50 protein-coding genes and 1 tRNA gene (1 of these 51 running past the window's edge) are annotated in these 57,671 nt (G+C 41.6%); 42 read left to right on the forward strand and 9 right to left on the reverse strand.

Annotation, left to right across the window (positions count from 1 at the left end):
• The first annotated feature begins 160 nt into the window (after positions 1 to 160).
• From LI162_RS11520 to LI162_RS11530, 3 genes are all read left to right on the forward strand, one after another.
• Positions 161 to 877 carry a TrmB family transcriptional regulator gene (locus tag LI162_RS11520; protein WP_020436710.1) on the forward strand — a complete coding sequence of 239 codons (717 nt, stop codon included), beginning with the start codon at positions 161 to 163 and terminating at the stop codon, positions 875 to 877.
• Entirely contained in the window at positions 870 to 2,141 is a 1,272-nt protein-coding gene (locus LI162_RS11525) for a diaminopimelate decarboxylase (protein WP_015528911.1), read from the forward strand. Before LI162_RS11520 ends, LI162_RS11525 begins: the two co-directional genes overlap by 8 nt.
• A gap of 101 nt (positions 2,142 to 2,242) precedes the next feature.
• Positions 2,243 to 2,325 (forward strand) — tRNA-Leu (locus LI162_RS11530).
• A gap of 249 nt (positions 2,326 to 2,574) precedes the next feature.
• Here LI162_RS11530 and LI162_RS11535 read toward each other — a convergent pair.
• The gene (locus tag LI162_RS11535; RefSeq protein WP_020436712.1) at positions 2,575 to 2,775 is read right to left on the reverse strand and encodes a helix-turn-helix domain-containing protein; all 201 of its coding nucleotides are present in this window, start codon (positions 2,773 to 2,775) and stop codon (positions 2,575 to 2,577) included.
• A gap of 230 nt (positions 2,776 to 3,005) precedes the next feature.
• On the opposite strand from LI162_RS11535, the gene LI162_RS11540 reads away from it, so the two are divergent.
• Positions 3,006 to 3,215 carry a hypothetical protein gene (locus LI162_RS11540; RefSeq protein WP_055144506.1) on the forward strand — a complete coding sequence of 70 codons (210 nt, stop codon included), beginning with the start codon at positions 3,006 to 3,008 and terminating at the stop codon, positions 3,213 to 3,215.
• Between the two features lie 95 nt (positions 3,216 to 3,310).
• Here the strand turns inward: LI162_RS11540 and LI162_RS11545 are convergent, their stop codons facing one another.
• Entirely contained in the window at positions 3,311 to 3,940 is a 630-nt protein-coding gene (locus LI162_RS11545; protein WP_055144503.1) for an HAD family hydrolase, read from the reverse strand.
• 173 nt (positions 3,941 to 4,113) lie between these two features.
• On the opposite strand from LI162_RS11545, the gene polA reads away from it, so the two are divergent.
• The 17 genes from polA to ilvA all read left to right on the forward strand — a co-directional run bounded on the left by polA (position 4,114) and on the right by ilvA (position 23,526).
• Complete coding sequence (polA, locus tag LI162_RS11550; protein ID WP_196019763.1) at positions 4,114 to 6,729, forward strand: DNA polymerase I; 2,616 nt, start codon at positions 4,114 to 4,116, stop codon at positions 6,727 to 6,729.
• Position 6,730: 1 nt separating this feature from the next.
• Positions 6,731 to 7,315, forward strand: a complete 585-nt coding sequence (gene coaE, locus LI162_RS11555) for a dephospho-CoA kinase (RefSeq protein ID WP_015528916.1) — start codon at positions 6,731 to 6,733, stop codon at positions 7,313 to 7,315.
• Entirely contained in the window at positions 7,312 to 8,109 is a 798-nt protein-coding gene (locus LI162_RS11560) for an MBL fold metallo-hydrolase (protein WP_196019761.1), read from the forward strand. Before coaE ends, LI162_RS11560 begins: the two co-directional genes overlap by 4 nt.
• 33 nt (positions 8,110 to 8,142) lie before the next feature.
• Complete coding sequence (locus tag LI162_RS11565) at positions 8,143 to 8,415, forward strand: ACT domain-containing protein (RefSeq protein ID WP_015528918.1); 273 nt, start codon at positions 8,143 to 8,145, stop codon at positions 8,413 to 8,415.
• Between the two features lie 29 nt (positions 8,416 to 8,444).
• Positions 8,445 to 9,809 carry a PFL family protein gene (locus tag LI162_RS11570; protein ID WP_015528919.1) on the forward strand — a complete coding sequence of 455 codons (1,365 nt, stop codon included), beginning with the start codon at positions 8,445 to 8,447 and terminating at the stop codon, positions 9,807 to 9,809.
• A 15-nt stretch (positions 9,810 to 9,824) separates the two neighbouring features.
• On the forward strand, positions 9,825 to 10,682 hold the full coding sequence (locus tag LI162_RS11575) for a DegV family protein (RefSeq protein ID WP_196019759.1): 858 nt from the start codon (positions 9,825 to 9,827) through the stop codon (positions 10,680 to 10,682).
• Positions 10,683 to 10,811: 129 nt separating this feature from the next.
• A complete protein-coding gene (locus LI162_RS11580) occupies positions 10,812 to 12,098 on the forward strand; it encodes a nucleotidyltransferase (protein WP_055144484.1) in 1,287 nt (428 codons plus the stop codon).
• Positions 12,099 to 12,317: 219 nt separating this feature from the next.
• Complete coding sequence (gene pta / locus LI162_RS11585) at positions 12,318 to 13,313, forward strand: phosphate acetyltransferase (protein ID WP_015528922.1); 996 nt, start codon at positions 12,318 to 12,320, stop codon at positions 13,311 to 13,313.
• Between the two features lie 113 nt (positions 13,314 to 13,426).
• A complete protein-coding gene (locus tag LI162_RS11590; protein ID WP_055144478.1) occupies positions 13,427 to 14,623 on the forward strand; it encodes an acetate kinase in 1,197 nt (398 codons plus the stop codon).
• 241 nt (positions 14,624 to 14,864) lie between these two features.
• On the forward strand, positions 14,865 to 15,392 hold the full coding sequence (locus LI162_RS11595; protein ID WP_055144475.1) for a YceD family protein: 528 nt from the start codon (positions 14,865 to 14,867) through the stop codon (positions 15,390 to 15,392).
• 3 nt (positions 15,393 to 15,395) lie between these two features.
• On the forward strand, positions 15,396 to 15,575 hold the full coding sequence (rpmF, locus tag LI162_RS11600) for a 50S ribosomal protein L32 (RefSeq protein ID WP_015528925.1): 180 nt from the start codon (positions 15,396 to 15,398) through the stop codon (positions 15,573 to 15,575).
• A gap of 134 nt (positions 15,576 to 15,709) precedes the next feature.
• Entirely contained in the window at positions 15,710 to 16,744 is a 1,035-nt protein-coding gene (gene plsX / locus LI162_RS11605) for a phosphate acyltransferase PlsX (protein ID WP_055144472.1), read from the forward strand.
• Between the two features lie 18 nt (positions 16,745 to 16,762).
• A complete protein-coding gene (gene acpP, locus LI162_RS11610) occupies positions 16,763 to 17,002 on the forward strand; it encodes an acyl carrier protein (protein ID WP_015528927.1) in 240 nt (79 codons plus the stop codon).
• A gap of 66 nt (positions 17,003 to 17,068) precedes the next feature.
• A complete protein-coding gene (rnc, locus tag LI162_RS11615; RefSeq protein WP_020436721.1) occupies positions 17,069 to 17,755 on the forward strand; it encodes a ribonuclease III in 687 nt (228 codons plus the stop codon).
• A gap of 10 nt (positions 17,756 to 17,765) precedes the next feature.
• Entirely contained in the window at positions 17,766 to 21,326 is a 3,561-nt protein-coding gene (smc, locus tag LI162_RS11620; RefSeq protein WP_226901020.1) for a chromosome segregation protein SMC, read from the forward strand.
• 47 nt (positions 21,327 to 21,373) lie between these two features.
• Positions 21,374 to 22,315 carry a signal recognition particle-docking protein FtsY gene (gene ftsY, locus LI162_RS11625; protein WP_015528930.1) on the forward strand — a complete coding sequence of 314 codons (942 nt, stop codon included), beginning with the start codon at positions 21,374 to 21,376 and terminating at the stop codon, positions 22,313 to 22,315.
• Complete coding sequence (gene ilvA, locus LI162_RS11630) at positions 22,312 to 23,526, forward strand: threonine ammonia-lyase (RefSeq protein ID WP_117568127.1); 1,215 nt, start codon at positions 22,312 to 22,314, stop codon at positions 23,524 to 23,526. Before ftsY ends, ilvA begins: the two co-directional genes overlap by 4 nt.
• A 463-nt stretch (positions 23,527 to 23,989) precedes the next feature.
• On the opposite strand, the gene galT is transcribed toward ilvA, so the two are convergent.
• Positions 23,990 to 25,480: a UDP-glucose--hexose-1-phosphate uridylyltransferase gene (gene galT / locus LI162_RS11635; protein ID WP_227156669.1), complete on the reverse strand. Its 1,491-nt coding sequence runs from the start codon at positions 25,478 to 25,480 to the stop codon at positions 23,990 to 23,992.
• Between the two features lie 92 nt (positions 25,481 to 25,572).
• The gene (locus tag LI162_RS11640) at positions 25,573 to 26,742 is read right to left on the reverse strand and encodes a galactokinase (protein WP_020436725.1); all 1,170 of its coding nucleotides are present in this window, start codon (positions 26,740 to 26,742) and stop codon (positions 25,573 to 25,575) included.
• 262 nt (positions 26,743 to 27,004) lie between these two features.
• On the opposite strand from LI162_RS11640, the gene LI162_RS11645 reads away from it, so the two are divergent.
• The 3 genes from LI162_RS11645 (at position 27,005) to LI162_RS11655 (ending at position 29,971) form a co-directional block, all read left to right on the forward strand.
• Entirely contained in the window at positions 27,005 to 27,850 is an 846-nt protein-coding gene (locus LI162_RS11645; protein ID WP_117824962.1) for an AraC family transcriptional regulator, read from the forward strand.
• A 157-nt stretch (positions 27,851 to 28,007) separates the two neighbouring features.
• On the forward strand, positions 28,008 to 28,619 hold the full coding sequence (locus tag LI162_RS11650) for a polysaccharide deacetylase family protein (protein WP_226865754.1): 612 nt from the start codon (positions 28,008 to 28,010) through the stop codon (positions 28,617 to 28,619).
• A 35-nt stretch (positions 28,620 to 28,654) separates the two neighbouring features.
• The gene (locus LI162_RS11655) at positions 28,655 to 29,971 is read left to right on the forward strand and encodes a replication-associated recombination protein A (RefSeq protein WP_227156671.1); all 1,317 of its coding nucleotides are present in this window, start codon (positions 28,655 to 28,657) and stop codon (positions 29,969 to 29,971) included.
• On the opposite strand, the gene LI162_RS11660 is transcribed toward LI162_RS11655, so the two are convergent.
• The 3 genes from LI162_RS11660 to LI162_RS11670 are packed head-to-tail and all read right to left on the reverse strand — an operon-like array spanning position 29,948 to position 32,550.
• Positions 29,948 to 30,460: a DUF4364 family protein gene (locus LI162_RS11660; protein ID WP_015528937.1), complete on the reverse strand. Its 513-nt coding sequence runs from the start codon at positions 30,458 to 30,460 to the stop codon at positions 29,948 to 29,950. The two genes, LI162_RS11655 and LI162_RS11660, sit on opposite strands and share 24 nt — an antisense overlap.
• The gene (locus LI162_RS11665; protein ID WP_227156673.1) at positions 30,453 to 31,400 is read right to left on the reverse strand and encodes a TIGR01212 family radical SAM protein; all 948 of its coding nucleotides are present in this window, start codon (positions 31,398 to 31,400) and stop codon (positions 30,453 to 30,455) included. The genes LI162_RS11660 and LI162_RS11665 overlap by 8 nt, the downstream gene beginning before the upstream one ends.
• A gap of 1 nt (position 31,401) precedes the next feature.
• Positions 31,402 to 32,550 (reverse strand): NAD(P)-dependent malic enzyme, encoded by a 1,149-nt coding sequence (locus LI162_RS11670; protein ID WP_015528939.1) that lies wholly within the window; start codon positions 32,548 to 32,550, stop codon positions 31,402 to 31,404.
• Between the two features lie 264 nt (positions 32,551 to 32,814).
• Between LI162_RS11670 and rho the strand changes: the two genes are divergently transcribed.
• From rho to glyA, 13 genes are all read left to right on the forward strand, one after another.
• Positions 32,815 to 34,155 carry a transcription termination factor Rho gene (gene rho, locus LI162_RS11675; RefSeq protein ID WP_015528940.1) on the forward strand — a complete coding sequence of 447 codons (1,341 nt, stop codon included), beginning with the start codon at positions 32,815 to 32,817 and terminating at the stop codon, positions 34,153 to 34,155.
• A gap of 91 nt (positions 34,156 to 34,246) precedes the next feature.
• The gene (rpmE, locus tag LI162_RS11680; RefSeq protein ID WP_005609529.1) at positions 34,247 to 34,447 is read left to right on the forward strand and encodes a 50S ribosomal protein L31; all 201 of its coding nucleotides are present in this window, start codon (positions 34,247 to 34,249) and stop codon (positions 34,445 to 34,447) included.
• A 63-nt stretch (positions 34,448 to 34,510) separates the two neighbouring features.
• Entirely contained in the window at positions 34,511 to 35,431 is a 921-nt protein-coding gene (locus LI162_RS11685; protein WP_015528941.1) for a DUF1385 domain-containing protein, read from the forward strand.
• Complete coding sequence (gene prmC / locus LI162_RS11690) at positions 35,428 to 36,366, forward strand: peptide chain release factor N(5)-glutamine methyltransferase (protein ID WP_227156675.1); 939 nt, start codon at positions 35,428 to 35,430, stop codon at positions 36,364 to 36,366. Before LI162_RS11685 ends, prmC begins: the two co-directional genes overlap by 4 nt.
• A gap of 40 nt (positions 36,367 to 36,406) precedes the next feature.
• A complete protein-coding gene (gene prfA, locus LI162_RS11695) occupies positions 36,407 to 37,477 on the forward strand; it encodes a peptide chain release factor 1 (protein ID WP_020436731.1) in 1,071 nt (356 codons plus the stop codon).
• A gap of 7 nt (positions 37,478 to 37,484) precedes the next feature.
• Positions 37,485 to 38,390: a DUF2156 domain-containing protein gene (locus LI162_RS11700; RefSeq protein ID WP_055144442.1), complete on the forward strand. Its 906-nt coding sequence runs from the start codon at positions 37,485 to 37,487 to the stop codon at positions 38,388 to 38,390.
• Positions 38,387 to 39,574 carry a pyridoxal phosphate-dependent aminotransferase gene (locus tag LI162_RS11705; RefSeq protein WP_055144438.1) on the forward strand — a complete coding sequence of 396 codons (1,188 nt, stop codon included), beginning with the start codon at positions 38,387 to 38,389 and terminating at the stop codon, positions 39,572 to 39,574. The genes LI162_RS11700 and LI162_RS11705 overlap by 4 nt, the downstream gene beginning before the upstream one ends.
• 10 nt (positions 39,575 to 39,584) lie before the next feature.
• Positions 39,585 to 40,652: a histidinol-phosphate transaminase gene (gene hisC / locus LI162_RS11710; RefSeq protein ID WP_227156677.1), complete on the forward strand. Its 1,068-nt coding sequence runs from the start codon at positions 39,585 to 39,587 to the stop codon at positions 40,650 to 40,652.
• Between the two features lie 4 nt (positions 40,653 to 40,656).
• Positions 40,657 to 41,166: a COG2426 family protein gene (locus LI162_RS11715; RefSeq protein WP_015528947.1), complete on the forward strand. Its 510-nt coding sequence runs from the start codon at positions 40,657 to 40,659 to the stop codon at positions 41,164 to 41,166.
• Positions 41,167 to 41,193: 27 nt separating this feature from the next.
• On the forward strand, positions 41,194 to 41,649 hold the full coding sequence (locus LI162_RS11720; protein ID WP_020436734.1) for a hypothetical protein: 456 nt from the start codon (positions 41,194 to 41,196) through the stop codon (positions 41,647 to 41,649).
• A 69-nt stretch (positions 41,650 to 41,718) separates the two neighbouring features.
• Complete coding sequence (gene ispG / locus LI162_RS11725) at positions 41,719 to 42,774, forward strand: flavodoxin-dependent (E)-4-hydroxy-3-methylbut-2-enyl-diphosphate synthase (RefSeq protein ID WP_055145277.1); 1,056 nt, start codon at positions 41,719 to 41,721, stop codon at positions 42,772 to 42,774.
• A complete protein-coding gene (locus LI162_RS11730; protein WP_226875759.1) occupies positions 42,762 to 47,321 on the forward strand; it encodes a PolC-type DNA polymerase III in 4,560 nt (1,519 codons plus the stop codon). The genes ispG and LI162_RS11730 overlap by 13 nt, the downstream gene beginning before the upstream one ends.
• An 84-nt stretch (positions 47,322 to 47,405) precedes the next feature.
• Positions 47,406 to 48,641 carry a serine hydroxymethyltransferase gene (glyA, locus tag LI162_RS11735; RefSeq protein WP_015528949.1) on the forward strand — a complete coding sequence of 412 codons (1,236 nt, stop codon included), beginning with the start codon at positions 47,406 to 47,408 and terminating at the stop codon, positions 48,639 to 48,641.
• 174 nt (positions 48,642 to 48,815) lie between these two features.
• On the opposite strand, the gene LI162_RS11740 is transcribed toward glyA, so the two are convergent.
• Positions 48,816 to 49,013 carry a cold-shock protein gene (locus LI162_RS11740; protein ID WP_015528950.1) on the reverse strand — a complete coding sequence of 66 codons (198 nt, stop codon included), beginning with the start codon at positions 49,011 to 49,013 and terminating at the stop codon, positions 48,816 to 48,818.
• Positions 49,014 to 49,397: 384 nt separating this feature from the next.
• Between LI162_RS11740 and ptsP the strand changes: the two genes are divergently transcribed.
• The 4 genes from ptsP to LI162_RS11760 all read left to right on the forward strand — a co-directional run bounded on the left by ptsP (position 49,398) and on the right by LI162_RS11760 (position 55,247).
• Positions 49,398 to 51,020: a phosphoenolpyruvate--protein phosphotransferase gene (gene ptsP / locus LI162_RS11745; protein ID WP_015528951.1), complete on the forward strand. Its 1,623-nt coding sequence runs from the start codon at positions 49,398 to 49,400 to the stop codon at positions 51,018 to 51,020.
• A 377-nt stretch (positions 51,021 to 51,397) separates the two neighbouring features.
• Positions 51,398 to 51,847: an NfeD family protein gene (locus LI162_RS11750; RefSeq protein ID WP_117824954.1), complete on the forward strand. Its 450-nt coding sequence runs from the start codon at positions 51,398 to 51,400 to the stop codon at positions 51,845 to 51,847.
• Positions 51,844 to 52,803 carry an SPFH domain-containing protein gene (locus LI162_RS11755; protein WP_015528952.1) on the forward strand — a complete coding sequence of 320 codons (960 nt, stop codon included), beginning with the start codon at positions 51,844 to 51,846 and terminating at the stop codon, positions 52,801 to 52,803. Before LI162_RS11750 ends, LI162_RS11755 begins: the two co-directional genes overlap by 4 nt.
• Before the next feature lie 86 nt (positions 52,804 to 52,889).
• Positions 52,890 to 55,247: a helicase C-terminal domain-containing protein gene (locus LI162_RS11760; RefSeq protein ID WP_227156679.1), complete on the forward strand. Its 2,358-nt coding sequence runs from the start codon at positions 52,890 to 52,892 to the stop codon at positions 55,245 to 55,247.
• Between the two features lie 154 nt (positions 55,248 to 55,401).
• On the opposite strand, the gene LI162_RS11765 is transcribed toward LI162_RS11760, so the two are convergent.
• Positions 55,402 to 56,286, reverse strand: a complete 885-nt coding sequence (locus LI162_RS11765; protein ID WP_196019743.1) for a LysR family transcriptional regulator — start codon at positions 56,284 to 56,286, stop codon at positions 55,402 to 55,404.
• Between the two features lie 280 nt (positions 56,287 to 56,566).
• Between LI162_RS11765 and LI162_RS11770 the strand changes: the two genes are divergently transcribed.
• A protein-coding gene (locus tag LI162_RS11770) for a phosphoribosylformylglycinamidine synthase (RefSeq protein WP_227156681.1) crosses the window boundary here: on the forward strand, positions 56,567 to 57,671 show its beginning. 2,651 nt of this gene lie beyond the right edge of the window; 1,105 of the gene's 3,756 nt are visible here — the first part of the coding sequence; it begins with the start codon at positions 56,567 to 56,569; the stop codon falls past the right edge of the window.

Consider the following 57,671-nt stretch of genomic DNA (forward strand, 5'->3'; position numbering starts at 1 on the left):
ATACCCCCATATAGGACTTTTATATTTCATTGTCCTATATGAGGGTAGCATATCAAGGTGCCTGTTCTGGCTCTTATTAAATACAATCAATATATTGACATCCAACAATCAATGCTGTATAGTGTTCCTGTAAAGAACTACTAATCAGAGGGAGGGTGCTATGGACGAAAGTAAAGCAATTGAATATCTGATGCATTTTGGAATGTCCCGGCAGGAAGCAACTGTTTATCTTCGGCTGATCGAAGCAGGAAAGCAGACGGGGTATGAGATTGCGAGAGATACAGGAATCTCAAGGTCGAATGTGTATGCATCACTGGCAGCTCTGGTTGAGAAAGGGGCTGCATATCTGGTAGAAGAGGATGCCAAGCGATATATTCCGGTTCATGTTCAGGAGTTCTGTGGTAACAGAATCCGCAGAATGGAAGAAGAACAGAAATGGTTGGATATGAATCTTACGGGAGAACAGAAAGAAGAAGAAGGATATGTTACGATCGATGGTCAGGAACATATTTCAGATAAGATCCATAATCTTCTGGCTAATGTGGAAGAAAGAGTGTATTGTTCCTGTTCCGGTGTCTGTCTGGAACAGTTGAAAGGACAGTTAAAGGAACTGACAGAAAAAGGAAAAAAGGTAGTTCTTGTGACAGATCATCCATTTGAACTTTCAGGGGCGATCATTTATGTGACGAAAGAAAAAGGAAATCAGATTGGTCTGATCACAGATTCTAAATATGTACTTTCGGGTGAATATGGACAGGAGAGCAGAAACACTTGTGTTTATTCCGGACAGAGAAATTTCGTTACGCTGTTTAAAACAGCACTTGCGAATGAGATAGAATTAATCAAAATACGCGAAGGAGAAAATGAAAATGAGTAAGAAACCATTTGTGACAAAAGAACAGGTTGAAGAGATTGTAAAAACATATCCGACTCCGTTCCATCTTTATGATGAGAAAGGAATCCGCGAGAATGCAAAAGCATTAAAGGAAGCATTTGCATGGAATCCGGGATATAAAGAGTATTTTGCTGTAAAGGCAACTCCGAATCCGTTCCTTTTACAGATCTTGAAAGAGTATGGATGCGGTTGTGACTGCTCCTCTTATACAGAACTGCTTATGTCAGATGCAGTTGGAATTGATGGTCATGATATTATGTTTTCCTCTAATGATACACCAGAGGAAGATTTTAAACTTGCTGATAAACTTGGAGCAATCATCAATCTGGATGATATTACACATATTGACTTCCTTGAGAAGACAATCGGACATATTCCGGAGACAATCAGCTGCCGTTACAATCCGGGCGGAATATTCAAGATCAGTAATGATATTATGGATAATCCGGGAGATTCAAAGTATGGAATGACAACAGAGCAGATCACAGAAGCATTTAAGACACTGAAGGCAAAAGGTGCAAAAGAATTTGGTATTCATGCATTCCTTGCCAGCAATACAGTGACAAATGATTATTATCCAATGCTTGCAAAAGTTCTTTTTGAACAGGCAGTACGTCTTCAGAAAGAAACAGGAGTACATATTAAGTTTATTAATCTTTCTGGTGGTATTGGAATTCCTTACACACCTGATCAGGAGCCGAATGATATCCGTGTGATCGGAGAAGGTGTCCGCAAGGTTTATGAAGAAGTACTTGTTCCGGCAGGAATGGGAGATGTTGCAATCTACACAGAGCTTGGCCGCTTTATGATGGGACCTTATGGCTGCCTTGTGACAAAAGCAATCCATGAGAAGAATACTTATAAGAACTACATCGGAGTAGATGCGTGTGCTGTTAACCTGATGCGCCCGGCAATGTATGGAGCATATCATCATATTACTGTTCTTGGAAAAGAAGATGCACCGTGCGATCACAAATATGATGTAACAGGTTCTCTGTGTGAAAATAATGATAAGTTTGCAATTGACAGAATGCTTCCGGAAGTTGATATGGGAGATTACCTTGTAATCCATGATACGGGTGCACATGGTTTCTCTATGGGATATAACTATAATGGTAAATTAAAATCAGCAGAGCTGCTCCTGAAAGAAGATGGAAGTGTACAGATGATTCGCCGTGCAGAGACACCGAAAGACTATTTTGCAACATTTGATTGTTTTGAGGTTGGAAAGAAACTTTGCAAATAAAAAACAAATAAAATCATAAAAAATAGTTGAAAAATGTGACCGGATATGGTAACATAAAAAAGCTGATTCGGACAAGAAGGTTTTCTTGTCCGACAGAATAAGCCGCTGTGGCGGAATTGGCAGACGCACTTGACTCAAAATCAAGCGGTTAGTAGCCGTGCCGGTTCGAGTCCGGCCAGCGGCATCGAACTTAATCTCTGAATATCTTACAAATTCAATGTTTGCAAGATATCCAGAGATTTTTTATATATTAGGAAAGTGCTTTCCTAATATATAAAAAACGCTCCGCTAAGGATGCGCACTGCGGCGTACAATGTAGATGTCGCAAGCGGTCTACGTTTCCACTTCGGTCCTTGCTAAACAAGCGCCACTGGCGCTTAGCAACGCCGCAGGCGCAAGAATGTGCAATGCACATTCTTTGTTCTTTGTAATTTCACTTTTTTCCACGACCAACGAGATAATCAATTGAGACTGTATAATAATCAGCAAGTTTGATGAAGACATCAATAGGAACGTTGATTTTTCCAAGTTCATATTTAGAATATGTAGTCTGTTTGATGTTGAGGTATGCAGCAACTTCTTTCTGCGTTTTATCATTATCTTCTCGCAAATTTCGTATGTTTTCGAATTTCATAATCCCATCCTCGTACCTTAAAGCCGGTGTGCGAACTTAACCGGAAACAAGCTATTGTTCACAGTATCCAGTGAACAATAATCTGATATCTTTTGTATTTTTGGATTATTATATAAAAGTCCTGACACGACTATTGAATTATAGTCGTACTACGACTATAATTGATAAAAACATGAAGAAATGTGCGAGAAATGAGACAGCATAAGAACTAAGGGGAATGGGAGAAAGTGATGAATAAAGAAAAAATAGATGATATGGATTATTATGAAAAATATCTGTTGAATGCGACGAAAGAAGAAAGGGATTGCTATATAAAAGAACATCCCGATTTTATGAATGAATATCCAGTATCGTATGAACATCGGGAACTGCTTCAGGATAAGATTTATCGTGGATTGATGCGTAAGATCCGGGATTATGAAAAAAGTCGTGAGCAATAAAAAACTGACAGATCACAACAGAAACAGAATGAAATTCTTAATGGACAGAAAATGTTTCGTGTGGTTTGTCAGTTTGTTTTAAATAAACAGAGATGTTAATCAAGCTTTCTTAAAATGTTTTTTAATTCTGAAAACGAATGTATCGTCGGATAATCTTCCTTAACATCTCCAAGTCCATATTCAGCAAAGATAAAAGGAATACCGGCTTTTTTGCAGGAATCAGCATCGCCCTGGGTATCTCCGACATAGACAGGGGATGTCAGGTTATTTTTCTCCATTAATTTCAGAATCGTCTGGTCTTTGGAAGTCTGCGTCTGGCCAAAACAAAGGAAATCTTTGATATATGGTTCCATGCCTGCGCCTTTCATCATAACTTCAATATATCCGCACTGGCAATTGCTTACAATAAAAAGAGGATATTCCAGAGCCAGCTCCTTGAGTGTGTCCATAACGCCTTCGTAGTAAACACCGGGATGTGTTTCAAGATAGCGGTTTTCATAATCAAAACAGATATCCATCAGTTTTCTTCGAGAGTCCGGGTCGAGATCGGGAAAAACTCCGGCAGCAATTTCGTCCATTGTCTTTCCAAACAGTCCCTGAAGAATTTCACGGTTTAAGTTTGGCTCAAGATCAGAGTTCTCTTTTATTGCAAGATTCCAGGATTCGGCTACAACTTCAACAGAATCCCAAAGTGTTCCATCTACATCAAATATAATTCCATCCATAATAATTCTCCTGATAGTATTTTTGAAAATATTGTTTACAAGATATTGGAGTTAAAAACTCTAAATTATGATACCATAAAATGAACCTTTAAAAAAGAAGTTGATTAGTGTATACTTTAATAATGGTTAAAATTAAATGCAACAAAAAGCAAGAGATAATAGGAGAGAATCTGATGAGAGATAAAATTGTACTGATCGATGGACACAGTATATTGAACCGGGCGTTTTATGGAGTTCCGGATCTGACGAATTCGGAAGGACTGCATACGAACGCAGTTTATGGATTCCTGAATATTATGTTTAAGATATTAGATGAAGAGAAGCCGGAATATCTGACGGTTACATTTGATGTGCATGCGCCGACATTTCGCCATGAGATGTTTGCAGATTATAAGGGCACGAGAAAGCCGATGGCAGAGGAACTACGTCAGCAGGTGCCTGTGATCAAGGACGTTCTGCGTGCGATGCATATAGAAGTGATTGAAAAGGCCGGACTTGAGGCGGATGATCTTTTGGGAACCTTGTCTCATCGTTGTGAGGAGAAAGGAATGGATGTTTCCATCATTTCCGGAGACCGTGATACGCTTCAGCTTGCGACAGAGCATATTAAGATCCGCATTCCAAAGACGAAGCAGGGGAAGACGGAAGTAGAAGATTATTATGCGGCAGATGTGCAGGAACGCTATGGAGTAACACCGAAGGAATTTATTGATGTAAAGGCTTTGATGGGTGATACTGCTGATAATATTCCTGGTGTTCCGGGAGTTGGCGAAAAGACAGCGACAAAGATCATTCAGCAGTACCAGACGATTGAAAATGCATACGAGCATGTTGATGAGCTGAAACCGCCAAGAGCAAGCAAGAATCTGAAAGAATTCTGGGAGCAGGCACAGCTTAGTAAGACACTTGCGACGATTAAACTGGACGCAGATATTACCTTTGAACTTGAAAATGCCAGACATGAGAATCCTTATACAAAAGAAGCTCATGAATTATTCCAAAGACTGGAGTTTAAAAATCTGCTTGGAAGATTTGATGTAGAAGCGTCAGTGAATGATGTGGAAAAATATTTTCGTGAGGTAACAGGAAAAGAAGAAATAGAGAAAGTCTTTAAAGAGGCGGAGAAAGCAGAGACCGTTGGTGTGGCATTTTCCAAAGATGCTGGAAATGTTCTCCCATTGTTTGCACATGCTTCAGGATACGGAAGGGTTTCTCTTTGCTATGAAGCAGAAAAGATTGTTACGATTCCTTGTGATATGGATGCTGATTTTGAATATCTGACAGGAAAGTTGTCTCACCTTGCAAAAAGTGTGAAACGTTTTTCAATGTGTGGATTGAAAGAATATCTGGAATGGCTGCCGGAACTTACAAGTGAGAACGGGTTTGATGCAATCGTAGCAGCATATCTTCTGAATCCTCTGAAAAATGATTACAATGCAGAAGATGTGGCAAGAGAACATTTGAATCTTTTAATTGATGAAAAACTTGATGAGGGTACAAAATCATGCTATGAGGCATATACAGCTTATGCCTGTGTCCCGGTTCTTGAGAAGAAACTGGAAGAGAATGGAATGTTCCGTTTGTTTAATGAAATTGAAATGCCATTAGTATTTACATTGTATGATATGGAACAGGCCGGTGTTAAGGTTGAAGGTGAAGAGCTGAAGCGTTACGGAGAAGAGCTTGGAGCAAGAATCGTTGAGCTGGAAAAAGAGATTTATGAAATGGCAGGGGAAGAGTTTAATATCAATTCTCCAAAACAGCTTGGTGTGATTCTTTTTGAAAAACTGGAAATGCCTCATGCAAAGAAGACAAAGACCGGGTATTCTACAGCAGCGGATGTGTTAGATAAACTTGCACCGGAATATCCTATCGTAGCAAAGATTCTGGAGTATCGTCAGCTTGCAAAACTGAAGTCAACATATGCAGACGGACTTGCGAATTATATAGGAATGGATGGAAGAATCCACAGTAAATTCAATCAGACGATCACAGCAACCGGACGTATCAGCAGTACAGAACCGAATCTGCAGAATATACCGGTTCGTATGGAGCTTGGACGTCTGATCCGTAAAGTATTTGTACCAAAAGAAGGCTGTGTCTTTGTGGATGCGGATTATTCTCAGATCGAGCTTCGTATTCTAGCGCATTGTTCCGGTGATGAACAGCTGATCCAGGCATATCGTGAAGCGAGAGATATTCACCGAATGACAGCTTCCCAGGTATTCCATGTACCATTTGATGAAGTGACAGATCTGCAGAGAAGAAATGCAAAAGCAGTTAATTTCGGCATTGTGTATGGAATCAGTTCTTTTGGACTGAGCCAGGATCTGAGTATTTCGAGAAAAGAGGCGGCACAGTATATCGAGCATTATTTTGAATCCTACCCGGGAATTAAGACATTTCTTGATAAATGTGTGAGCGATGCGAAAGAAAAAGGATATGCAGAGACTTTATATGGAAGAAGAAGACCGATGCCGGAATTAAAATCCAGCAATTTTATGCAGAGAAGTTTTGGGGAGCGTGTGGCAATGAATGCACCGATCCAGGGAACTGCTGCAGATATTATTAAAATAGCAATGATTCATGTAAATGAAGAATTGAAGAAGAGAAATCTGAAATCACGGATGATCCTTCAGGTGCATGATGAACTTTTGATCGAAGCAGATGAAACAGAATTAGAAGAAGTACAGCAGATCCTTCAGGATAAGATGGAACACGCAGCAGAATTGTTAGTTCCGCTTAGTGCAGATATGCATACAGGGAAGAACTGGTATGAGGCAAAATAAGATGAAAGTAATTGGAATCACGGGTGGAGTTGGCTCCGGAAAAAGTGAAGTTTTAAAATTTCTTGAACAGGAATACGGTGCGGTAGTCTGCCAGATGGATGAAGTTGCAAAGCAGATCCAGAAGAAAGGGACACAGGCGTTTTCGAGAATTGTACAAGAATTTGGTGAACAGATTGTCGGAAACAATGGTGAACTGGATCGCATGAAACTTGGAAGCTGCGTATTTGCAGATGAGAAGAAATTACAAAGATTGAATGATATTGTACATCCGGAAGTGCTGGAATGGGTTCGGAAAGATATCTTGAAGAAAAAAGAAGAGTGTTGTTCTTATTATATTGTAGAAGCAGCACTTCTTCCGGAAGTAGGAAAGGAACTGTGTGATGAATTATGGTATATTTACACAGATGAAGCGGTTCGGAGAGAACGACTGAAAAGTTCCAGACATTATACGGATGAAAAGATCACCAGAATGATTGCTTCACAACCGGTAGAAGAAGTATTTCGAAAGGCATGCACAGTTGTAATTGATAATAGTGGAGACTTTGAAGCAACAAAGAGACAAATAGGAGATAGATTGAACAAATGAGAATGTGCAGTATTGCAAGCGGCAGCAGTGGAAACTGTATCTATGTAGGAAGTGATAATTCCCATCTTCTGATTGATACGGGGATTAGTAAGAAACGAATTGAAGAAGGTCTGAATAAGTTGGAGATTAAAGGGGACGAACTCGATGGAATTCTGATCACACATGAACATTCGGATCATATTAAGGGACTTGGTGTGTTCAGCAGAAAGTACGAGATACCAATTTATGCGACTCCGGGAACGATTGCAGGAATCAAAGAGTCTTCCACTCTTGGAAAGATGCCGGAAGGACTTTTACATCCGATTAAGACAGATCATCCATTTCGGCTTGGTGAACTGGACGTACACCCATTTGCTATTTCCCATGATGCAAATGAACCGTCCGGATATCGTATTGAACAAGGTGGAAAGTCCGTAGCAGTTGCAACAGATCTTGGAAAATATGATGATTATACAGTGAAGAATCTGAAAAATCTGGATGCGATCCTTCTGGAAGCAAACCATGATATCCATATGCTGGAAGTCGGAGGATATCCATATTATTTGAAGCAGAGAATTCTTGGCGATCGCGGTCATTTATCAAATGAATTGTCAGGACAGCTTCTTTGTGATATACTACATGATAATCTGAAACATATCATGCTTGGTCATCTGAGCAAGGAGAACAATTACGCAAGACTTGCTTATGAGACAGTGAAGTTGGAAGTTACGCTTGCAGATAATGAATATAAAGGGGAAGACCTGAATATGTTCGTTGCAAGCCGGGAATCGGTTTCGGATATTATTAATGTATAAGATTGAGTGAATCAAAGCGGAGGTACAGAAAGAATGAAGAAATGTATTGTCACAGTACTTGGAAAAGACACAGTAGGAATTATTGCAAAAGTATGTACATATCTTGCAGAAAATGAAATCAATATTCTTGATATTTCACAGACAATTGTTCAGGGATATTTCAACATGATGATGATCGTAGATGTTGCGAATCTGAAGAAAGATTTCAAAGAAGTTTGTGATGAGATGGATGTACTTGGCAAAGAGATCGGTGTAACAATTCATTGTCAGAGAGAAGAGATTTTTGAGAAAATGCACCGTCTGTAAGAAGTCGGAGATAAGGTGAGGATAAGACTATGATTAATATGTATGAAGTATCAGAAACCAATAAGATGATCGAAAGCGAGAACCTTGATGTCCGCACGATCACTCTTGGAATCAGTCTGTTGGACTGTGTGGATTCTGATCTGAATGAACTGAACCGTAAGATTTATGAGAAGATTACAACAGTTGCAAAAGATCTTGTATCTACAGGAAAAGACATTGAGAAAGAATTCGGAATTCCGATCGTAAATAAGAGAATTTCAATTACACCTGTATCGCTTGTTGGAGCAGCAGCGTGTAAGACTCCGGAAGATTATGTGACAATCGCACGTACACTTGACCGCGCAGCGGAAAAAGTAGGTGTAAACTTCATTGGCGGATACTCCGCGCTTGTGTCGAAAGGAATGACACCAAGTGAAGAAAACCTGATCCGTTCAATCCCGCAGGCACTGGCCGAGACAGAGAGAATCTGTAGTTCCGTCAATGTGGGATCAACAAAGACAGGTATCAATATGGATGCAGTCCGTCTGTGTGGACAGATTGTGAAAGAAGCGGCAGAGGCAACGAAAGACAGAGATTCTCTTGGTTGTGCAAAGCTTGTTATTCTTTGCAATGCACCGGATGATAACCCGTTTATGGCAGGTGCATTCCTCGGTGTGACTGAGGCAGATACGATTATTAATGTAGGTGTCAGCGGACCGGGAGTTGTAAAGAAAGCGATTGAAAAAGCACGTGGAAAAGGTTTTGAAGAACTCTGTGAAACAATTAAGAAAACAGCGTTTAAGATTACGCGAGTAGGACAGCTTGTTGCAGGAGAGGCTTCTGCACGTCTTGGAATTCCATTTGGAATCATTGATCTTTCTCTTGCTCCGACTCCGGCAGTTGGAGATAGTATTGCAGAGATCCTGGAGGAAATCGGACTGGAGCGCGTTGGTGCACCTGGAACAACAGCAGCACTTGCAATGCTCAATGACCAGGTGAAGAAGGGCGGCGTTATGGCATCTTCTTATGTAGGTGGACTCAGCGGTGCATTTATTCCGGTCAGTGAAGATCAGGGAATGATTGATGCAGTAAATGCAGGATCTCTTACACTTGAGAAGTTAGAGGCAATGACATGCGTATGCTCTGTAGGACTTGACATGATCGCAATCCCTGGAAAGACATCAGCAGCGACAATCTCTGGAATCATTGCAGATGAGATGGCAATTGGTATGGTCAACCAGAAGACGACAGCAGTGCGTCTGATTCCGGTCATCGGTAAAGACGTTGGAGACGTGGCAGAATTTGGTGGACTGTTAGGTTATGCACCGATTATGCCGGTGAATGAATTTGGATGTGATGCGTTTATCAACAGACAGGGACGTATTCCGGCTCCGATTCATAGTTTTAAGAATTGACGAGGGAGAAATTTGATGAGTAAAGTTGCAATTGTAACGGATAGTAATAGCGGTATAACACAGGAACAGGGAAAAGAACTTGGAATTTTTGTTCTTCCGATGCCATTCTTTATTGATGGAGAACTTTATCTGGAGGATATCACACTTTCCCAGAGTGAATTTTATGAAAAGCTCGGAGCAGATTCCGATATTTCAACATCACAGCCATCCCCGGGAGAGGTCATGGATCTCTGGGATAAAGTTCTGGAAGAATATGATGAGCTTGTATGTATTCCGATGTCCAGTGGCTTGAGCAGCACATGTGCAACAGCAATTACTCTTGCAGCTGAATATGACGGACGCGTTCAGGTGGTTGATAATCAGAGGATTTCAGTTACACAGGAGCAGTCTGTTCTGGATGCAATGAATCTGCGTGAAGAAGGAAAGAGTGCAGCAGAGATCAAAGAAATACTGGAGAAAGAAAAACTTCAGGCAAGCATTTATATTACGGTGGATACTTTAAAATACCTGAAAAAAGGTGGAAGAATCACACCGGCAGCAGCGGCAATCGGAACTGTACTTAACTTAAAACCTGTTCTTCAGATCCAGGGAGAAAAGCTGGATGCATTTTCGAAAGCAAGAGGCTGGAAAACGGCGAAGAAGACAATGCTCAATGCAATCGAGAAAGATCTGAATGGACGCTTTGCCGATGTTAAGGATCAGATGGCTCTTGGTATGGCTTACACATGCAGTAAAGAAGAAGCACAGGAGTGGAAAGCAGAGATCGAAGAAAGATTTCCGGGATATGAGATTATGGAAGGACCATTGTCATTGAGTGTGGCCTGCCATATTGGTCCGGGGGCACTGGCGATTACTTGCATGAAGAGATTGTAAACTGGTAACTGTGACGAAATGCGTAGCATTTTGGAAGTTGGTTCTGAACAGTTACATAATCTGTATTGGTGAGAGGTGGTACTGTTCACACGTGGTGTGAGCAGTACTCTGTTTTTTTAGGAGAATATTATGAAAATTGTTGGTCTTATTACAGAATATAATCCATTTCACAATGGACATCTTTATCATATTAAAGAATCTTTGCGTGTAACCGGTGCAGATGCAGCCGTTGTTGTTATGAGTGGTGACTATGTGCAGCGGGGAACACCTGCAATCATGCCTAAAAGGATACGTGCGGAGATGGCACTGATGTGTGGTGCTGGAGCTGTCTTTGAACTTCCGGTCTGTTATGCGACGGGATCTGCGGAGCTTTTTGCACTTGGATCCGTATCTCTTTTAGAGTCTCTTGGAATTGTTGATTCTATCTGTTTTGGCAGTGAATGTAATGATCTCCCAATCTTGGAACAGCTTGCAGAACTACTTCTTGAAGAACCTGAGGCCTACCAGATTCTGTTGAAAGATTATCTGAAACAAGGGATGTCTTTTCCACGCGCCAGACAGGAAGCAATTCTTTCTTATACAGAAGATCCTCGGTTTGCAGAGATTTTAAGAAATCCGAACAATATTTTGGGGATTGAATATTTGAAAGCAATCAAAAAACTTGGAAGCAGGATGGAACCTTATACGATTGCAAGGCGTGGTGCACAGTATCATGATGAAGAACTGGACAGTGATTACAGTTCCGCTACGGCAATTCGTTCACTGCTTGCTTATTCAAGTTCATCTTTCAATACAGAACCAGTAGAAGGAAATTACGATGAGCTTTCGTTTTCGGGAATACTGTCAGAGCTGGAAAACCAGGTTCCAAAATGTTGTCTGGAACTTTTGAAGGATTATCATAAAGTACAGTATCCGATTTCACAGAATGATTTTTCTCTGATTTTGAAATATAAACTGTTAAATAAACAGCCAGAAAGTCTGGTTCGATATGTGGATGTCTCTCCGGAGATCGCATCCAGAATTGCGAATCAGTTAAACAACTTTTTTAATTATAAACAGTTCTGTGATTTGTTAAAAACACGAGAACTTACGCAGACCCGAGTTAACCGGGCATTGCTTCATATTATGCTTGGAACGAAAAAGGCAAATGTGGAAGAATATATTGACAATGGCTATCATATGTATGCACGTCTGCTTGGTTTTCGAAAAGACAATGCAAAGCTTTTGACAGCTATGTCAAAGGAAAGCAGTCTTCCGGTTTTGACGAAAATGTCTGAAATTGACGATCTTCCGGAACTTGGTCAGAAAATGCTCAGACATGATATGCTTGCTTCAAATCTGTATACCTCAGTGGTGACGGATAAGTTTAAGACGGCGTTTCAGAATGAATATAAGCAAGGGGTTTTGAAGGTGTAAATTTTAATAAGAGCCAGAACAGTTGTCGTGAGAGGTGACTGTTCTGGCTTGTAATGTTCTTGGAAAAAAACAATGTTTGATAAAATTGTAACAATCTCACAAATATCCTATTACAAAGTTCGGATTGTATTTGAAAATGCACATAAAATGACTTGTATACAAAAAACGATTGAGTTATAATAGGACTAAGTGAGATAAAAAGAAAGGTGGCATTAAATCATGGGATTTATTGATGAAATCAAAGCAAGAGCGAAAGCTTGCAAAAAGACAATCGTTCTTCCGGAGACAGAGGACGAAAGAACTTACAAAGCAGCAGAGACAGTACTGAAAGAAGGACTCGCTGATCTGGTGCTTGTAGGAAGCAAAGAGGAGATTGAGAAGAACAAAGGTACATACGACATCTCCGGTGCAACAATCGTAGATCCTGCAACAGATGCAAGAACAGAAGGATATATTGCAAAACTTGTTGAGTTAAGACAGAAAAAGGGAATGACTCCTGAACAGGCAAAAGAACTGCTTCTTAGCAATTACTTATACTATGGTGTAATGATGGTTAAGATGGGGGATGCAGACGGAATGGTATCCGGAGCATGCCACTCTACAGCAGATACACTTCGTCCATGCCTTCAGATCCTGAAGACAAAACCGGGAACAAAGCTCGTATCCGCATTCTTCCTTATGGTAGTACCAAACTGCGACATGGGAGCAAATGGAACATTTATCTTTGCTGATGCAGGACTTGAGCAGAATCCAGATCCGGAGAAACTTGCGAACATCGCTATTTCATCCGCAGATTCTTTCAAACTGCTTGTTGAGAAAGAGCCAGTTGTTGCTATGCTTTCTCACTCAACAAAGGGAAGTGCTAAGCATGCAGATGTAGATAAAGTTGTTGAGGCAACAAAGATCGCTCAGGAACTCGCACCAGAGCTTGCTCTTGACGGAGAACTTCAGCTTGATGCAGCTATCGTTCCATCCGTCGGAGAATCTAAAGCACCGGGAAGCAAGGTTGCAGGACATGCTAACGTACTTGTATTCCCAGACCTTGATGCTGGTAATATTGGATACAAACTTGTTCAGAGACTTGCTAAAGCAGAAGCTTACGGTCCTCTGACACAGGGAATCGCCGCTCCGGTTAACGACCTTTCCCGTGGATGCAGCGCTGAAGATATCGTAGGTGTTGTAGCTATCACAGCTGTACAGGCACAGGCTGAATAATTGTAATTGTTTACAGATTTTTTAAAATAGTTACGGGTAATTAAAAGAAACAAAGAGGGTAGTGTGAGCTGCTCTCGGATAATAATAAGGTTTTTTCAGGAGGAAAAAAGAAAATGAACGTATTAGTAATCAACTGCGGAAGCTCATCTCTGAAATTCCAGCTGATCAACGCTGAGACAGAGAAGGTACTTGCAAAAGGACTTTGTGAGAGAATTGGAATCGACGGACGTCTGACATATCAGCCGGCTGGCGGAGAAAAAGAGAAATCTGATCTGGCTATGCCAACTCATACAGAAGCAATTCAGTTTGTAATTGATGCTTTGACAAATGAGAAGACAGGAGTTGTTAAGAGCCTTGATGAGATCGGAGCAGTTGGACACCGTCTCGTACATGGTGGAGAGAAGTTTGCTTCATCTGTAGTAATCACAGACGAAGTAAAGAAAGCAGTAGAAGAGTGTAATGATCTTGCACCGCTTCATAACCCGGCAAACTTGATCGGTGTTGCAGCATGTGAGAAACTGATGCCAGGAACACCTATGGTTGCAGTATTTGATACAGCTTTCCATCAGACAATGCCGGAGAAGGCTTATATGTATGGACTTCCATATGAGTACTATGAGAAATACAAAGTAAGACGTTACGGTTTCCACGGAACAAGCCACAGCTTCGTATCTAAGAGAGCAGCAGAAGTAATGGGAAAATCTTACGATGAAGTAAAGACAATTGTATGCCACCTCGGAAATGGATCCAGTGTAAGTGCTGTTCTTAACGGAAAATGTGTAGATACTTCTATGGGACTTACTCCACTTGAAGGACTTGTAATGGGAACACGTTCAGGTGATATCGATCCTGCAATCATGGAGTTCATTGCTAAGAAAGAGAACCTTGACATTGAAGGTGTTATGGAAGTACTGAACAAAAAGTCTGGTGTATTTGGAATTTCAGGCGGACTTTCAAGTGACTTCCGTGACCTGACAGACGCTATGAATGCCGGAGATAAGAAAGCTAAGATCGCTATGGATGTATTCTCATACAGAGTAGCAAAATACATCGGATCTTACGCTGCAGCTATGAATGGTGTAGATGACATCGTATTTACAGCTGGTATCGGTGAGAACGATGATTATGTAAGAGAAGAAGTATGTAAATACCTTGGATACCTTGGAGTAGACTTCGATTCAGAAGTGAATAAAGGACTCAGAGGAAAAGAAGCTGAGCTTACAAAAGAAGGATCAAAGGTTAAAGTATTCGTTATTCCTACAAACGAAGAGCTTGCAATCGCCCGTGAGACATTAGCGCTTGTAAAATAATTGAAGAAATCTTAATTTGAGAAAGTGTATACGATAGTGATCTGTAAAGATTATATCGTATATGAGCGCAGGACTGAGGTGCCAAGAGAGCAGTTCAGTCCTGCTTTTGCGCATAGAAGAAACAAAAATGTATCCAATACATTTTGCTCTTCATAATATTTTTGATAGAAATTATAAATATCTGTTGACAAACATTTTTTCCATGATATAATAGTTTAGGTATGAATAGGAGAAATACATTATGTTGATTAACCTATCAGACGTTTTGTCAGACCAGCATAAGACGGTTGAAGAAACTGTGCGGCTGGAGATGGAAGAGATCCGGTTACAATCCGGAACCTACCCCATTATCAGCAAGGAGCCGGTTCATGTTAAAGTAGAGCATATAAGGGGAAAAGAACTGCTCATCACAGCTGAGACCAGATTGAGTGTCATAATTCCATGTGACCGTTGTCTGGAGGATGTGAAACGGGAGTTTGAACTGAATTGTGTGAAACATGTGGACGTAGGCCTCTCCGACGCAGAACTGACAGAGGAGCTGGATGAATCAAACTTTATTGACGGATATCATCTTGACGTGGACAAACTGCTCTTTCATGAGATTTTGTCGAGCTGGCCGACGAAAGTACTTTGCAGGGAAGACTGCAAGGGATTATGCAATGTATGCGGTCAGAATTTAAATACGGGGTCTTGTAACTGTGAAGATACAGGGCTTGATCCGAGAATGTCAGTTGTCCGTGACTTATTTAAGAATTTTAAGGAGGTGTAACCTATGTCAATCTGTCCAAAGAATAAATCTTCAAAAGCAAGAAGAGATAAAAGAAGAGCTAACTGGAAGATGAGCGCACCGAATCTGGTGAAATGCAGCAAGTGCGGCGAGCTTATGATGCCACACCGTGTATGTAAGGCGTGTGGATCTTACAACAAGCGCGAGATCGTTTCAGTTGACTAATGATCAATAAGATATTGAGTGTACTGCGAACAGAACACTTGAGGGCGTAAAAACTTTGTGTTTTACGCCTTTTTTTATTGATTTTTATACTGATATCCAGTAGAATAATTTCAGTAGCGCAAGGAGGAAATGATATGTCAGAGATTACAAGGGTTGCTCTTGATGCCATGGGTGGAGACAATGCACCAAGAGAGATTGTAAAAGGTGCCGTAGAGGCAGTGCGGAAGAGAAAAGATATCAAGGTACTGCTGACAGGTAAGGAAGATGTGATTCGCAAGGAACTCTCCGCTTATACGTATCCTGAGGAGCAGATTGAGATTGTGAATGCTACAGAGGTTATTGAGACGGCAGAACCTCCAGTGAAAGCAATCCGTGGTAAGAAAGATTCATCCATTGTTGTTGCGATGAAGATGGTGAAGAAAGGGGAAGCAGATGCTTTTGTATCTGCAGGAAGTTCAGGAGCTGTTCTTGTTGGAGGACAGGTTCTTGTAGGCAGGATCAAAGGTGTTGAAAGACCACCGCTTGCACCACTGATTCCTACATTAAAAGGTGTTTCACTTTTGATCGATTGTGGAGCTAATGTAGACGCACGCCCATCTCACCTGGTACAGTTTGCAAAGATGGGATCCATTTATATGGAAAGCGTTATGGGAAAGAAGAATCCGACAGTTGGTATCGTGAATATCGGTGCTGAAGAAGAGAAGGGAAATGCGCTGGTGAAAGAGACATTCCCACTGTTAAAAGAATGTCCTGACATCAATTTCATTGGAAGTGTTGAGGCACGAGATATTCCTTACGGAGCAGCAGATGTTATTGTCTGTGAAGCATTTGCAGGTAATATTATTCTGAAGCTTTATGAGGGTGTTGCAGGAGCACTGCTTAAGAAAGTGAAGAAAGGAATGCTTTCTTCTTTGCGTAGTAAGATAGGGGCACTGCTTGTGAAACCTGCTTTAAAGGGCGTACTGAAAGATTTTGATACAAGTGAGTATGGCGGCGCACCGCTTCTTGGCCTGAACGGACTTGTAGTAAAGACACATGGAAGTTCAAAGTCAAAGGAGGTATGCAACTCAATCATTCAGTGTGTTGCATTTAAGGAGCAGAAGATCAATGAGAAGATAAAAGAGGCAATTCAACAGGAGACCCTGGAAGAAAAGAAAGAAGTCGAATAAGACAGGAGGAGTTTTACAATGACAGAATTTGAAAAACTGCAGGCAATTATTGCGGACGTACTTAATGTTTCACCGGAGACAATCACACCGGATACTACATTCGTAGATGATCTTGGAGCTGACTCTCTGGATATTTTCCAGATCATTATGGGAATTGAAGAAGATTTTGACATCGAGATCGATAACGAAGAGGCAGAGAAGATCACAACAGTGCAGGATGCTGTTGATCAGATCCAGAAAAAGAAGGCTAATGAATAATCAGATAGTGAGATGAAAAAGCCCGTTTGGGCTTTTTCGTTTATTAACACGAAGGAGGCCATTTAAATGGACAGAGTAAAAGAACTGGAACAAAAGATCGGATATGTGTTTAAAGACAAAAGCCTGATTGAACGTGCATTGATGCATAGTTCTTATACAAATGAGAAACATTTGAAGAAATATGAGTGTAATGAACGCCTAGAGTTTCTTGGAGATGCAGTATTGGAATTGGTATCAAGTGCTTATTTATTTAATGAATTTCCAAAGGTATCTGAGGGAGAACTGACAAAGACACGTGCAAGTATGGTATGTGAACCGTCTCTGGCAATGTGTGCAAGAGATATCGGACTTGGAGATTACTTGCTTCTTGGAAAAGGAGAAGAGGCGACCGGTGGAAGAAAAAGAGATTCTATCACATCTGATGCGATGGAAGCATTAATCGGTGCTATCTATCTCGACGGTGGTTTTACTAATGCAAAAGAGTTTATCCATCATTTTATTTTGACAGATTTAGAGGATAAAAAACTCTTTTATGATAGTAAAACGATCTTACAGGAGATCGTGCAGGCGAATATGACGGGGAATGTAAGTTATGAACTGATTGATGAACAGGGACCGGATCATAATAAGATTTTCGAAGTGGAAGCAAGAATCGGGGGAAAAGCCTGGGGACGTGGAAAAGGAAGCTCGAAGAAGTCAGCAGAGCAGCAGGCAGCTTATGAGGCAATTCTGAATCTCAGAAAGAAAAAGTAAAGAGGACTTTATGTATTTAAAGAGTATAGAAGTGCAGGGATTCAAATCTTTTGCCAATAAGATTAAATTTGAATTTCATAACGGAATTACAGGTATTGTAGGACCGAATGGAAGTGGTAAGAGTAATGTCGCTGATGCCGTCCGCTGGGTTCTTGGAGAGCAGAGAGTGAAGCAGCTGCGTGGAGGCACCATGCAGGATGTGATTTTCTCGGGAACCGAGAACCGGAAGCCACTTAGTTATGCTTCGGTTGCAATCACATTGGATAATTCAGATCATAAACTTCCGGTAGAGTACGAAGAAGTCACTGTTACACGTAAATTGTACAGATCCGGAGAGAGTGAGTATCTGATCAATGGTTCAGCCTGCAGATTGAAAGATATCAATGAGATGTTCTATGATACAGGTATCGGTAAAGAAGGCTATTCGATTATCGGTCAGGGACAGATTGATAAGATCTTAAGCGGTAAGCCGGAAGAGAGAAGAGAACTTTTTGATGAGGCCGCCGGAATTGTAAAATATAAGAGAAGAAAGTCCCTTTCTTTGAAAAAGCTGGAGGATGAACGGCAGAATCTTACCCGTGTGAATGATATTCTTGCAGAGCTTGAGAAACAGATCGGTCCTTTGGAAAGACAGTCAGAGACAGCCAGAATCTATCTGAAGATGAAAGAAGAATTAAAAACATATGACATTAATATGTTTTTGCTGGAGGAAGAGCGGCTGCAGGAGCGTATTCGTGAAGTCGGTGGGAAATATGAGATTGCTTCTCAGGAGATGCAGGAATCAAATGCCCGTTATGAGAAGATGAAAGCAGAATACGAGGCAATCGAGGAAGAAGTAGATCAGATTGATCTTGCAATTGAAACTGCGAAGAACCAGATGAATGAGACGAATCTTTTAAAGCAACAGCTGGAAGGCCAGATCAATGTCCTGAAAGAGCAGATTAATACAGCCCGTATGAGTGATGAGCATTATGATCATCGCCTGAGTACGATCGTCAGTGAGATAGATACAAGGCAGCAGCAGAAAAGAGAGCTTGAAGAAGAGAAGAAAAGAATTTCAGAACAGTTAGAATCAGCCAGTGGACAGGATACGGAAGCACAGCAGAGTTTAATTGAGATTCAGTCAAAGATTGCAGAACACAGTACTGAAATTGAGCAGAAGAAGCAGGAGATCATGGATCTGCTTGGAAATCGTGCTTCAACAAAAGCTAAGATTCAGCATTTTGATACGACGAAAGAACAGATCCAGACACGGAAGGCTGTCGTTGCTAGAAATATTCTTGAGATTTCGACGGTAGCAGAAGGACAGAACAACAGACTTAAGAAGTATGAAGAAGAACTTGGTCAGATCCGTGAGCGCATTCAAACCTATAAGGATAAGATTTCCCTGAACGAACAGGAACTTGGCAAGCTTCAGAATGAGCTGAAAGAGAAGCAGGAAAAGTTACGGATCGGACAGACCGCTTATCACAGAGAGTCTTCCCGTCTGGAGTCATTAAAGAATATTACAGAGCGCTATGACGGATATGGTAACAGTATCCGAAAGGTAATGTCGAATAAAGAACGTGAGAAAGGTCTGATCGGTGTTGTAGCGGATATCATTAAGGTCGATAAGGAATATGAGATCGCTATTGAGACAGCGCTTGGAGGAAGTATTCAGAATATTGTTACAGATAATGAAGATACAGCCAAGCGTATGATTGATTTCCTTAAGCGTAATAAATTCGGAAGGGCAACATTTCTTCCGCTGACAAGTATGCATGGCGGCGGAGGAATCAGGAATCCGGAAGCACTCAAAGAACCGGGAGTGATCGGACTTGCGAATACATTGATCCATGTGGAATCAAGATTTGACGGACTGGCAGATCAGCTGCTTGGGCGTACGATCGTAGTAGACCACATCGATCACGGAATCGCAATTGCGAGAAAATACCGCCAGTCTCTGCGTCTGGTCACACTGGAAGGTGACCTGATCAATCCGGGCGGATCCATGACAGGTGGTGCATTTAAGAATTCAAGTAATCTGCTGAGCAGACGCCGCGAAATCGAAGAATTTGAAAAGACGGTTGCTATGCTCAAGTCTGACATGGATGTGCTGGAAAAAGAAGTTACAGAGGCGAAGAACCGTCGTGCAGCATGCTATAGTGTAATCGATGAAGTACAGGAACATTTAAGAGAAGAATCGGTGCTGGAGAATACTGCACGAATGAATGTTGCGCAGGTACAGAGAGAACAGTTAGAATCAAAACAGCGTTACGAAGGATTTCTGAAAGAACAGAAAGCATTGCTTCAGGAGTTGGATGAAATCAATGAGAATGAAGATTCTATCCAGATGGAACTTGAGACATCAGAGAAGTTGGAAAAAGAACTGAATGAACAGATTGAAGCTTTGCAGATGCAGTTGGAGAAAGAAAGAGAGGATGAGGCTGTCCAGATGAAACAGTCTGAGGAAGTCCATCTCTCACTGGCAGGCCTGGATCAGCAGAAAACCTTTATTGTAGAAAATATTTCCCGTATAGATGAGGAAATCACCAGATATGAAAAAGAGCAGGAAGAACTTGCCGAAAATCGTGGAGATGTATCTGAGGAAATTCTGCAAAAAGAAAATGAAATCGAAGGACTCAGGAAAACGATTGAAGATTCAAAAGAACTGTTTACAGAGATTGGTGAAGAGATTAAAGTACAGAGTAAAAAACGCGAAGAACTGAATCAGAAGCACAGAGATTTCTTACGACAGAGAGAAGAACTTGCAAAGCATGTGTCAGATCTTGATAAAGAATGTTTCCGTCTGAACAGCCAGAAAGAAGGCTATGAGGAAGCGTCAGAGAAGCAGATGAATTATATGTGGGAAGAGTATGAACTCACTTACAATCACGCGAAAGAACTTCGTAATGAGACACTGACAGATCTGGCATTGATGAAGAAAAAGATCCAGGAGCTTAAGAATGAGATCCGAAAGCTTGGTTCGGTCAATGTCAATGCAATTGAGGATTACAAAAATGTATCCGAGCGTTATACATTCTTAAAAGGTCAGCATGATGATCTTGTAGAGGCAGAAGCATCTCTTGAACAGATTATTGAAGAATTGGACGTGGCGATGCGTAAGCAGTTCACAGAACAGTTCGCAAGAATTGCAACAGAGTTCAATGATGTATTCCGTCAGCTTTTTGGAGGCGGAAAGGGATCATTGGAATTACAGGAGGATGTGGATATTCTTGAGGCAGGAATACGCATCATCGCACAGCCACCTGGAAAGAAACTGCAGAATATGATGCAGCTTTCAGGTGGAGAGAAGGCGCTGACTGCAATTGCATTACTATTTGCAATCCAGAATCTGAAGCCATCTCCGTTCTGTCTCCTTGATGAGATTGAAGCGGCACTGGATGACAACAATGTAGATCGTTATGCGAAATATTTACATAAGTTGACAAAATATACACAGTTCATTGTCATTACCCACAGACGTGGTACAATGGCAGCAGCAGACCGGTTGTATGGAATTACCATGCAGGAAAAAGGGGTATCCACACTTGTTTCAGTGGATCTGTTGGAAGATGATCTGGAAAAATAAACCTGTTTTTATTGTAAACAGGGTATTAAGAGAACAGGAGGCTGAAAATGGGAGAAGAAAAAAAGGGATTTTTTAAACGACTTGTATCCGGTCTGACAAAGACAAGAGATAATATTGTGTCCGGCATGGACAGTATTTTCCATGGATTTTCAAAGATTGATGATGACTTTTATGAAGAACTGGAAGAAACTCTGATCATGGGAGATCTTGGTGTCAGAGCAACAATGGACATCATTGAAGATTTAAAGGTTAAAGTAAAAGAGCAACATATCAAGGAACCGATTGAATGTAGACAGCTTGTGATTGACAGTATTCGTGAACAGATGGATGTCGGAGAGACAGCATATGAGTTTGAGAATCGTCAGAGTGTGGTTTTCGTGATCGGAGTAAATGGTGTTGGTAAAACAACAACGATCGGTAAACTTGCAGGAAAGCTGAAAGCACAGAATAAGAAAGTGATCCTTGCGGCAGCGGACACATTCCGTGCGGCTGCAGGAGAGCAGTTAAAAGAATGGTCCAACCGTGCCGGTGTTGAGATGATCGGCGGTCAGGAAGGCGCAGATCCGGCATCAGTTGTATATGATGCGGTTGCCGCTGCGAAAGCGAGAAGGGCAGATGTACTTCTGTGCGATACAGCCGGAAGACTTCACAATAAGAAGAACCTGATGGAAGAGCTTAAGAAGATCAATCGTGTGATTGACAGAGAGTATCCGGATGCGTTCCGTGAGACGCTGGTTGTGCTGGATGCAACGACAGGACAGAATGCACTTGCCCAGGCAAAGGAATTCAATGAAGTAACAGATATAACAGGAATTGTTCTGACAAAGATGGATGGAACAGCCAAAGGAGGAATTGCAGTAGCAATCCAGTCTGAACTTGGTATCCCGGTAAAATATATCGGTGTAGGAGAAACAATTGATGACTTGCAGAAATTTGACTCAGAGGAGTTCGTAAACGCGTTGTTTTACAGAGAGGAAGAAAGACCATGATGACATTAGAGAAATTTGAAGAAGCTAGCGAACTGGTAAAAAAGGTAACAAATCCTACAAAACTCATTTACAGTGAATACTTAAGTGCACAGACAGGAGCAAAGGTTTATTTAAAACCGGAAAATATGCAGCACACAGGAGCTTATAAGATCCGTGGTGCATATTACAAGATCAGCACACTGACAGACGAAGAAAGAAGCCGTGGACTGATCACAGCATCAGCAGGAAATCATGCACAGGGCGTTGCATTTGCAGCAAAACAGTTTGGATGCAAAGCTACGATTGTTATGCCTACAGTTACACCGCTGATCAAAGTAAACCGTACAAAAAGCTTTGGAGCAGACGTAGTACTTCATGGTGATGTTTATGATGATGCTTACGCATATGCATGTAAACTTGCAGAAGAGAACGGATATACATTTGTTCATCCGTTTAATGACCTTGATGTTGCTACAGGTCAGGGAACAATCGCAATGGAAATCGTTCAGGAACTCCCGACTGTAGATTATATCCTTGCACCAATCGGTGGAGGCGGACTGATCACAGGTGTTTCCACACTTGCCAAGATGCTGAATCCAAAGATCAAAGTAATCGGTGTAGAGCCGTCAGAAGCGGCCAGTATGACAGCAGCTCTGAAAGCAGGAGAGCCTGTGGAACTTCCATCTGCAAATACAATCGCAGACGGAACAGCTGTAAAAGAAGTTGGAGATAAAGTTGTTCCTTATGTGAAAGAGAATGTAGATGATATTCTTCTCGTAGATGATGATGAACTGATTGGTGCATTCCTTGACATGGTAGAAAACCATAAGATGATCGTAGAAAATTCAGGACTTCTTTCCGTAGCTGCATTAAAGCAGATGGACATCAAAGGAAAGAAAGTAGTCTGTGTATTAAGTGGTGGAAATATGGATGTTATCACAATGTCCTCGATCGTCCAGCACGGATTGATCCAGAGAGACCGTATCTTCTCCGTATCCGTACTCCTTCCGGATAAGCCGGGTGAACTCGCACGTGTGGCGCAGACAGTCGCAGACGTACAGGGTAACATCATTAAGCTGGAGCATAACCAGTTTGTAAGCACAAACAGAAACGCAGCAGTAGAGCTTCGTATCACAATGGAAGCATTCGGAACAGATCATAAGAAGAAGATTCTGGATACACTTGATAAGGCTGGATTCAGACCAAAACTGATCAGTGCGAAGCTGTACTAATTGGTATTAAACAGCCTATAGAATGGTATCGCAAGGCCAGCCCTTGCTTACATATTCCAAACGGGATATTTAATTCCAATCAGACAAATCCAGAAAAACAAAGAAAAAGGGAAGGTCATCGTAGTCGATAGCGTTCCCTTTTCTTTAACACCTTAAGCTTGCATTTTGTTTTCTGGATTCGTTCCACTTGGAACAGGTACTACTCATTTGAAAAATCGAGTGAGGGAGCCACTGTATTGTTGAGGACACATTTAAGGCAGGAGCGTTCCGAATACACTTTGCAGAATCTGTTAGAAAAAGCCAGACACGAATCACGCACGGTGAGTGTTCTGGCTTTTTCGTTACAGATTGTCAAAGGGATGAGGTAAAGCGGGCCGGTGTCCGATGCAATACAGTGACTCCCTCACGTCTGGTTTTATTAAAAAGTACTTGTTTAAAGAGTTATGAATCCAAGTTCAACAAATTACAACACCCCTACAAAACGATGGAATGCCTCCAGTCCTTTTTCATTACACTTATAAACTCCGGCATCTTCGAGTACTTCGCAGAATACTTTTCCGACTTCCTGCTGAAGGATCTCTTCAACATTCTCCTCTGTGATGGATGTGTAATTCGGAAGGAATTCATCTACCCAGTCAGCGTGTTTTGCAATCTGTTCATTGCTGCGGATATCTTTTCCTGTCAAGATGTAATCTTTCAGAAGTTCCATCTCTCCTTTTAATCTTGCAGGGAGAACAGCAAGTCCCATTACTTCGATAAGACCGATGTTTTCTTTCTTAATATGGTGCAGTTTAGCATGTGGATGGTAGACACCAAGCGGATGTTCTTCTGTGGTGATATTATTTCTCAATGTCAGGTCGAGTTCGTAGAGATCTCCACGCTTTCTTGCAATCGGTGTGATCGTGTTGTGCGGTGTACCGTCTGTCTCAGCGAAGATGAAAGCATCTTCATCTGTATAAGATCTCCATGCATTTAAAATGTGTTCAGCCAGATCAATCAGAGGTTTTACTTCTTTGCTCTGAAGACGGATAACAGACAGAGGCCATTTTACGATACCGGCAGTTACATCTTCGTAACCTTTCACAGTGAAGTGTTCAATGATCGGAGCTTTAGCCATTGCGAAAGTATAATTTCCACCCTGGAAATGATCGTGGCTTAAGATAGAACCGCCAACGATCGGAAGGTCTGCATTGGATCCCAGGAAGTAGTGTGGGAAAAGTTTGATGAAATCAAAAAGCTTTTCGAAAGCGTTGCGGTCGATCTTCATTGGAACATGCTGTCCGTTGAATACGATGCAGTGCTCGTTATAGTATACATAAGGGGAGTACTGGAATCCCCAAGGGTTATCCTGAATTGTGATCGGGATGATTCTGTGGTTCTCACGAGCCGGATGATCAAGGCGTCCTGCATATCCTTCGTTTTCCATACAGAGCTGACATTTTGGATAGGAAGAGGATTTTGCTTTTCCTGCTGCTGCAATCGCTTTAGGATCTTTCTCTGGTTTGGAAAGATTGATTGTAATGTCAAGAGTGCCGTATTTTGTGTCAACCGTCCATTTGCGGTCCTTAGCAATACGGTATCTGCGGATATAATCACTGTCCTGGCTTAATTTGTAATAATAATCAGTAGCTGTCTCCGGAGAAACTTTATATTTTTCCCAGAAAGTCTGCTGGATCTGTGATGGGCGTGGCATCAGGGTATTCATCAGTTTTGTGTCAAATAAATCACGGTAGCCGATGCTGTTTTCAATGATTCCGCGTTCTGCGGCGATATCTAAAAGTTCTGCAAGAATGTCTTCCAGAACAAGATTGTTCAGATCACAGTCAACATCTTCATAGTTATCTTCGTGGAACAGATCCAGAAGAAGATTCGTTGTATAAATTCTTTCGGATTCCGGAGTGATTCCGGTATTGATTCCGTACTGTACTAATTTTTTGATCGCATCATAAAGCATATGTCAAGGACCTCCTTAAATTAAGGAATGCCAATGGCATTCCTATAACAAAATATACGTTACTTCATATCTGATCTCAGTAGAGACGAGTATTAGTCGAGACGAGAAGCACCGTCTCCGATATCTACTGTGTAGAACTCAGCTTCATGTCCTACCTTTTCAAGATATGTTTTTCCGATGGTTTCGATAAATGTATCTATGGATTCATCTTTTACGATGCTGACTGTGCAACCGCCAAATCCGCCGCCTGTGATACGGGAACCAAGAACACCAGGAATCTTCCATGCAAGGTCTACAAGGATATCAATCTCTTCACAGGATACATCATAATCATCACGCAGTGAAATGTGAGACTGATTCATTAATTTTCCGAAGCTTTCAATGTCTCCGGCTTTCAGTGCTGTAACAGCATCGATTGTACGCTGGTTTTCGTATACAGCATGTTTTGCACGCTGTAACTGGATCTCATCTTTGATCAAGGATTTGTGTGCTTCGAATTCTTCAGGAGTAAGATCGCCAAGTGCCTGAATGTCAAGTTCGCTCTGAAGTGCTTTCAGTGCAGCAGCACATTCGTTTCTTCTGTCGTTATAAGCAGAATCAACAAGACTATGCTTTACTTTACTGTTTGTGATTACAATCTTGGCACCATCAAGAACGCAAGGTGCATATTCGTAGCTTAAATCACTTGTGTCAAGGAAAATTGCGTGGTCTTTTTTACCCATGGCAACAGCAAACTGATCCATGATACCACAGTTGCATCCATTGAAGTTATTCTCAGAATACTGGCCGATCAGTGCAAGATCTGTCATGGAAAGATCTTTGATCTCGAACAGGTCTGTCAGGATCACACCAGTGAGAACTTCAAGGGAAGCAGAAGAGGAAAGTCCGGAACCGTTCGGGATATTTCCCCAGATTACCATATCAAAACCACTTGTGATTGTATGTCCTTTTTCTTTGAATGCCCAGACTATACCAAGCGGATAGTTTGCCCAGTTGTATTCTTTTTTATTTGTCAGATCATCAAGAGATGCTTCTACAACACCAAAGGAGTCCAGATTCATGGAATAAAGATGGATCTTGTTATCCTCTCTTTTGCGTGCGGCACCGTAAGTACCAAGTGTCAGTGCACATGGAAATACATGTCCACCGTTATAATCTGTGTGTTCACCAATCAGATTCACGCGTCCAGGAGAAAAGTAAAAACGAGCTCCTTCGGAATCACCAAAAAGTTCTGCAAACATATCAAACAATTTTTTCTTCATCATTATTTACCTCCATTTAAAGTAATCGTATCGATCTGATTTATTTATATTTATTATAGCGTTAACGAGTGGAAACGTCTATAAAAAATACGTGCTGTGGTATGTAATAATGTTGCATTAAAAAGACGAGGTGTTATAATAATGATGAGGAGGATTGCGGGAATTGCATAGCAATAGAGCAATCCGGTTACAGCAGTGAGTGGCAAAATTTTCTTTTGGCACTCACATCATAGATCACAGGATACGGGAAAGGAGCCGGAAGATGGCAGAGACTTACAAACATTCGTATAAGTCAGGAGAAATTCTGATGACTTCGCTGTCTGTATATAACACGGGATATCAAAGGTGTGAAGCAGGATATCAGTGGGGCCCCGGAGTCAGGGATCATTATTGTATCCATCACATTTTGTCAGGAACAGGATACTATACAGTTGGAGAAAAGACATGGAAATTAGAAGCCGGAGATACTTTTATCTTATATCCGGGCGTGGAAGTAAAGTATTATGCCGATCAGCAGGAGCCATGGGAATATGCCTGGGCAGGATTCATGGGGACGGATGCGGCATCGATCATTCGAAATACAGGGTTTTTGAAAGAACGTCCTTTTTTAAAAAGAGGAAATGTGCCGGATGACCAGATTCGGAATGGATTGGAACAGATTTATAATGCAAAGGGCAATGGGTATGAAGAAGCGGTTGCCATGACAGGAGCACTTTACAGTCTTCTGTCAGTCTTTATGCACTATCATGAAGGGGAAGATCAGGAAAGAGATGCAAAGCTTTTGTATGTAGAAAAGGCAGAAAACTATATAGAAACCAATTATTCTTATCCCGTGACGGTGGAAGATATTGCAGACTATGTAGGAATCAGCAGAAGTCATCTGTTCCGCTCTTTTCAGACCTATATGAATTGTTCGCCAAAAGAATATCTGACAGAATACAGAATCCAGCAGGCTTGCCGTCTGTTGAAAGAGACGGGGCTGTCGGTTTCGGCGATTGCATATTCTGTTGGTTTTGAGAATAATCTTTATTTTTCGAAGGCATTCCGGAAAGTGAAGAAGACAAGTCCGACGGAATACAGAGAAAAGCATAGAAAAAAGAAGGAATGATGCCGAGGTGCAGGACATAAGAATAGAGTAAGAATGTCAAAGGCGGGAAGCTGTCATGATGTCTGGAAAAAGATGGGGTTATGTAGTACAGTTTTTCTGTCTTCTGGTGTTTTTTGGTATGTCCCCATTTCTGATAAAGATGGATGGGAGAAAAACAATGAGCGTTTCATCTGATTCAGTGCGAAGTCAGAATGTATCAGATGAGGTAAAACCGGTTGTTGCGCTTACATTTGATGACGGGCCAAATGCATCCTCGACCCCGATTCTACTGGATGGATTGAAGGAACGTAAAGTGCGGGCAACCTTTTTCCTGATCGGCGAAAATGTAGAAAAAGACGAGAATGAAAAAATTGTGAAAAGAATGTATGAAGAAGGTCATTTGATCGGAAATCATACTTATACACATTGCAATCTGTCAAAGCTGGAAACGGGAGAAGCAAAAAAAGAACTGGAACAGACAGATACAGTGATTGAAAAGATAACGGGAAAACAACCGGTGTTTGTAAGAGCGCCTTACGGGGAACTCCCGGTGGACAGCGAACAAGATCTGAACAGAATATATATCGGATGGACGGTGGATCCGCTGGACTGGATGACCGAAGATACAGGGGCGGTTGTAAAAACAGTTGTGGAAGAGATAAATCCGGGAGATGTTATTTTATTACATGATTGTTATCCTTCTTCTGTGCAGGCAGCTATACGGATTGTAGATCTGCTGCAGGGAAAAGGCTATGAGTTTGTGACAGTGGATCATCTGATCATGGATTAAAAATGTGAATATAAGATTGAAAACAGGAGAGAAAGATGGATTTATTTGATTATATGAGAGAGACAAATAAAGAGAAGGAATCCCCGCTTGCATCCAGGATGCGTCCGGTGACACTGGATGAAGTAGTGGGACAGAAGCATATCATAGGAAAAGATAAATTGCTTTACCGGGCAATTAAGGCAGATAAGCTGAGTTCTTTGATTTTTTACGGACCTCCGGGAACAGGAAAGACAACACTGGCAAAGGTGATCGCACATACAACCAGCGCAGAGTTCAAACAGATCAATGCGACAGTTGCCGGAAAGAAAGATATGGAAGAAGTAGTGAAAGAAGCAAAAGATCTGCAGGGAATGTATGGAAAAAAGACGATTCTTTTTATTGATGAGATTCATCGCTTTAACAAAGGGCAGCAGGATTATCTGCTTCCATTTGTGGAAGATGGAACGTTGATCCTGATTGGCGCAACAACGGAGAATCCTTATTTTGAGGTAAATGGAGCTTTGATTTCGAGATCAAGTATTTTTGAATTGCGTCCACTGGAGAAGGCGGATATTAAGGAACTGCTTCTCCGTGCAGTGAATGATACTGAGAAAGGTCTTGGAAGCTTTCATGCAGTGATAGAAGATGATGCACTTGAATTTTTGGCAGATGTGTCAGGTGGAGATGCAAGAAACGCACTGAATGCGATTGAACTGGGTGTACTGACAACGGACAGAAGCGAAGATGGACAAATTCATATTACTCTGGATGTTGCGTCAGAATGCATCCAGAAACGAGTGGTGAATTATGACAAAAAAGGAGATAACCATTACGATATTATCTCTGCATTTATTAAGAGCATGCGCGGCTCAGATCCGGATGCAGCGGTCTTTTATCTTGCAAAGATGTTGTATGCAGGAGAAGATGTGAAGTTTATAGCGAGAAGAATTATGATTTGTGCATCTGAAGATGTTGGAAATGCGGATCCGATGGCACTTACTGTTGCGGTTGCGGCTGCACAGGCAGTTGAGCGGATCGGAATGCCGGAATCTCAGATCATTCTTTCACAGGCGGTGACTTATGTGGCATCTGCGCCAAAGAGTAATTCTGCCGTTAATGCAATATTTGCAGCGAATGATGCAGTACGGAACAATAAAACAACTGTTCCGACACACCTTCAGGATGCACATTATAAAGGTGCACAGAAATTAGGACACGGAATAGGATATAAGTACGCACATGATTATCCAAATCATTATGTGGATCAGCAGTATCTTCCGGATGAAATAAAAGACGCCAGGTTCTATGAACCCGGCGACCTTGGTTATGAAAAACAGATCAAGGAGCGTTTACAGAAGCTGCGAGAGCAGTAAAGCGTAAATCTCCTGATTCTTTCGATTCCAGTTATTTACAATGGCTTCTGCCTCAGTCTGAGTTGGCACAGTGAGTGTCATATCAATGAGGTGGGAGCCATTTTCTAAAATCTGGCATTTTACTTCATATTCATGGTTTGTATTTAGATAGTAATCTGATTTAACAGAAACCTCTTCTTTCAGATCATATTTTTTCTCATTGATAAAATTATCAATTTCCTGACGAATCTCAGGAGAAATTTTATTTCTGAAATAGTTGATCGTAGCAGCCCCTTCTTCTGTAAGATTATAAAGCGTACGATTATGTGTCAGCTCAATTTTCAGAAGCCCGGAATCCGTTAATTCTGCAAGCGCAGACTGAAGACGGAAATAAGTTGTATACCCTTTATCCAGAATGAATTCTGATATCTGGGAAGTTGTAAGCGGAAAATCGACTCTATCCAACATGTACAACACGATCAGTTTATATAATGTAAATGTTTCAGCCATAATACTCCTTTCCCTGGTACAAGTCATGATCTTTCATATATTTGTGAATCTGATTTAAAACAGTTCGTTTTGCGCCTGTCCACAGAGGTGCGATCAAGAGATCCTTCGGTCCGTCACCGGTCAGTCGGTGAATGACAATTCCCGGACGCAAATGCTGGATACATTCAGTGAGCAGACGGATGTATTCGTCCGCATCCGGGATATGGAAAGCAGGACCGGTATAGGCAGGATCTGAAAGAAATTTCTGATATTCAACTGCAAGATCAGTTCCTTCCAAAATGTGGAGAAGCTGCAACTTGATTCCGTCAATATCTGAATGATTCAAATATTCGATTGTCTCAAGCATCATTTCGTGAGTCTCTCCGGGCAGAAATAAAATGACATGTACGATAACAGTCAGATTCCGGCGTTTCAGTTCATGCACAGCAGTATCAAATACCTCTAAAGGATAGCCTCTGCGAATGTATCTGGCGGATTCTGGGTGAATGGTTTGAAGACCAAGTTCAACCCAGACGGGCTTGATCTGATTCAATTCATCTAAAAGTTCCAGAACATCAGAATCTAAACAGTCAGGGCGGGTTGCGATTGCAAGTACTTTCACATCGGGGTCCACAATTGCTTCTGTAAAAACTTTCCGCAAATATTCTATGGGGGCATAGGTACTCGTAAAGGCCTGGAAATATGCGATATAAGCATGCACCGGACGCTTTCTGGCAAGAATGGCTTTCCCTTCTGCAAGCTGTTCTGTAATCGTTTTGCAGGCAGAACCGGCAAAATCTCCAGAACCCATACCACTGCAGAAAATACAGCCACCATATCCGATCTTACCATCACGGTTCGGACAAGTCATACCGCCGTTCAATGCAATGCGATATACTTTCTCTCCAAACTGGGATTTCAATGCATAGTCAAGAGAGTGGTAGCGCTTCTCTCCCCACATATTAGATTAAATCCTTAATTGCTTTGCTTACTGTGTCTGCTACACGAGGATCAAAGGCTTCCGGAAGAATGTTGTTTTCATTCAATTCTTCTTCCGGAACAAGACCTGCGATTGCATTGGCAGCGGCAAGTTTCATTTCTTCTGTAATCTGTGTGGCACGTCCTTCTAATGCACCTTTGAAAATACCAGGGAATGCAACGACATTGTTTACCTGGTTCGGGAAGTCAGAACGTCCTGTTCCGACAACTTTGGCACCTGCTTCTTTTGCAAGGTCAGGCATGATCTCCGGTACAGGGTTCGCCATGGCGAACAGAATCGCATCCTTATTCATGGAAGCAACCATCTCTTTAGAAACAATATTCGGAGCAGAAACACCAACGAAAATATCAGCACCTTTTAATGCATCGGCAAGTGTTCCTGTGCGTTCTTCCAGATTTGTAACTTCAGTCATCTGCTGCTGCATCCAGTTCAGGTTCGGTGAGTTCTTGGAAATGATTCCGTTGATGTCACACATTGTAATATGAGGGAAACCATAAGTGAGAAGCAGCTTTGTGATAGCAACTCCGGCAGATCCGGCTCCATTCACTACAACACGGCAATCTTCCTTTTTCTTTCCAGTTACTTTCAGGGCATTGATGATTCCGGCGAGGACAACGATAGCTGTTCCGTGCTGGTCATCATGGAAAACCGGAATGTTCAGAAGTTCTTTCAGGCGTGTTTCGATTTCGAAACAGCGTGGAGCTGAAATATCTTCCAGGTTGATTCCGCCGAAAGCCGGTGCGATGTTGACTACAGATTTAATGATCTCTTCTGTGTCCTGTGTATCCAGACAGATCGGAACTGCATTGACACCACCGAATTCCTTGAACAGGACCGCTTTTCCCTCCATAACCGGCATAGCAGCAAGTGCACCGATGTTTCCAAGACCAAGAACAGCGCTTCCGTCAGATACAACAGCAACTGTATTGGCTTTCATAGTGTATTTATATGCAGCTTCGGGATCCTGTGCGATCACCTTACAAGGTTCAGCAACACCCGGAGTATAAGCGATGGCAAGATCTTCTCTTGAGTTGACATGCGCTTTGGCAGTTGTCTCTATCTTACCATTCCATTCTTCATGCATTTTTAAAGCTTTTTCATTGTTTGTCATGATTTTATACCTCTCTGATTTGATTGAATTAATGATACCACTGAAAAAGGAAACACGCAAGTACAGGAAAACAGAGAAAAGTTCAAAAAGTTCTTTCTTTTTAGAAAAATATACTGTATAATAACACCATATTTAAAGCAAATTTCCATTAAAGTCGAATCAGACTTGTATTCCCGAAGTATGAATGAATAATCCAGTATGTGAAAAGGGCACATGTGAAGTGGATTGACAGAACAAATTTACCTGAAAAGAAAGGAAAAGAATATGACACGAGAAAAATATGAATCATTGCCGCTGGCAACATTGAAAGAACTTGCAAAAGCAAGAAAGATGAGAGGTGTTTCTACATTAAAGAAAGGCGATCTGATCGATGCAATGCTTGAGCTGGATGAGCAGGAAGAGCAGAAAGAGGCAGCAGAAGAAGCGAGAGAAGAAGTAAAAGAAGAGAAAAAAGAAGAGACAGATATTGAACAGTTGGACAGTGGTTTTACAGCAAACGGAATCCTTGAGGTACTTCAGGATGGATATGGATTCATTCGTTCTGACAATTATCTTCCGGGAGATGGAGATGTCTATGTTGCTCCTTCCCAGATTCGCAGATTCGGACTTAAAACAGGCGATATCCTGACAGGAAATACAAGAGTTAAGACGCAGGGAGAAAAGTTCAGTGCACTTCTTTATGTGTCTACGATCAATGGACTGCGCCCGGCAGAGGCAATGAAGAGAAAGAACTTTGAAGACCTGACTCCGATTTTCCCGAATCAGAGAATCCGTCTGGAGAATCCGGGCTGTACAACAGCAATGCGTATTGTTGATCTTGTTTCCCCTATTGGAAAGGGACAGAGAGGTATGATCGTATCTCCACCGAAAGCAGGAAAAACTACATTATTAAAAGAAGTTGCATTATCTGTACAGAAGACAGAACCGAATATGCATCTTCTGATTCTGTTGATCGATGAACGTCCGGAAGAGGTAACTGATATTCGTGAGGCAATTGAAGGTCCGAATGTAGAGGTGATTCATTCTACATTTGATGAACTTCCGGAGCATCACAAACGAGTATCAGAAATGGTTATCTCAAGAGCAAAACGTCTGGTAGAGCATGGAAAAGACGTTATGATTCTCCTTGACAGCATCACAAGACTTTCAAGAGCATATAACCTGATCGTTCCACCATCAGGAAGAACACTTTCCGGAGGTCTTGATCCGGCAGCACTTTACAGTCCAAAGCGTTTCTTCGGAGCAGCAAGAAATATGAGAGAAGGTGGAAGCCTTACGATTCTTGCAACAGCACTGGTTGATACAGGAAGCAAGATGGATGATGTTGTTTATGAAGAATTTAAGGGGACAGGTAACATGGAACTGATGCTTGACAGAAAGCTTCAGGAGAAAAGAGTGTTCCCGGCAATTGATATTCCAAAATCAGGAACAAGAAGAGAAGATCTTCTTCTTACAAAGGAAGAACAGGATGCAGTTTATATTATGAGAAAAGCAATGAACGGCATGAAATCAGAAGAGGCAGTGGACAATCTTTTGAATATGTTTTCCCGTACAAAAACAAACGAAGAGCTTGTTCAGCAGATCATCCGTCAGAAATTTATTTAAAAAGGTGTTGCATTATTAAAAAATGTGTGATACAATTAGAAAGCTGTTTAGAGAAAATAATAAGTAATTTAAAAATAGAGAGGTGAAAATCATGCGCGAAGGTATCCATCCTAATTATTATCAGGCAACTGTAACATGCAACTGTGGAAACACATTTGTTACAGGATCTACAAAGGAGAACATCCACGTAGAAATCTGCTCCAAGTGTCATCCATTCTACACAGGTCAGCAGAAAGCAACACAGGCTCGTGGCCGTGTTGATAAGTTCAATAAGAAATACGGTATTAAATAAGAAATACGAAGTGATGAGGGCTGAGGTGGAAATCTCAGTCCTCTTTGTGTTTAGGAGAAATATATGAAATCATCGAATATAGGCGGCCAGGCAGTGCTGGAAGGCATTATGATGAAGAATCGGGAAACATATTCCGTTGCCGTCCGGAAACCAGATGGAGAGATTGAAGTTGATATTCAGGAATACAAAGGAGTTCTCCCATGGAAGGCACCGCAAAAGATTCCTTTCATTCGGGGGATTTTTAATTTTGTGGATTCTCTTGTGCTGGGAATGAAGACATTGACTTATTCTGCAAGTTTTTTTGAAGACGAGGAAGAAGAAATTCTTACAGAAGATGAGGCAAGAAAGCAGGAGAAGAAGGAAAAACTGATCATGAATCTGACAGTTGTGGTTTCTGTCTTGATTGCGGTTGGTATTTTTATGGTTCTTCCGTATTATCTGAGTAGTATTATAGAAAAGCATACCTCTTCACATCTTGTGATGACTGTTTTAGAAGGTGTGATCCGCGTTGCTATTTTCCTGATCTATATTGTTCTGATTTCCAGAACAAAGGATATTAAGAGAACATTTATGTATCACGGGGCAGAGCATAAATGTATTAATTGCATCGAACATGGATTGGAATTAAATGTAGAAAATGTACGGAAGAGTTCCAAACAACATAAGAGATGTGGAACGAGCTTTCTTTTCTTTGTCATGATCGTAAGCATTATTGTCTGCTTTTTTATTACGGCAAAGTCCCAGATTGTGAGAGTACTTCTTCGGATCGCCCTGCTTCCGTTGATTGCAGGAATCTCTTATGAATTGATCCGTCTGGCAGGAAACAGCGATCATCCGGTAATCAATGTACTTAGTAAACCGGGACTCTGGGTTCAGAATCTGACAACAAAAGAACCGGATGACAGTATGATCGAGGTTGGGATCAAAGCAGTGGAAGCAGTGTTTGACTGGAAGACATGGCAGGAGGAGAACCTGAAGCAATGAGAACAGAATCAGACAAGAGGACAGTGTATAAAACAGATTGCAGCGATTCAATAAGTTTGAAAAATGCATATAAAGAAGGAAAAGAAATTCTTGCGAAAGCAGGAATTACAGAGGCAGATCTGGATGCGTGGTATCTGGTGGAATTTGTGACAGGGATTACGAAAGCTCGCTATTATATGGATCCGGATCAGAGCATGGATCCGGAAGCATGGGAAAAGTATAAAGAATATCTTGAAAAAAGAAGAAATCATATTCCATTGCAGCATATTACAGGAAGTCAGGAATTTATGGGGCTTGAATTTCTGGTGAATGAACATGTGCTGATTCCAAGACAAGATACAGAAGTGCTTGTGGAAGAGGCACTGGAGATAATGAAACAAGAGATATTCAGATCAAAAGGTTGTTTGCAACTGTTGGATATGTGTACCGGGTCAGGATGTATTCTTCTGAGCGTAATGCATTATGCAGAACAAAAGGGTATATTTATAGAAGGAACAGGTGTTGACTTTTCGGAGCAGGCTCTTATGGTAGCGCAGAAAAATGAAAAACATTTGAGAAGCACGAAAAAGGATGAGAATGGAAAAGTGAACTGGATTTTGAGTGATCTTTTTGAAAATGTCAGTGAAACCTATGATATGATCTTATCAAACCCACCTTATATCAGAACAGCAGAAATTGAGAAGCTTCAAGACGAAGTGAAACTTCACGATCCATTCAGTGCATTGGATGGGAAAGAAGACGGATTGTATTTCTACCGGAAGATTGTTACTGATGCAAAACAATTCCTGAAAACAGGAGGAATACTTGCTTTCGAGATTGGATATGACCAGGGCAAAGAAGTTTCTGATCTTATGAAAAAAGCAGGATATGACAAGGTGTTCGTAAAAAAGGACCTGGCAGGACTTGACCGCATCGTCTGTGGCGTGTACTATTAAAAAGATAAAGAAGATAAAAAATAGAAGAGGATATAGAACTATGTTTGACAGATTAGAGGATTTGGTAATTCGTTACCAGGAAGTAATGGGTGAACTTCAGGAGCCGGATGTGGCAAATGATCCGGAACGTTTCCGTAAGCTGATGAAAGAGCAGAGTGATCTTGCACCAATCGTTGAAGCTTATCAGGAATATAAGAACTGTAAGCAGAATGTAGAAGAGAGTCTGATGATCCTGGAAGAAGAATCAGATGAAGAGATGCGTGAGCTTGCAAAAGAAGAGTTGAATGAATCTAAAGCCAGAATTGAAGAATTGGAGCAGGAACTTAAGATTCTTCTTCTTCCGAAGGATCCGAATGATGATAAGAACGTTATCGTTGAGATCCGTGCCGGTGCAGGTGGAGATGAGGCTGCACTTTTTGCGGCAGAAATTTATCGTATGTATGTGCATTATGCAGACAGCCGTAGATGGAAGACAGAGATGATCTCTCTGAATGAGAATGGAATCGGCGGATTTAAAGAGTGTGTATTCATGATCACAGGACAGGGAGCATATTCCCGTATGAAGTACGAAAGTGGAGTACATCGTGTACAGCGTGTGCCGGAGACAGAAAGTGGCGGAAGAATTCATACTTCAACAATTACTGTAGCCGTAATGCCTGAGGCAGAAGAAGTTGATGTTGTAATCGATGAGAAGGATATCCGTATCGATGTAATGCGTGCATCAGGAAATGGTGGACAGTGTGTCAATACAACGGACTCTGCGGTACGACTGACTCATTACCCGACCGGAATCGTGATCTACAGCCAGACAGAGAAATCACAGCTGCAGAATAAAGAGAAGGCATTCCGACTGCTTCGTTCCAAACTGTATGACCTGGAGCTTGAGAAGAAACAGGCTTCTGAGGCAGCAGAGAGAAGAAGTCAGATTGGTACAGGAGATCGTTCTGAGAAGATCAGAACTTATAATTTTCCACAGGGAAGAGTAACAGATCATAGAATCAAGCTGACACTTCATAAACTGGATAGCATTCTGAATGGTGATTTGGATGAAGTGATCGACAGCCTGATTGCAGCGGATCAGACAGCGAAGCTTGCAAAGATGGAGGAGTAGTACAAGGATGATACCGGAATTCAAACGACCGGAACTGGAAGACAAAGAACTGATTGACTATTATTTTGCACAGGCTCCAAGCAGAAGCTGCGAGAGAACATTTGCGAATGTATATCTCTGGTCCAGACAGTATAAAGTGAAATATGCAATCCTTCATAATGCACTTGTATTTCGTGATGAAGGAGATGGGCATACTTATGCTTACCCTGTAGGAAAGCCGGAAGCCGTCAAAGCTGCACTGGAAGAATTGATGAAGATCTGCGAGGATGAAGACTGTGAATTCGGTCTTTACTGTGTGACACCGGAGAATTTTTCACAGATGGAAGAGTGGTATCCGGGACAATTCCGGATTGAATATGACAGAGATCAGGCAGATTACATCTATGAGACGGAGAAGCTTGCAACACTTGCAGGAAAGAAACTTCACGGAAAGCGAAACCATATTAATAAGTTTAAGCAGCTTTATCCAGACTGGTCTTACGAATCACTCAGTGATGAGAATGTAGAAGCGTGCTTTCAGATGGCTCTGAAGTGGAGAAATTCGAATGGATGTAATGATGATCCTGAGAAGAACGCAGAGATGTGCGTTTCGTTGAATTCCCTCCGTTTATACAAAGAACTCGGCTTTAAAGGCGGAGTGTTGAAAAATGGCGAAAAAATTGTTGCTTTTACAGTAGGGGAAGAACTGTGCAAGGATACATTTGTTGTTCATATTGAGAAAGCATTTGCAGATGTACAGGGAGCATACCCTATGATTAATCAGCAGTTTGTTGAACATGAATGTATGGATTACACTTATGTGAACAGAGAAGATGATGCCGGGGAAGAAGGACTTCGTAAGGCAAAATTATCTTATCGCCCGGCTTTTTTGGAAGAGAAAGGGTTTGTGACGAGAATAGGAGGACAGCAATGATTTCAAAAAAAATGGAAAACATGGTAGCGAACAGTTCTGCAATCCGTGCAATGTTTGAAGAGGGCAACCGTCTTGCAGCAAAATACGGAGCAGAGAATGTATTTGACTTCAGTTTGGGAAATCCGAATGTTCCGGCACCGGAAGCGGTAAAGAAAGCAATGATCGAGATCCTTTCCGAAGAGGATCCGATCGTGCTTCACGGTTATACGAACAGCAATGCAGGTTATGAGGATGTGAGACAGGCAGTTGCTGATTCTTTAAATGAACGCTTTGGAACAAACTTTGCTTCCCGCAATATTACGATGACAGTCGGAGCAGCAGGAGGTCTTAATGTGATTTTGAAATCACTGCTGAATCCAGGTGATGAAGTTGTTGTGTTTGCTCCTTATTTTGGAGAATACAGAAGCTATGCGGATAATTATGACGGTGTGATCGTGGAGATATCTCCGGATACAGAGACATTCCAGCCAAAGCTTGATGAGTTTGAGAAAAAGCTGTCGCCAAAGACAAAGGCAGTCATCGTTAATACGCCGAATAATCCGACAGGTGTTGTTTATTCCGAAGAGACGATCCAGAAGCTGGCAGCGATTCTTGAGAAGAAACAGAAAGAATTTGGAACAGAGATTTATCTGATTTCAGATGAACCATACAGAGAACTTGCTTATGACGGAGTGGAAGTTCCATATCTCACAAAGTATTATGCAAATACAGTTGTAGGATATTCTTTCAGTAAATCACTTTCTCTTCCGGGAGAACGTATCGGTTATCTTGTAATTCCGGATGAAGTGGCAGACAGTGAGAAACTGAACGCCGCAGCTAACGTTGCAACGAGAATTCTTGGATTTGTCAATGCACCGACACTGCAGCAGAAAGTGGTGAAGGCATGTCTGAATGAGAAGACAGATATTTCATATTATGACAGAAACAGAGAGACTCTTTATAATGGATTGAAAGAACTTGGATTTGAGTGCATCAAACCGGAAGGAGCATTTTATCTCTTTGTAAAATCACCGGTTGCAGATGAAAAAGAATTTTGTAATACCGCGAAGAAATACAATATTCTGATCGTTCCGGGAAGCTCTTTTGGATGTCCCGGATATGTCAGAATGGCGTATTGTGTAGCATATGAAACAATTGTAAATGCACTTCCCAAATTTGCGGAGCTTGCGAGAGAGTATAGATAGAGGTAGTACCATGGCTGTAAGAGAAGAACTTTTGAGAAATATACGTAGCGTAGAACCATATGTACCGGGCGAGCAGCCACAGCATAAGGTTGTGAAACTGAATACAAATGAGAATCCATATCCACCGGCACCGGGAGTGGAACGTGTTCTGAAAGAGATGGACACAGACCGTTTTCGCCTGTATCCAGATCCAACTGCGGACGAACTCGTTGGAAGTCTCGCAGATTATTATGGTGTAGGGAAAGACCAGGTCTTTGTAGGAGTTGGATCTGATGATGTGATTTCGATGTGTTTCCTTACATTTTTTAATTCAGATCTCCCAATTCTCTTCCCGGATATTACATATTCGTTTTATAAAGTCTGGGCAGAATTATATCGGATTCCTTATCACTGTCCAGAACTTGATGAAAACTTTAAGATTGTGAAAGAGGATTATTATGCTGAAAACGGCGGAATTATTTTCCCGAATCCAAATGCGCCGACAGCAATTTATGAAGATCTTGAATTTGTAGAAGATATCTTAAAGCAGAACAGGAATTCTATCGTGATCGTAGATGAGGCGTATATTGATTTTGCGGGAAGATCTGCGATGGAACTGATCGATAAATATGATAATCTTATTGTGACACAGACTTTCTCAAAGGCAAGAAGTATGGCTGGTATGCGAATCGGATATGCAATCTCGAATCCAGATCTGATCCGCTGCCTGAATGATGTGAAATATTCTTTTAACTCTTATACGATGAATCAGACAGCTCTTGCCTGTGGTGTGGAAGCGGTTGAAGACAAGGCATATTTTGAAGAAGGAGTTCGTAAAATAGTTGAAACAAGAGAATGGGCAAAAGAAGAGCTCAGGAAACTTGGTTTTGTTTTCCCGGATGCAAAGGCGAATTTTATTTTCGCAAGACATCCAGAGGTTGATGCGAATGAACTTTTCCAGGCTTTGAAAGAGAATAATATCTTTGTCAGACATTGGAATGCACCACGAATCGATCAGTATCTGAGAATTACAATTGGTACAAGAGAAGAGATGGAGAGGCTTTTTGATTTTTTGAGAACATATATAAAGGAGAAATAACTGAATGAGTGAAGCTTTGATCAACTGGTTTATGGTGACACTGGGCGGAAAGGTCGGTAAGGAATTTATTCTCTTCCTGATCTCAATGGTTCCGATTCTGGAATTGCGTGGAGGACTGCTTGCAGCAGGACCGGCATTTTTGAATGTGGAACTTGCAAAAGCAGTACCTATCTGTGTGATTGGAAATCTTGTTCCAATTCCATTCATCCTTTTACTGATTACAAAGATCTTTGACTGGATGAAAGGAACGAAGCGTTTGAAGCCGATGGTGGAGAAGCTGGAGAAGAAGGCAATGAGTAAAAGTGACAAGATAGAGAAATATGAATTCTGGGGTCTTGTACTTTTTGTTGGAATTCCTCTTCCTGGAACAGGAGCGTGGACAGGATCACTGATCGCAGCTCTGCTTGGAATCCGCTTTAGAAAAGCTTTTCCGGCAGTTGTTGTTGGTGTCTGCCTCGCAGCATTTATTATGTCAGTCATTTCCTATGGAATTATTGGCGGTATTTTTGGATAAGATAAATATGCAAAGGAAGTGATTCTTATGTTACTGAAAGATAATGAAGAAAAGAGAAATATAGCCTGGAGAACAGTTATGACGGTTACTTCAGTTCTGATTATTCTGATCGTTGTTTTTTTCGCTGTGAAGCTTTTTACTTCCAATCCTCTGACAGGAAACTGGGAGAACACAGATGATGGAATGAAGCTGACGATCAAGAATAACGGGACAATGAATATTGTGCAGACTTTGGATGAGAGTACAGTCAGCGTTCCTGTTGATTATACAATTGACATGGAATATAAGCGTTTTGCAATCCATGTGAACGAAGAAAAGATAGCAAAACAGGCTGAAAAGACAAAAGACTGTTCCAAACAGGAGCTTCAGGATATTGCGGATGTGATGGAAGGAACTTACGAATACAGCGTGGAACAGAACGTACTGACACTGACTGATTCAGAATATGGAAGTCAGAAGACATTTGAAAAAAGTGGAAAGTAAACGGTGATTCTGCCTCAGCAGATGACACAGAAAGAACTTGCAGAGCAGTGGAAACAGGGGGTACAGATCATGTACAGAAATCAGACGAAAGAAGTAAGAATTGGGGATGTTGTGATTGGGGGAGACCATCCGATAGCAATCCAGTCTATGACAAATACAAGGACAGAAGATGTAGAAGCCACAGTGGAGCAGATCCTGCGTCTGGAAAAAGCAGGATGTGAGATTATCCGCTGTACAGTTCCGACAATGGAGGCTGCAAAAGCAATCAAAGAGATTAAAAAACAGATTCATATTCCGCTTGTTGCAGACATTCATTTTGATTATAAGATGGCAATCGCAGCAATTGAGAATGGAGCTGATAAGATTCGTATCAATCCGGGGAATATCGGTGCAAAAGAACGGGTACAGGCAGTAGTAGACAAAGCGAAAGAGTACAATGTTCCAATCCGTGTCGGCGTAAACAGTGGTTCTCTTGAGAAACATCTGCTTGAGAAATATGGTGGTGTTACTGCAGAAGGGATCGTGGAGAGTGCGCTGGATAAAGTTCATCTGATCGAGTCTATGGGCTATGACAACCTTGTTGTCAGCATTAAATCTTCTGATGTTCTGATGTGTGTGAAGGCGCATGAGCTGATCGCTAAGGAATGCCCATATCCGCTTCATGTTGGAATTACAGAGTCTGGAACTGTATATTCAGGAAATGTGAAATCTTCTGTAGGACTTGGAATCATTCTCCATGAGGGAATCGGTAATACAATTCGTGTTTCCCTGACAGGAGATCCGGTAGAAGAGATCCGTACAGCAAAACTGATTCTTAAGACACTTGGACTTCGCAAGGGAGGTATTGAAGTTGTATCCTGTCCGACTTGTGGAAGAACAAGAATTGATCTGATCAAGCTTGCAAACCAGGTAGAAGAGATGGTAGCAGACATTCCGCTTGATATTAAAGTTGCAGTTATGGGATGTGTTGTAAACGGACCTGGAGAGGCAAAAGAAGCCGATATCGGAATTGCAGGAGGTATCGGGGAAGGACTTTTGATCAAGAAGGGTGAGATCATCAAGAAGGTAAAGGAAGAAGAACTTCTTGATACTTTAAGACAGGAGTTATTGAATTGGAACAAATAAAGAATGAAAAAACATTTTTTCATGTATTTCCCACATTGAAAGTAGAAGAGGAATTTAAAGTCCTCTTTGCTGATGTGGAAGTTAAGAAAATCACGACTAATTCCGGTCGTGATTTTCTGCATGTACATTTAAAGAGTCATCATCTGATCCCAAAGAAGAAAATATGGCAGATGGAGCAGCGGATCAAAGAGCAGCTCTTTGGAACATCTTCTGTAAAACTTCAGATTCTGGAAGAGTATGAGCTGTCTGAGCTTTATACACCGGAAGCGGTGATGGAAGAGTACAAGGAGAGTTTGATTCTTGAACTGAAAGAAATCAGTGTCCTTGCTGCAAACATGTTTTCACAGGCAGAAGTGAACTATGAAGAGGGAAATGTCGTCCGTCTGGAGCTTCTTGATACGATTGTTTCCGAAGGAAGAAAAGAAGAAATCATGAATCTGCTGGACGATGTATTCAGGAATCGTTTTCATATGAATGTTGATATCCGGGTTACATATAAAGAAAACGAGGGTCAGGGAAGCAGAGAATATGACGAGCAGAGGATTCAGCAGGAAATTAATGCAATCTTTGAACGGCGCGCGAAACAGAGAGGCGAATATGAGGAGCGAAAGTCTGCTGTGGAGGCAAAGAAGAAGTCATCCGAATCAGGAAGCTCGTCTTCCGGAGAAAAGAAAGCAGAGACTTCAGGAAAATCTTCTTCAGGAAATGCATCCGTTTCGGGCGGAAAGAAAGAGTTCAAAAAGAAGGAATTCCGCAAGAAGGATTATGTGCGTCCGGTGAAGATCGGAGACGATCCGAACCTGATCTACGGAAAGAATTTTGAAGATGAGCCAATCAAATTGGAACAGGTTGTTTCTGAGATGGGTGAGATCACAATTCATGGTAAGATTATCAATTTTGATACACGGGAGATCAGAAATGAGAAGACAATCATTATCTTTGCTGTGACTGATTTTACGGATACAATCACGATCAAGATGTTTGCTAGAAATGATCAGTTACCGGAGATTCTCGGAGATTTGAAGAAAGGTGCTTTCGTTAAAATCAAAGGCGTGACGACAATTGATAAATTCGATGGTGAACTGACAATCGGTTCAATTACCGGAATCAAGAAGATTGGAGACTTTACGGTCTCAAGGCAAGATCTCAATCCAACGAAACGTGTAGAACTTCATTGCCATACAAAGATGAGCGATATGGATGGAGTTTCTGAAGTGACAGATATCGTCCGCAGAGCACATGACTGGGGACACCCGGCGATTGCAATTACAGATCATGGTGTAGCCCAGGCGTTCCCGGTTGCAAATCACTATATTGAGACATTGGATAAAGATGATCCGTTTAAAGTTCTATATGGTGTGGAAGGCTATGTGGTCGATGACTTAACTGAGATTGCAGTTAATGCAAAAGATCAGACATTGGATGATACCTATATTGTTTTTGATATCGAGACAACAGGATTCAGTTCTATCCGTGACAGAATTATTGAGATTGGAGCTGTGAAGGTTGAGAATGGGCAGATTGTAGACAAGTTCAGTACCTTTGTAAATCCGGAACGCCCGATTCCTTTCGAAATCACAAACCTGACAAGTATTACAGATGAGATGGTGCTGGATGCTCCGACAATCGAGGTTGTGCTGCCACAGTTTCTCGAATTTATTGGTGAGGGCGCATTGGTTGCGCATAATGCAGGATTTGATGTTGGGTTTATCGAACAGAATTGTCGTGTGCTTGGTCTGGAACAGGAATTCACAGCTGTTGATACAGTGGCTCTTGCACGTGTGCTGCTTCCGACCCTTTCGAAATATAAATTGAATCTGGTTGCAAAAGCACTTGGAATTTCATTAGAAAATCATCATCGTGCGGTTGATGATGCAGGGGCAACAGCAGAAATTTTTGTAAAATTTGTTGAAATGCTCAAAGATCAGCACATCATGAATTTAAAAGAAATGAACAAGTTTGGGGATCGTAATGTTAATGCAATCCGTAAGATGCCGACACATCACATTATTTTGATCGCACAGAATGATATTGGAAGATATAATCTGTATCAGCTGATCACGGCATCTCATATGACATATTATGCAAGAAGACCGAGAATTCCGAAAAGTCTGATCAATGAACACAGAGAAGGAATCATCATCGGAAGTGCCTGTGAGGCAGGAGAATTATACCGTGCGGTTCTTGAAAAACAGTCTGCACAGCAGATTGCGAGACTGGCAGATTTCTATGATTATTATGAAATCCAGCCAATTGGAAATGATATGTTTATGCTCGAAGATGAGAAAACGCCGAATATCAATACAGAGGAAGATCTGCGTAACGTAAACCGGGAGATTGTTGAACTTGGAGAGAAATTCGGTAAGCCGGTTGTAGCAACCTGTGACGTTCATTTCCTTGATCCGGAGGATGAAGTTTATCGCCGGATCATCATGGCAGGAAAAGGATTCAAAGACGCAGATAATCAGGCACCGCTGTTCCTTCGCACAACAGATGAAATGTTGGAAGAGTTCGCATATCTTGGTTCTGCGAAGGCGAGAGAAGTTGTTATAGAAAATCCACAGAAGATCGCACGTATGGTAGAGAAAATCTCACCGGTAAACCCCAATAAGTGTCCTCCGGTAATCGCGGATTCCGATCAGGAGCTTCGAGATATCTGTTATCGTAAAGCACATGAAATGTATGGAGAAGATCTTCCGGTACAGGTGTCTTCCAGACTTGAGAAAGAGCTGAACTCTATTATTTCCAACGGCTATGCCGTTATGTATATCATTGCACAGAAACTGGTATGGAAGTCCAATGCGGATGGGTATCTTGTTGGTTCCCGTGGATCAGTAGGTTCGTCTTTTGTTGCGACGATGTCCGGAATCACGGAGGTTAATCCGCTAAGCCCTCACTATTACTGTGAAAAATGTCATTACAGTGATTTTGAGTCTGAAGAGGTTCGTGCATTTGCCGGAGGCTGTGGTTATGACATGCCGGATAGAAATTGTCCTGTGTGCGGAGAAAAACTGGTCAAGGCCGGGTTTGATATTCCGTTTGAAACATTCCTTGGTTTCAAGGGAGATAAAGAGCCGGATATTGACCTGAACTTCTCCGGAGATTACCAGGCGAAGGCTCATAAATATACAGAGGTTCTCTTTGGTGAGGGTCATACATTCAAAGCCGGAACGATCGGTACGCTGGCAGATAAGACAGCATATGGATTTGTGAAAAACTATTATGAAGAACGTGGTCAGAGAAAGCGTGGCTGTGAGATTGAACGAATTACAGAAGGATGTACCGGAATCCGGCGAAGTACCGGACAGCATCCGGGAGGAATCGTAGTACTTCCGCACGGACACAGCATCAATGAGTTTACACCGGTGCAGCATCCGGCCAACGATATGGAATGTGGCATTACAACGACACATTTTGATTACCATTCCATTGACCATAACCTTTTGAAACTTGATATTCTCGGACATGATGATCCTACGATGATTCGTACATTGGAAGACTATATCACCTCCGATGCAATGGAAAATGAATATAATGAGGAGCATCCTTTCGTTGCAACGGATATTCCGCTGGATGACAAGAAAGTAATCGAACTATTCCATGGCACAGAAATTCTCGGAATCAAACCGGAAGACATCGACGGCTGTAAGCTTGGATGTCTTGGAATCCCGGAGTTCGGTACGGATTTCGTTATTCAGATGGTGCAGGATACAAAACCTCAGACGTTATCAGATTTGATCCGAATTTCCGGTCTGTCACATGGAACGAACGTGTGGCTCGGAAATGCACAGGAACTTGTAAAATCCGGAAAAGCAACCATTTCTACGGCAATCTGTACCCGTGACGATATCATGATCTATCTGATCAACAAAGGAGTGGAAAGTGCACTGGCCTTTACAATTATGGAGAGTGTGCGTAAAGGAAAAGGATTGAAACCGGAGTGGGAAGAAGCGATGAAAGCTCAGGATGTACCGGACTGGTATATATGGTCCTGTAAGAAGATCAGCTACATGTTCCCAAAGGCTCATGCGGCAGCCTATGTTATGATGGCTTATCGTATCGCTTATTGTAAGATCAATTATCCGCTTGCTTATTATGGAGCATATTTTGGAATCCGTGCGGATGCATTTTCTTATGCGATCATGTGTCAGGGCAAGGATAAACTGAATTACTACATGAAAGATTATAAAAAACGAAGTGATACCCTGACGAAAAAAGAACAGGATGTCATGAAAGATATGAAGATTGTCCAGGAAATGTACGCACGAGGACTGGAGTTTATGCCGATTGATATTTACCGGGCGAAGGCGAAGATGTTTCAGATCATTGACGGAAAACTGATGCCGTCTCTTGCCAGCATCGAAGGAATGGGAGATAAGGCGGCGGAAGCTGTGGAAGAAGCTTCAAAAGACGGTCCATATCTCTCACTGGATGATTTCCGTCAGAGGACAAAAGTAAGTAAGACAGTGATCGATCTGATGGCAGAACTGGGATTATTTGGGAATCTTCCACAGAGTAATCAGCTTTCCTTGTTTGATTTTTCGTAGGAAATGCGCTAGACGGATGTAAAGTGCTGTGCTATAATGACTACAACGCTTTGACGTGGTAAAGCTTTAATGGAGGAAGAGATAATGTACGATTTCGATGAGATTATGAACACAGACCCAGAGATAGCAGATGCAATAAAAGCAGAGATGGAGAGACAGAACTCCCATATCGAGCTGATCGCCTCTGAGAACTGGGTGAGCAAAGCAGTCATGGCAGCTATGGGAAGCCCTCTGACTAATAAGTATGCAGAAGGATATCCGGGAAAGAGATATTATGGCGGATGTCAGTGTGTAGATGTAGTAGAAGACCTTGCAAGAGAAAGAGCAAAGAAACTGTTTGGATGTGAGTATGTTAATGTGCAGCCACATTCAGGAGCACAGGCGAACATGGCAGTTATGTTTGCCATGCTTGAGCCGGGAGATAAGATCATGGGGATGAACCTTGATCATGGCGGACATCTGACACACGGTTCACCGGTTAATATGTCCGGTAAATATTTTGATGTAGCACATTACGGAGTGAATGCAGACGGCGTGATCGATTATGATGAAGTGCTTCGTATTGCGAAGGAACATAAACCGAAACTGATCGTTGCAGGAGCAAGTGCTTATGCAAGAACAATTGATTTCAAGCGTTTCCGTGAGATCGCAGATGAGGTGGGAGCATATCTGATGGTAGATATCGCACACATCGCAGGACTTGTTGCTACAGGACTTCATCCAAGTCCGATTCCGTATGCGCATGTGACAACAACAACAACACATAAGACACTCCGTGGACCAAGAGGCGGAATGATCATGTGCAGCGAAGAGATGAATAAAAAATTCAATTTCAACAAAGCTGTATTCCCGGGAATTCAGGGAGGTCCGTTGATGCATGTGATCGCCGGTAAGGCAGTTTGCTTCAAGGAAGCACTTGAGCCTGAGTATAAAACATATATGGAGCAGGTTGTTAAAAATGCGAAAGCACTCTGTAACGGTTTGAAAGCACGCGGAGTTAAGATTGTTTCGGGAGATACAGATAACCATCTGATGCTTGTAGACCTGTCGGGAACAGAGACAAGCGGAAAAGAGCTGGAGAAGCGTCTTGATGATGCTCATGTAACAGCGAACAAGAATACAATTCCGAATGATCCTCGTTCACCGTTTGTAACAAGTGGTGTAAGACTTGGAACACCGGCGGTTACAACACGTGGAATGAAGGAAGATGATATGGATAAGATCGCAGAGATTATTGCAATGGTAATCGAAAGTGAAGAGAATGTAGAGAAAGCAAAAGCAATGGTTGCTGAGCTGACTGCAAAATATCCACTTTGTTAATAAAATAATTATATCCGGCAAAACTGCATTTCGCGTGTAAGCGTAATGTAGATTGCCGGGGTGTGCAACAAAAAAAGAGCTTAAAAAAGCTCTTTTTTGTTAATCGAATTTCTGTATTACTTTTAAAAATTAAATACGGTCTATTTATTAATTAAAAGGTACATAAAGTCTTGATTAAAGTTTCACTACGTTAACAGCCTGAGGTCCTTTAGCGCCTTCTGTTACTTCGAACTCAACAGCCTGGCCCTCTTCGAGAGATTTGAATCCATCCATTACAAGTCCTGAATAATGAACAAAAATGTCATTGCCTTCAGCGTCAGAGATAAATCCGTAACCCTTCTGGTTATTAAACCATTTTACTGTACCTGTCATTGTGTTGCCCTCCATTAAAAGAATATAAGTTGTTAAATCATCACAGTTTACAATGCGCTGAAAACTGTAATATTGTGTCAGTATAAATTCATATTGACACTTTTTCTAGTGTAGCATGTTTAACAAAGAAAGTCAAATGTAATCTTTTTTGATTTGTAGAAAAATGACAAAAACATGTGAAGTGACGTAAAATCGATTTCAACAATTTGTAAATATCATTTAGCATATCGGATTTATAAGATTGGTGAAAAATAGAAGTGCGAGGAAAGATTATTTTACGAATGGATTGGAAAAATAAAGGATGTCGATTGAAAAAAGAATTGAAGTATTATATAATTTAACCAATGTCTATGAAATATTTTATTTCAAGGAGGATTTGTGTATATGATAACGATTGAAGGAAAAAGCGTATTTGGTGGAGTATCCATTGGAAAGCTGATGTTCTATAAGAGAAACGAAAAGGTGATCAGAAGAACACATGTAGATGATGTGGATGCAGAATGGAAGAGATTCGAAGAGGCTAAGAATACAGCAATCGACCAGCTGAAAGTTCTCTACGACAAAGCCATTGAAGATGTAGGTGAGGCCAACGCCATGATCTTTGAGATTCACCAGATGATGCTTGATGATCTGGATTATCTGGAATCTATTGAAGGAATTATCCGTACACAAAGTGTAAATGCAGAGTATGCTGTTTCGACAACAGCTGATAACTTTGCACAGATGTTTGCATCTATGGATGATGCATATATGCAGGGACGTGCAGCAGATGTGAAGGACGTTTCCGAGCGTGTACTTGATATTCTCTGCGGAGTGAGCAACGGAACACGTGAGATGACAGAACCTTGTATTGTTGCTGCAGATGATCTCGCACCAAGTGAGACAGTACAGCTTGACAAAGAGAAGGTACTTGGATTTGCTACAATGTATGGTTCTTCTAACTCTCATACAGCGATCCTTGCAAGAACAATGAATATTCCGGCTGTAATCGGAATGGGAGAAGCTCTTAATCCGAAATATGACGGAGAGATGGCTATCATTGATGGATTTACAGGAACACTCTATGTGGATCCGGATGAAGAGACACTTGCAAAGATGCAGGAGAAGCGTGCGAAAGACCTTGAGCAGAAAGAACTTCTGAATCAGCTTAAGGGAAAAGAGAATGTGACAAAGAGCGGACAGAAGATTAATGTCTATGCGAACATTGGTAACGTATCTGATCTTGGTGCAGTACTTAAGAATGATGCAGGCGGAGTAGGTCTGTTCAGAAGTGAGTTCCTTTATCTTGAGAACAGTACATATCCGACAGAAGAACAGCAGTTTGCAGCTTACAAACAGGTTGTAGAAAGCATGGCAGGAAAGAAAGTCATCATTCGTACACTTGATATCGGAGCAGACAAGCAGGTTGATTATTTCAATCTTGCAAAAGAAGAGAACCCGGCACTTGGATACAGAGCAATCCGTATCTGCCTGACAAGACCGGAGATCTTCAAGACTCAGCTTCGTGCACTTTACCGTGCATCTGTATATGGAAATCTTTCCATCATGTTCCCAATGATCATTTCTGTAAAAGAAGTTCGTAAGATCAAAGAGATCATCGAAGAAGTGAAGGCAGAGTTGAGAGAAGAAGGACTTCCATTTAAGGAAGACGTAGAACTTGGTATTATGATCGAGACACCGGCATCAGTTATGATGAGTCGCGAACTTGCAAAAGAAGTTGATTTCTTCAGTGTTGGAACAAATGACCTGACACAGTATACACTGGCAATTGACCGTCAGAACCTTGCGCTTGATGAGTTCTATGATCCACATCATCCGGCAGTGCTTGCTATGATCAAGATGGCAGCAGATAATGCACACGCAGAAGGAAAATGGATCGGAATCTGTGGAGAACTTGGAGCGGACCTTGAACTGACAGAAGAGTTCCTGAAGATGGGACTGGACGAGCTGTCTGTATCTCCGGCGATGGTACTGCCGCTGAGAAAGAAGATTCGCGAGTGTGAGTAATTTGTGTTTTTGAGGGGATTCATATGGGGAATGAGCACTTTATAGAATGGTCGCAAGACCAGTCCTGCTATTACCACGAGCACCGGCTCGCTCTACCTCATCCCTTTGAAAGTATGTAACGTAAGAGCCAGAACAGTTACCGTGTGTGGTGCCTGTCTGGCTCTTACTAACATACTGAACAAAGTGTATTCGGAACGCTCCTGCCTTACATGTGCCCATGGCAACAGCAGAACTGTTCTCGCTTACACTTTCAAAGAGGGGGGCTCATTTCAAGAGAAGGAATCCACTCAGAAATACAGAATTGAAAGTAGGAAAGAAAACGGATACTTATCGACTAGGATAATCAGTGTATTCAAAAATGAAAGGGGGCGGATTTTTTGGAGAGGGAGATTTTTTTGTGGCTGGGGCTTATGGTGGTGTTTTTGATTATTGAGCTTGCCACGGTTGGTCTGACTTCAATCTGGTTTTCGGGCGGTGCGCTGGCGGCGTTATTAGTTTCGCTTGCCGGAGCGGGAATGGTGATACAGATTGCTGTATTCGTAGTCGTTTCAGCAGTGCTTGTGATCTTTACCAGGCCTTTTGCAGCAAAGTATATCAATGTACATCATGTAAAGACGAATTGTGATGAATTGATCGGAAGTGTTGTTAAGGTAACAGAGACGGTTGATAATTTTGCACAGACCGGTACTGCAATTGCGCAGGGAAAGGAATGGACTGCAAGGTGCAAGTCAGACAAGGACAGAATTGAGAAAGATTCGCTTGCCAAAGTAACAGCAATTTCCGGAGTAAAACTGATTTTAGAGAAATGTAAGGAGGATGAGCTATGATATTTGGACTTATTATTTGGATGATCATTATTATGATCGTGGTGTGGCTTCTTGTGTCGAATATCCGTATTGTTCCGCAGGCGCATGCGTATGTTGTAGAGCGACTTGGCGGATACAAGGAGACATGGGGCGTTGGATTACATTTTAAGGTGCCGATCCTTGACCGTGTGGCAAAAAGAGTTTCCTTGAAAGAACAGGTTGTTGATTTTGAACCACAGGCAGTGATCACGAAGGATAATGTTACCATGCAGATTGATACGGTTGTATTCTATCAGATCACTGACCCGAAGAAGTATGCATACGGAGTAGAAAGTCCGATTGCGGCAATCGAGAATCTGACAGCAACAACACTCCGTAATATCATCGGAGATCTGGAATTAGATGAGACACTGACTTCCCGTGAGACGATCAACTCCAAGATGCGTACGATCCTTGATATTGCAACAGATGAGTGGGGAATCAAGGTGAATCGTGTTGAACTGAAGAATATCATGCCACCGAAGGCAATCCAGGATGCAATGGAGAAGCAGATGAAAGCAGAGCGTGAACGCCGTGAAGCAATCCTGCGTGCAGAAGGAGAGAAGAAGTCTACGATTCTTGTTGCAGAAGGAGAAAAGGAATCTGTGATCCTGGAGGCAGAGGCATCTAAGCAGGCAGCAATCCTGAAAGCAGAAGCTGAAAAACAGAAACGGATCAAAGAAGCAGAGGGACAGGCAGAAGCGATCCGTTCTGTACAGAAGGCTACAGCAGAAGGTATCGAGTATATTAAGAATGCCGGAGCAGATGATGTTGTTCTTACATTAAAGAGTCTGGAGGCATTTGCCAAGGCGGCAGACGGAAAAGCGACGAAGATCATCATTCCTTCAGAGATTCAGGGGATTGCAGGACTTACGAAAACAATCGCAGAAGTTGCCCGTACAGAAACAAGCGTTGCAAAAGAAAAAGAAGTAAAGTAAAATAAAAGATGTATTTCAGCGTGCCAATCTGTCAAAAGATTGGCACAATGTGTTTTACAACGATAATATTTTGGAGTGCAAATGAAATGGAAACAGAGAAAATCATCAGGTTATCGGTTCGGAATCTGGTTGAATTCATATTAAAAGAAGGTGACATTGATAACAGGATTTCAGGTACGCTGGATAAAGATGCGATGCTGATGGGAGGACGCCTTCACCGAAAGATCCAGCGTATGATGGGCTCAAACTATCAGGCAGAAGTTTCCTTAAAACTGCAGCTTCCGTGTGAGGGATTCCAATTAAAACTGGAAGGACGTGCGGATGGAATTCTCCTTGAATCAGAAAAAACAATAATAGATGAGATCAAAGGCGTCGTGCGTTCCCTTGATCGAGTGGAGCGTCCTGTGCTGGTTCATCTTGCTCAGGCAAAATGTTACGCATATATTTATGCCAGACAGCAGGGATTAAAGCAGATCAGTGTTCAGATGACCTATTGTAATCTTGATACTGAAGATGTGAAAAGATTTCGGGAAGAGTATACATTTGAAGAATTAGAAAAATGGTTTCTTGATCTGGTTCATCAGTATGAACGTTGGGCAAAACTGCAGATTGAGTGGGAAAAGAGAAGAGATGCTTCGATTCATCAGACCGAATTTCCATTCGCATATAGAGAAGGGCAGTTTGACCTGGCAGCTTCCGTATATCGTACAATTTATCACAAAAAGAAATTATTTATCCAGGCCTCAACAGGAACCGGAAAGACGATGGCAGTATTGTATCCGGCGGTGAAAGCAATCGGAGAAGGATTAGGGGATAAATTATTCTATCTGACAGCAAAGACGATCACAAGAACCGTGGCGGAGCAGGCATTTTCAATTCTTGAAGAAAAGGGTCTTGCCTTTCGTTCAATTACATTGACTGCGAAAGAGAAGATCTGCTTTTGTGAGGAGACAGAATGCAATCCGGATGCTTGTCCTTATGCGAAAGGTCATTTTGACCGGGTGAATGATGCAGTTTATGACATGTTAGAAAAGCAAAAGAAGCTGACACGGGAATCAATTGAAAGACAGGCAGAAGATTTTCATGTATGTCCGTTTGAACTATCTCTTGATCTGTCAGAATGGGCGGATGGGGTGATCTGTGATTATAATTATGTGTTCGATCCGACGGCACATTTGAAACGATTTTTTGCAGACAATGTCAGCGGAGATTATTTGTTTCTGATCGATGAAGCACACAACCTTGTAGAACGTGGACGGGAAATGTACAGTGCTTCCATCTATAAAGAAGATATTCTCGAGGTGAAAAAACTGATGAAGGACCGAGATAAAAAACTTGTGAAGAGTCTGGAATCTGTCAATAAACTGATGCTTGAGATGAAACGCGAGTGCGAGAATTATCGGTTGGTGGAAAGTGTTTCTCCATTTGCAGTAAAACTGATGAATCTTCTGACCCAAATGGAAAGATATCTTGAAGAAGAGCGGAATGCAGGAAATGCAGAGCAGCCGGATGCATTTATGGAACTCTTTTTCCAGGTAAGGCAGTTTTTGGAAATTCATGAACTGTTGGATGAAAATTATATACAGTATACAGAACTGGAAGGAAACGGAAGATTCAAAATAAAGTTGTTCTGTGTAAATCCGGCGGAGAATCTGAATCATTATTTAAAACTTGGGAATTCTACAATATTTTTCTCGGCAACATTGCTTCCAATCGATTACTATAAACAATTACTATCTGTTGAGAAGGATGATTATGCAGTCTATGCTGAATCTAAGTTTCCACAGGAGAACAGGAAAATTCTGATCGGAAGTGAAGCAAGCACAAAATATACACAAAGAGGCACAGAAATGTATCGCAAAATTGCCGATTATCTGAGAAACACAGTGGATGGGAAGAATGGAAACTACATTGCATTTTTTCCTTCCTATCAGTTTATGGAGGATGTTTTGGAAGAGTTTGAAAAACTGGCATCCGGAGTAGAACTGGTAATTCAATCGCAATTTATGTCAGAAAATCAGAGAGAAGAATTCTTGGAAATGTTTGAAGAAGAAAGAGATCATCCGATGCTTGGATTTTGTGTGATGGGCGGTGTATTTTCAGAAGGAATCGATCTTACACATGACAGACTGATCGGAGTGATTGTTGTCGGAACAGGAATTCCACAGGTGTGCAATGACAGAGAAATCGTGAAAAATTATTTTGACCAGAGAGGGATGCGAGGATTTGATTATGCGTACCTTTATCCCGGAATGAATAAAGTACTTCAGTCCGCAGGAAGAGTGATCCGCACCGAAGATGACAAAGGAATTATCCTTCTGCTTGATGACCGTTTTCAGAATCGGCAGTATCAGCAGCTATTTCCGAGGGAGTGGAAGGAATACGAAGTGTGTGGTCGGAAAGAAATAAAAGAAAAGATGGAAGAATTCTGGGAGAATCGATAAATGAAAAATGAGAATCGTTATTGGATAAAGAAGAAGTGATTCAAGAATATTTGTAACTGTTCAGAGCCAGATGAAATTTCATAAAACAGGTATAAAATGCTTGCATTTTAAGGCTGGTTTTAAAATTCTGCTTGGCTCCGAACAGTACAAAATTTTACTGCTCTTCAAAATAGTTCAAAAATTCCTGTGCAGGTTTAGCCAGAGGGAGCTGCTCGTTGTAAGCAATCACAAGAGAACGCTCCGGCATCTCTTCTTCCATATCCAGCTTGAAGATACCATCATTGTTCTCAGAAAGACAATAATCCGGAATGAATGCGATTCCAAGCCCAATTCTTGCAAGATCGATCAGAAGATCATTGCTTGTAAGTTCGATCTCAGGAACCAGGTCAAGCTGATGCTGCTGAAACAGGCGATGAAGAAACTCGTTTGTCGTACTGTTCTTATCCAGCATCAGGATCGGATAGTGGAGCAGATCGGCAAGTGTAAGTTTCTTTTCCCTTAATTCAGGATAATTGTTTCCGGCAATGAAAACATCATGGAAATTCTTGATCTTCATAGAGGCGGAAATATTGTTGAGCGCTGCGTTCGGATAATTGACAACAATCAAATCCACCAGTCCGTTCTTTAAAAGCTCTGTACATCTTAAAGAAGTCTGGTTGATAACTTTAATATGTACATTCGGGAAAGTCTTATGGAATTTCTCAAGGTATGGAACAAGGAAATATCTGCAGATCGTGTCACTTGCACCGATGCGGATCTGTCCACCGGTAGAAGCGGCATCTAAAAGCTGAGCCTCACCTTTCTGGATCAGATTCATGGCCGGTTCAATGTGGCGCAGGAGAATCTCTCCTTCCGGTGTGAGCTGGACTTTCTTTGTGCTTCGGATAAAAAGCGTCTGATCCAGTTTTCGTTCGAGTGTTTTGATCGACTGGCTGACAGCAGACTGTGAAATAAACAGCTGCTTGGATGCCTCTGAGAAATTCAATGTGGTGGCGACGTGATAAAATACTTTGTATAATTCGTAGTTTATATCCATCATTTTATTAGACCTCCTAATAAATATTCATCTTATTATAAGATAAATAAAGGGAAAATACAACAGAATAAAAAAATCCGTTGCACAAAATATGAAAAAGCAGAGTAAATATTGCTGACTCCGAGAAAGATACGAGAAAACGACAATCAATTAGCGGTGCTTATCAGATTGTTTAATTTTATTAATTATACTAATGAAGAAAACTATGGTAGGATAAAAACAGATAATGTAATGAAGGTAGTATCGTGTTTTGAACACGTAATACAGAAAGAGGAGATTATATATGAGTAATGTAAAGCGCGTATATGTAGAAAAGAAACCGGAGTTTGCTGTTGCGGCGAAGGGCCTTAGACATGAGATTCGTCATTATCTTGGACTTCAGGATGTGACAAATGTACGAGTTCTGATTCGTTACGACGCAGAGAATATTTCAGAAGAAACATTTGAAAAGGCATGCAATGGTGTGTTCGCAGAGCCGCCGGTAGATTTCCTTTATAAAGAAGAATTCCCGAAAAATGAAACAGATAAATGTTTTTCCGTAGAGTTCCTTCCGGGACAGTTCGACCAGAGAGCGGATTCCGCAGAGCAGTGTATCCGTTTTATTAAAGAAGATGAGACTCCTGTAATCCGTACAGCAGTTACATATGTAATTGAAGGCGGAGTTTCAGACGAAGAACTGCAGGCAATTAAGAATCACTGCATCAACCCGGTAGATTCCAGAGAAGCTGCAGCAGAGAAACCGGAGACACTGGTGACAGTATTTGATGAACCGGCAGATGTAAAGATTTTTGACGGTTTTAAAGATATGCCGGAAGCAGAATTGAAAGAGTTATATGATTCTCTTGGATTGGCAATGACATTTAAAGATTTCCTGCATATCCAGAACTATTATGCAGGAGAAGAGCACAGAGATCCGACGATGACAGAGATCCGTGTTCTTGATACATACTGGTCAGATCACTGCCGTCATACAACATTCTCTACAGAATTAAAAGATGTGAAGTTTGATGAAGGTGACTACAAAGAGACAATCGAAGCAACATATAAAGAATATTTGAAAGATCACAGCGAGATTTTCAAAGGAAGAGAAGACAAATTTGTCTGCCTGATGGACCTTGCACTGATGGCTATGCGCCGCCTGAAAAAGGAAGGAAAGCTTGCTGATCAGGAAGAGTCTGATGAGATCAATGCATGTAGTATCGTAGTTCCGATCAAGGTTGACGGAGTAGAAGAAGAGTGGCTGATCAACTTCAAGAATGAGACACATAACCATCCGACAGAGATCGAACCATTTGGTGGAGCTGCAACATGTCTTGGAGGAGCAATCCGTGACCCACTGTCAGGACGTACTTATGTATACCAGGCAATGCGTGTGACAGGTGCCGCTG

This window comes from Mediterraneibacter sp. 210702-DFI.3.120, assembly GCF_020561005.1.
Taxonomy (GTDB): domain Bacteria; phylum Bacillota; class Clostridia; order Lachnospirales; family Lachnospiraceae; genus Mediterraneibacter; species Mediterraneibacter faecis.

Bases quoted from the DNA above. Each gene is read 5' to 3' on its own strand.
- LI162_RS11520 (WP_020436710.1), top strand. From the start codon at position 161: ATGGACGAAAGTAAAGCAATTGAATATCTGATGCATTTTGGAATGTCC.
- LI162_RS11525 (WP_015528911.1), top strand. From the start codon at position 870: ATGAGTAAGAAACCATTTGTGACAAAAGAACAGGTTGAAGAGATTGTA.
- LI162_RS11535 (WP_020436712.1), bottom strand. From the start codon at position 2,775: ATGAAATTCGAAAACATACGAAATTTGCGAGAAGATAATGATAAAACG.
- LI162_RS11540 (WP_055144506.1), top strand. From the start codon at position 3,006: ATGAATAAAGAAAAAATAGATGATATGGATTATTATGAAAAATATCTG.
- LI162_RS11545 (WP_055144503.1), bottom strand. From the start codon at position 3,940: ATGGATGGAATTATATTTGATGTAGATGGAACACTTTGGGATTCTGTT.
- polA (WP_196019763.1), top strand. From the start codon at position 4,114: ATGAGAGATAAAATTGTACTGATCGATGGACACAGTATATTGAACCGG.
- coaE (WP_015528916.1), top strand. From the start codon at position 6,731: ATGAAAGTAATTGGAATCACGGGTGGAGTTGGCTCCGGAAAAAGTGAA.
- LI162_RS11560 (WP_196019761.1), top strand. From the start codon at position 7,312: ATGAGAATGTGCAGTATTGCAAGCGGCAGCAGTGGAAACTGTATCTAT.
- LI162_RS11565 (WP_015528918.1), top strand. From the start codon at position 8,143: ATGAAGAAATGTATTGTCACAGTACTTGGAAAAGACACAGTAGGAATT.
- LI162_RS11570 (WP_015528919.1), top strand. From the start codon at position 8,445: ATGATTAATATGTATGAAGTATCAGAAACCAATAAGATGATCGAAAGC.
- LI162_RS11575 (WP_196019759.1), top strand. From the start codon at position 9,825: ATGAGTAAAGTTGCAATTGTAACGGATAGTAATAGCGGTATAACACAG.
- LI162_RS11580 (WP_055144484.1), top strand. From the start codon at position 10,812: ATGAAAATTGTTGGTCTTATTACAGAATATAATCCATTTCACAATGGA.
- pta (WP_015528922.1), top strand. From the start codon at position 12,318: ATGGGATTTATTGATGAAATCAAAGCAAGAGCGAAAGCTTGCAAAAAG.
- LI162_RS11590 (WP_055144478.1), top strand. From the start codon at position 13,427: ATGAACGTATTAGTAATCAACTGCGGAAGCTCATCTCTGAAATTCCAG.
- LI162_RS11595 (WP_055144475.1), top strand. From the start codon at position 14,865: ATGTTGATTAACCTATCAGACGTTTTGTCAGACCAGCATAAGACGGTT.
- rpmF (WP_015528925.1), top strand. From the start codon at position 15,396: ATGTCAATCTGTCCAAAGAATAAATCTTCAAAAGCAAGAAGAGATAAA.
- plsX (WP_055144472.1), top strand. From the start codon at position 15,710: ATGTCAGAGATTACAAGGGTTGCTCTTGATGCCATGGGTGGAGACAAT.
- acpP (WP_015528927.1), top strand. From the start codon at position 16,763: ATGACAGAATTTGAAAAACTGCAGGCAATTATTGCGGACGTACTTAAT.
- rnc (WP_020436721.1), top strand. From the start codon at position 17,069: ATGGACAGAGTAAAAGAACTGGAACAAAAGATCGGATATGTGTTTAAA.
- smc (WP_226901020.1), top strand. From the start codon at position 17,766: ATGTATTTAAAGAGTATAGAAGTGCAGGGATTCAAATCTTTTGCCAAT.
- ftsY (WP_015528930.1), top strand. From the start codon at position 21,374: ATGGGAGAAGAAAAAAAGGGATTTTTTAAACGACTTGTATCCGGTCTG.
- ilvA (WP_117568127.1), top strand. From the start codon at position 22,312: ATGATGACATTAGAGAAATTTGAAGAAGCTAGCGAACTGGTAAAAAAG.
- galT (WP_227156669.1), bottom strand. From the start codon at position 25,480: ATGCTTTATGATGCGATCAAAAAATTAGTACAGTACGGAATCAATACC.
- LI162_RS11640 (WP_020436725.1), bottom strand. From the start codon at position 26,742: ATGAAGAAAAAATTGTTTGATATGTTTGCAGAACTTTTTGGTGATTCC.
- LI162_RS11645 (WP_117824962.1), top strand. From the start codon at position 27,005: ATGGCAGAGACTTACAAACATTCGTATAAGTCAGGAGAAATTCTGATG.
- LI162_RS11650 (WP_226865754.1), top strand. From the start codon at position 28,008: ATGAGCGTTTCATCTGATTCAGTGCGAAGTCAGAATGTATCAGATGAG.
- LI162_RS11655 (WP_227156671.1), top strand. From the start codon at position 28,655: ATGGATTTATTTGATTATATGAGAGAGACAAATAAAGAGAAGGAATCC.
- LI162_RS11660 (WP_015528937.1), bottom strand. From the start codon at position 30,460: ATGGCTGAAACATTTACATTATATAAACTGATCGTGTTGTACATGTTG.
- LI162_RS11665 (WP_227156673.1), bottom strand. From the start codon at position 31,400: ATGTGGGGAGAGAAGCGCTACCACTCTCTTGACTATGCATTGAAATCC.
- LI162_RS11670 (WP_015528939.1), bottom strand. From the start codon at position 32,550: ATGACAAACAATGAAAAAGCTTTAAAAATGCATGAAGAATGGAATGGT.
- rho (WP_015528940.1), top strand. From the start codon at position 32,815: ATGACACGAGAAAAATATGAATCATTGCCGCTGGCAACATTGAAAGAA.
- rpmE (WP_005609529.1), top strand. From the start codon at position 34,247: ATGCGCGAAGGTATCCATCCTAATTATTATCAGGCAACTGTAACATGC.
- LI162_RS11685 (WP_015528941.1), top strand. From the start codon at position 34,511: ATGAAATCATCGAATATAGGCGGCCAGGCAGTGCTGGAAGGCATTATG.
- prmC (WP_227156675.1), top strand. From the start codon at position 35,428: ATGAGAACAGAATCAGACAAGAGGACAGTGTATAAAACAGATTGCAGC.
- prfA (WP_020436731.1), top strand. From the start codon at position 36,407: ATGTTTGACAGATTAGAGGATTTGGTAATTCGTTACCAGGAAGTAATG.
- LI162_RS11700 (WP_055144442.1), top strand. From the start codon at position 37,485: ATGATACCGGAATTCAAACGACCGGAACTGGAAGACAAAGAACTGATT.
- LI162_RS11705 (WP_055144438.1), top strand. From the start codon at position 38,387: ATGATTTCAAAAAAAATGGAAAACATGGTAGCGAACAGTTCTGCAATC.
- hisC (WP_227156677.1), top strand. From the start codon at position 39,585: ATGGCTGTAAGAGAAGAACTTTTGAGAAATATACGTAGCGTAGAACCA.
- LI162_RS11715 (WP_015528947.1), top strand. From the start codon at position 40,657: ATGAGTGAAGCTTTGATCAACTGGTTTATGGTGACACTGGGCGGAAAG.
- LI162_RS11720 (WP_020436734.1), top strand. From the start codon at position 41,194: ATGTTACTGAAAGATAATGAAGAAAAGAGAAATATAGCCTGGAGAACA.
- ispG (WP_055145277.1), top strand. From the start codon at position 41,719: ATGTACAGAAATCAGACGAAAGAAGTAAGAATTGGGGATGTTGTGATT.
- glyA (WP_015528949.1), top strand. From the start codon at position 47,406: ATGTACGATTTCGATGAGATTATGAACACAGACCCAGAGATAGCAGAT.
- LI162_RS11740 (WP_015528950.1), bottom strand. From the start codon at position 49,013: ATGACAGGTACAGTAAAATGGTTTAATAACCAGAAGGGTTACGGATTT.
- ptsP (WP_015528951.1), top strand. From the start codon at position 49,398: ATGATAACGATTGAAGGAAAAAGCGTATTTGGTGGAGTATCCATTGGA.
- LI162_RS11755 (WP_015528952.1), top strand. From the start codon at position 51,844: ATGATATTTGGACTTATTATTTGGATGATCATTATTATGATCGTGGTG.
- LI162_RS11760 (WP_227156679.1), top strand. From the start codon at position 52,890: ATGGAAACAGAGAAAATCATCAGGTTATCGGTTCGGAATCTGGTTGAA.
- LI162_RS11765 (WP_196019743.1), bottom strand. From the start codon at position 56,286: ATGATGGATATAAACTACGAATTATACAAAGTATTTTATCACGTCGCC.